The sequence below is a fragment of the Blautia sp. 2227st1_G12_2227SCRN_220401 genome (assembly GCF_039062885.1).
GTDB classification, from domain to species: domain Bacteria; phylum Bacillota; class Clostridia; order Lachnospirales; family Lachnospiraceae; genus Blautia_A; species Blautia_A fusiformis.
On the sequence record NZ_JBCLNI010000002.1, the window covers coordinates 115,343 to 173,013 of the forward strand.

The 57,671-nt window shown below is 46.0% G+C and carries 54 protein-coding genes (1 of these 54 cut by a window edge); 49 read left to right on the forward strand and 5 right to left on the reverse strand.

Going from position 1 to position 57,671, the window contains the following annotated elements; genetic code table 11:
• The 11 genes from ABCM67_RS01695 to thiI all read left to right on the forward strand — a co-directional run.
• Nucleotides 1-631, forward strand: partial view of a carbohydrate ABC transporter permease gene (locus tag ABCM67_RS01695; RefSeq protein ID WP_021652326.1) — the 3' portion only. 224 nt of this gene lie to the left of the window's left edge; only the last 631 of its 855 coding nucleotides appear in the window; the start codon falls outside the window, past its left edge; the stop codon is at nucleotides 629-631.
• A 41-nt stretch (nucleotides 632-672) separates the two neighbouring features.
• Complete coding sequence (locus ABCM67_RS01700) at nucleotides 673-1,782, forward strand: glycoside hydrolase family 172 protein (RefSeq protein WP_021652327.1); 1,110 nt, start codon at nucleotides 673-675, stop codon at nucleotides 1,780-1,782.
• Nucleotides 1,783-1,797: 15 nt separating this feature from the next.
• Nucleotides 1,798-3,051 carry an extracellular solute-binding protein gene (locus tag ABCM67_RS01705; RefSeq protein WP_237971358.1) on the forward strand — a complete coding sequence of 418 codons (1,254 nt, stop codon included), beginning with the start codon at nucleotides 1,798-1,800 and terminating at the stop codon, nucleotides 3,049-3,051.
• Nucleotides 3,052-3,227: 176 nt separating this feature from the next.
• On the forward strand, nucleotides 3,228-4,271 hold the full coding sequence (hrcA, locus tag ABCM67_RS01710) for a heat-inducible transcriptional repressor HrcA (protein ID WP_015527075.1): 1,044 nt from the start codon (nucleotides 3,228-3,230) through the stop codon (nucleotides 4,269-4,271).
• An 18-nt stretch (nucleotides 4,272-4,289) separates the two neighbouring features.
• Complete coding sequence (grpE, locus tag ABCM67_RS01715) at nucleotides 4,290-4,925, forward strand: nucleotide exchange factor GrpE (protein WP_059085388.1); 636 nt, start codon at nucleotides 4,290-4,292, stop codon at nucleotides 4,923-4,925.
• A gap of 53 nt (nucleotides 4,926-4,978) precedes the next feature.
• Nucleotides 4,979-6,871, forward strand: coding sequence for a molecular chaperone DnaK (dnaK, locus tag ABCM67_RS01720; RefSeq protein WP_110102502.1), 1,893 nt, complete (start codon nucleotides 4,979-4,981; stop codon nucleotides 6,869-6,871).
• 21 nt (nucleotides 6,872-6,892) lie between these two features.
• A complete protein-coding gene (gene dnaJ / locus ABCM67_RS01725; protein ID WP_021652330.1) occupies nucleotides 6,893-8,083 on the forward strand; it encodes a molecular chaperone DnaJ in 1,191 nt (396 codons plus the stop codon).
• A gap of 158 nt (nucleotides 8,084-8,241) precedes the next feature.
• Nucleotides 8,242-9,195 (forward strand): 50S ribosomal protein L11 methyltransferase, encoded by a 954-nt coding sequence (prmA, locus tag ABCM67_RS01730; RefSeq protein ID WP_015527080.1) that lies wholly within the window; start codon nucleotides 8,242-8,244, stop codon nucleotides 9,193-9,195.
• 4 nt (nucleotides 9,196-9,199) lie between these two features.
• Nucleotides 9,200-9,943 carry a 16S rRNA (uracil(1498)-N(3))-methyltransferase gene (locus tag ABCM67_RS01735; protein WP_342992446.1) on the forward strand — a complete coding sequence of 248 codons (744 nt, stop codon included), beginning with the start codon at nucleotides 9,200-9,202 and terminating at the stop codon, nucleotides 9,941-9,943.
• A gap of 3 nt (nucleotides 9,944-9,946) precedes the next feature.
• Entirely contained in the window at nucleotides 9,947-11,101 is a 1,155-nt protein-coding gene (locus tag ABCM67_RS01740) for a cysteine desulfurase family protein (RefSeq protein ID WP_114002006.1), read from the forward strand.
• A 24-nt stretch (nucleotides 11,102-11,125) separates the two neighbouring features.
• Entirely contained in the window at nucleotides 11,126-12,307 is a 1,182-nt protein-coding gene (thiI, locus tag ABCM67_RS01745; protein ID WP_015527083.1) for a tRNA uracil 4-sulfurtransferase ThiI, read from the forward strand.
• 165 nt (nucleotides 12,308-12,472) lie between these two features.
• Here thiI and ABCM67_RS01750 read toward each other — a convergent pair whose 3' ends face one another.
• Nucleotides 12,473-12,709, reverse strand: a complete 237-nt coding sequence (locus ABCM67_RS01750; RefSeq protein ID WP_015527084.1) for an HPr family phosphocarrier protein — start codon at nucleotides 12,707-12,709, stop codon at nucleotides 12,473-12,475.
• A 133-nt stretch (nucleotides 12,710-12,842) separates the two neighbouring features.
• On the opposite strand from ABCM67_RS01750, the gene mtaB reads away from it, so the two are divergent.
• The 9 genes from mtaB to ABCM67_RS01795 all read left to right on the forward strand — a co-directional run bounded on the left by mtaB (nucleotide 12,843) and on the right by ABCM67_RS01795 (nucleotide 19,992).
• On the forward strand, nucleotides 12,843-14,171 hold the full coding sequence (gene mtaB, locus ABCM67_RS01755; RefSeq protein WP_021652336.1) for a tRNA (N(6)-L-threonylcarbamoyladenosine(37)-C(2))-methylthiotransferase MtaB: 1,329 nt from the start codon (nucleotides 12,843-12,845) through the stop codon (nucleotides 14,169-14,171).
• Between the two features lie 185 nt (nucleotides 14,172-14,356).
• The gene (locus ABCM67_RS01760; protein WP_015527087.1) at nucleotides 14,357-14,629 is read left to right on the forward strand and encodes an IreB family regulatory phosphoprotein; all 273 of its coding nucleotides are present in this window, start codon (nucleotides 14,357-14,359) and stop codon (nucleotides 14,627-14,629) included.
• Nucleotide 14,630: 1 nt separating this feature from the next.
• A complete protein-coding gene (ruvX, locus tag ABCM67_RS01765; RefSeq protein WP_059085389.1) occupies nucleotides 14,631-15,083 on the forward strand; it encodes a Holliday junction resolvase RuvX in 453 nt (150 codons plus the stop codon).
• Nucleotides 15,084-15,175: 92 nt separating this feature from the next.
• On the forward strand, nucleotides 15,176-15,445 hold the full coding sequence (locus ABCM67_RS01770) for a DUF1292 domain-containing protein (protein ID WP_059086846.1): 270 nt from the start codon (nucleotides 15,176-15,178) through the stop codon (nucleotides 15,443-15,445).
• Nucleotides 15,427-17,361, forward strand: coding sequence for a ribonuclease J (locus ABCM67_RS01775; protein WP_173722747.1), 1,935 nt, complete (start codon nucleotides 15,427-15,429; stop codon nucleotides 17,359-17,361). The genes ABCM67_RS01770 and ABCM67_RS01775 overlap by 19 nt, the downstream gene beginning before the upstream one ends.
• Nucleotides 17,362-17,365: 4 nt before the next feature.
• Nucleotides 17,366-17,704 carry a YlbF family regulator gene (locus ABCM67_RS01780; protein WP_015527090.1) on the forward strand — a complete coding sequence of 113 codons (339 nt, stop codon included), beginning with the start codon at nucleotides 17,366-17,368 and terminating at the stop codon, nucleotides 17,702-17,704.
• An 11-nt stretch (nucleotides 17,705-17,715) separates the two neighbouring features.
• A complete protein-coding gene (locus tag ABCM67_RS01785; protein ID WP_015527091.1) occupies nucleotides 17,716-18,120 on the forward strand; it encodes an endolytic transglycosylase MltG in 405 nt (134 codons plus the stop codon).
• Complete coding sequence (locus tag ABCM67_RS01790) at nucleotides 18,117-18,809, forward strand: O-methyltransferase (RefSeq protein WP_059085390.1); 693 nt, start codon at nucleotides 18,117-18,119, stop codon at nucleotides 18,807-18,809. Before ABCM67_RS01785 ends, ABCM67_RS01790 begins: the two co-directional genes overlap by 4 nt.
• Entirely contained in the window at nucleotides 18,769-19,992 is a 1,224-nt protein-coding gene (locus tag ABCM67_RS01795; RefSeq protein WP_015527092.1) for a U32 family peptidase, read from the forward strand. Before ABCM67_RS01790 ends, ABCM67_RS01795 begins: the two co-directional genes overlap by 41 nt.
• A 54-nt stretch (nucleotides 19,993-20,046) precedes the next feature.
• Here the strand turns inward: ABCM67_RS01795 and sigK are convergent, their stop codons facing one another.
• Entirely contained in the window at nucleotides 20,047-20,676 is a 630-nt protein-coding gene (sigK, locus tag ABCM67_RS01800; RefSeq protein ID WP_059085391.1) for an RNA polymerase sporulation sigma factor SigK, read from the reverse strand.
• A gap of 181 nt (nucleotides 20,677-20,857) precedes the next feature.
• On the opposite strand from sigK, the gene ABCM67_RS01805 reads away from it, so the two are divergent.
• The 3 genes from ABCM67_RS01805 to ABCM67_RS01815 are packed head-to-tail and all read left to right on the forward strand — an operon-like array spanning nucleotide 20,858 to nucleotide 26,444.
• Complete coding sequence (locus tag ABCM67_RS01805) at nucleotides 20,858-24,397, forward strand: DUF5717 family protein (protein ID WP_342992447.1); 3,540 nt, start codon at nucleotides 20,858-20,860, stop codon at nucleotides 24,395-24,397.
• On the forward strand, nucleotides 24,394-25,668 hold the full coding sequence (locus tag ABCM67_RS01810) for a DUF5716 family protein (protein WP_118752550.1): 1,275 nt from the start codon (nucleotides 24,394-24,396) through the stop codon (nucleotides 25,666-25,668). The genes ABCM67_RS01805 and ABCM67_RS01810 overlap by 4 nt, the downstream gene beginning before the upstream one ends.
• Complete coding sequence (locus tag ABCM67_RS01815) at nucleotides 25,665-26,444, forward strand: hypothetical protein (RefSeq protein ID WP_279031303.1); 780 nt, start codon at nucleotides 25,665-25,667, stop codon at nucleotides 26,442-26,444. The genes ABCM67_RS01810 and ABCM67_RS01815 overlap by 4 nt, the downstream gene beginning before the upstream one ends.
• Here the strand turns inward: ABCM67_RS01815 and ABCM67_RS01820 are convergent.
• Nucleotides 26,441-27,880, reverse strand: coding sequence for a helix-turn-helix domain-containing protein (locus tag ABCM67_RS01820; RefSeq protein ID WP_129975376.1), 1,440 nt, complete (start codon nucleotides 27,878-27,880; stop codon nucleotides 26,441-26,443). The two genes, ABCM67_RS01815 and ABCM67_RS01820, sit on opposite strands and share 4 nt — an antisense overlap.
• Before the next feature lie 167 nt (nucleotides 27,881-28,047).
• Between ABCM67_RS01820 and ABCM67_RS01825 the strand changes: the two genes are divergently transcribed.
• The 7 genes from ABCM67_RS01825 to ABCM67_RS01855 all read left to right on the forward strand — a co-directional run bounded on the left by ABCM67_RS01825 (nucleotide 28,048) and on the right by ABCM67_RS01855 (nucleotide 35,254).
• Nucleotides 28,048-28,770 (forward strand): LytTR family DNA-binding domain-containing protein, encoded by a 723-nt coding sequence (locus tag ABCM67_RS01825; protein WP_059085394.1) that lies wholly within the window; start codon nucleotides 28,048-28,050, stop codon nucleotides 28,768-28,770.
• 92 nt (nucleotides 28,771-28,862) lie between these two features.
• Complete coding sequence (locus tag ABCM67_RS01830) at nucleotides 28,863-29,753, forward strand: amino acid ABC transporter substrate-binding protein (protein ID WP_015527098.1); 891 nt, start codon at nucleotides 28,863-28,865, stop codon at nucleotides 29,751-29,753.
• A gap of 229 nt (nucleotides 29,754-29,982) precedes the next feature.
• Nucleotides 29,983-30,633 carry an amino acid ABC transporter permease gene (locus ABCM67_RS01835; RefSeq protein ID WP_022426149.1) on the forward strand — a complete coding sequence of 217 codons (651 nt, stop codon included), beginning with the start codon at nucleotides 29,983-29,985 and terminating at the stop codon, nucleotides 30,631-30,633.
• 21 nt (nucleotides 30,634-30,654) lie between these two features.
• Nucleotides 30,655-31,347, forward strand: coding sequence for an amino acid ABC transporter ATP-binding protein (locus ABCM67_RS01840; protein WP_021652351.1), 693 nt, complete (start codon nucleotides 30,655-30,657; stop codon nucleotides 31,345-31,347).
• A gap of 122 nt (nucleotides 31,348-31,469) precedes the next feature.
• Complete coding sequence (purB, locus tag ABCM67_RS01845; protein WP_015527100.1) at nucleotides 31,470-32,903, forward strand: adenylosuccinate lyase; 1,434 nt, start codon at nucleotides 31,470-31,472, stop codon at nucleotides 32,901-32,903.
• Nucleotides 32,904-33,023: 120 nt separating this feature from the next.
• A complete protein-coding gene (locus ABCM67_RS01850; protein ID WP_022426147.1) occupies nucleotides 33,024-34,298 on the forward strand; it encodes an adenylosuccinate synthase in 1,275 nt (424 codons plus the stop codon).
• Between the two features lie 134 nt (nucleotides 34,299-34,432).
• A complete protein-coding gene (locus ABCM67_RS01855; protein ID WP_173759628.1) occupies nucleotides 34,433-35,254 on the forward strand; it encodes an HAD-IA family hydrolase in 822 nt (273 codons plus the stop codon).
• A gap of 134 nt (nucleotides 35,255-35,388) precedes the next feature.
• Here ABCM67_RS01855 and ABCM67_RS01860 read toward each other — a convergent pair whose 3' ends face one another.
• Nucleotides 35,389-35,793 (reverse strand): AraC family transcriptional regulator, encoded by a 405-nt coding sequence (locus ABCM67_RS01860; RefSeq protein ID WP_178015640.1) that lies wholly within the window; start codon nucleotides 35,791-35,793, stop codon nucleotides 35,389-35,391.
• 215 nt (nucleotides 35,794-36,008) lie between these two features.
• Here ABCM67_RS01860 and ABCM67_RS01865 point away from each other — a divergent pair, with 215 nt between their 5' ends.
• The 4 genes from ABCM67_RS01865 to thrS all read left to right on the forward strand — a co-directional run bounded on the left by ABCM67_RS01865 (nucleotide 36,009) and on the right by thrS (nucleotide 39,898).
• Nucleotides 36,009-36,335: a hypothetical protein gene (locus ABCM67_RS01865; protein ID WP_178015644.1), complete on the forward strand. Its 327-nt coding sequence runs from the start codon at nucleotides 36,009-36,011 to the stop codon at nucleotides 36,333-36,335.
• A gap of 188 nt (nucleotides 36,336-36,523) precedes the next feature.
• On the forward strand, nucleotides 36,524-37,033 hold the full coding sequence (locus ABCM67_RS01870) for an SEC-C metal-binding domain-containing protein (RefSeq protein WP_021652360.1): 510 nt from the start codon (nucleotides 36,524-36,526) through the stop codon (nucleotides 37,031-37,033).
• Complete coding sequence (locus ABCM67_RS01875) at nucleotides 37,033-37,515, forward strand: YdcF family protein (protein WP_173734128.1); 483 nt, start codon at nucleotides 37,033-37,035, stop codon at nucleotides 37,513-37,515. Before ABCM67_RS01870 ends, ABCM67_RS01875 begins: the two co-directional genes overlap by 1 nt.
• A 421-nt stretch (nucleotides 37,516-37,936) precedes the next feature.
• Complete coding sequence (gene thrS / locus ABCM67_RS01880; RefSeq protein ID WP_342992449.1) at nucleotides 37,937-39,898, forward strand: threonine--tRNA ligase; 1,962 nt, start codon at nucleotides 37,937-37,939, stop codon at nucleotides 39,896-39,898.
• A 126-nt stretch (nucleotides 39,899-40,024) separates the two neighbouring features.
• Here the strand turns inward: thrS and ABCM67_RS01885 are convergent, their stop codons facing one another.
• Nucleotides 40,025-40,891, reverse strand: coding sequence for a shikimate dehydrogenase (locus tag ABCM67_RS01885; protein WP_021652363.1), 867 nt, complete (start codon nucleotides 40,889-40,891; stop codon nucleotides 40,025-40,027).
• Between the two features lie 297 nt (nucleotides 40,892-41,188).
• Between ABCM67_RS01885 and ABCM67_RS01890 the strand changes: the two genes are divergently transcribed.
• From ABCM67_RS01890 to ftsH, 15 genes are all read left to right on the forward strand, one after another.
• The gene (locus ABCM67_RS01890; protein ID WP_059085399.1) at nucleotides 41,189-42,040 is read left to right on the forward strand and encodes a sigma-E processing peptidase SpoIIGA; all 852 of its coding nucleotides are present in this window, start codon (nucleotides 41,189-41,191) and stop codon (nucleotides 42,038-42,040) included.
• A gap of 67 nt (nucleotides 42,041-42,107) precedes the next feature.
• Nucleotides 42,108-42,782: an RNA polymerase sporulation sigma factor SigE gene (gene sigE, locus ABCM67_RS01895; RefSeq protein WP_235812409.1), complete on the forward strand. Its 675-nt coding sequence runs from the start codon at nucleotides 42,108-42,110 to the stop codon at nucleotides 42,780-42,782.
• A complete protein-coding gene (locus ABCM67_RS01900) occupies nucleotides 42,775-43,980 on the forward strand; it encodes an HD domain-containing protein (protein WP_302467659.1) in 1,206 nt (401 codons plus the stop codon). Before sigE ends, ABCM67_RS01900 begins: the two co-directional genes overlap by 8 nt.
• A 597-nt stretch (nucleotides 43,981-44,577) precedes the next feature.
• Nucleotides 44,578-46,017 carry a proline--tRNA ligase gene (gene proS / locus ABCM67_RS01905; RefSeq protein WP_022427357.1) on the forward strand — a complete coding sequence of 480 codons (1,440 nt, stop codon included), beginning with the start codon at nucleotides 44,578-44,580 and terminating at the stop codon, nucleotides 46,015-46,017.
• 363 nt (nucleotides 46,018-46,380) lie between these two features.
• Entirely contained in the window at nucleotides 46,381-47,721 is a 1,341-nt protein-coding gene (locus ABCM67_RS01910; RefSeq protein WP_195635378.1) for a CCA tRNA nucleotidyltransferase, read from the forward strand.
• A gap of 59 nt (nucleotides 47,722-47,780) precedes the next feature.
• Nucleotides 47,781-48,755: a hypothetical protein gene (locus ABCM67_RS01915; RefSeq protein ID WP_022427359.1), complete on the forward strand. Its 975-nt coding sequence runs from the start codon at nucleotides 47,781-47,783 to the stop codon at nucleotides 48,753-48,755.
• A gap of 98 nt (nucleotides 48,756-48,853) precedes the next feature.
• Nucleotides 48,854-50,587 carry a phospho-sugar mutase gene (locus ABCM67_RS01920; protein ID WP_015527116.1) on the forward strand — a complete coding sequence of 578 codons (1,734 nt, stop codon included), beginning with the start codon at nucleotides 48,854-48,856 and terminating at the stop codon, nucleotides 50,585-50,587.
• 102 nt (nucleotides 50,588-50,689) lie between these two features.
• The gene (locus ABCM67_RS01925) at nucleotides 50,690-50,983 is read left to right on the forward strand and encodes an HU family DNA-binding protein (RefSeq protein WP_227573730.1); all 294 of its coding nucleotides are present in this window, start codon (nucleotides 50,690-50,692) and stop codon (nucleotides 50,981-50,983) included.
• A 73-nt stretch (nucleotides 50,984-51,056) separates the two neighbouring features.
• Nucleotides 51,057-51,296, forward strand: a complete 240-nt coding sequence (locus ABCM67_RS01930; RefSeq protein ID WP_015527118.1) for an RNA-binding S4 domain-containing protein — start codon at nucleotides 51,057-51,059, stop codon at nucleotides 51,294-51,296.
• A gap of 90 nt (nucleotides 51,297-51,386) precedes the next feature.
• Nucleotides 51,387-51,668: a sporulation protein YabP gene (gene yabP, locus ABCM67_RS01935; RefSeq protein WP_044960948.1), complete on the forward strand. Its 282-nt coding sequence runs from the start codon at nucleotides 51,387-51,389 to the stop codon at nucleotides 51,666-51,668.
• Between the two features lie 111 nt (nucleotides 51,669-51,779).
• Nucleotides 51,780-52,094, forward strand: a complete 315-nt coding sequence (locus ABCM67_RS01940; protein ID WP_227573720.1) for a septum formation initiator family protein — start codon at nucleotides 51,780-51,782, stop codon at nucleotides 52,092-52,094.
• A 119-nt stretch (nucleotides 52,095-52,213) separates the two neighbouring features.
• Nucleotides 52,214-53,707, forward strand: a complete 1,494-nt coding sequence (locus tag ABCM67_RS01945; protein WP_342992451.1) for a SpoIIE family protein phosphatase — start codon at nucleotides 52,214-52,216, stop codon at nucleotides 53,705-53,707.
• A gap of 25 nt (nucleotides 53,708-53,732) precedes the next feature.
• The gene (tilS, locus tag ABCM67_RS01950) at nucleotides 53,733-55,175 is read left to right on the forward strand and encodes a tRNA lysidine(34) synthetase TilS (protein WP_342992452.1); all 1,443 of its coding nucleotides are present in this window, start codon (nucleotides 53,733-53,735) and stop codon (nucleotides 55,173-55,175) included.
• Nucleotides 55,172-55,699: a hypoxanthine phosphoribosyltransferase gene (gene hpt / locus ABCM67_RS01955; RefSeq protein ID WP_015527123.1), complete on the forward strand. Its 528-nt coding sequence runs from the start codon at nucleotides 55,172-55,174 to the stop codon at nucleotides 55,697-55,699. The genes tilS and hpt overlap by 4 nt, the downstream gene beginning before the upstream one ends.
• Before the next feature lie 16 nt (nucleotides 55,700-55,715).
• Complete coding sequence (ftsH, locus tag ABCM67_RS01960) at nucleotides 55,716-57,563, forward strand: ATP-dependent zinc metalloprotease FtsH (protein ID WP_342992453.1); 1,848 nt, start codon at nucleotides 55,716-55,718, stop codon at nucleotides 57,561-57,563.
• The last annotated feature ends 108 nt before the right edge of the window (nucleotides 57,564-57,671 follow it).

The following is a 57,671-nucleotide window of genomic DNA, read 5'->3' on the forward strand; positions in this document are numbered from 1 at the left end:
AAAGATCGGAAATACAGTTCTGATCGTAGGCATTACACTTGTGATCAGTACCGTGCTGTGTGCAATGGCTGCCTATGGCTTCTCAAGATTTAACTCAAAGGGAGTTTCTGTTGCATTTGCGTTTGTTCTGGCTACCATGCTGATCCCTGAGGTTGTCACAGCCCGCCCGCTGTATGAGTTTATGCAGAAGGTAAAGCTGTATGATACATATCCGGGACTTATCCTTCTTTATATCAGTACCGTTATACCGTTTACGGTTCTGATCCTCAGAAACTTTGTCGGTGAGATCCCGATCTCACTGGAGGAGGCAGCTGCTATTGACGGCGCATCTTTTTCACAGAGACTGTTTACGATCGTTCTGCCGCTGATGAAGCCGGCAATCGCTACGGTTTGCATTATCAACTTTATTACCTGTCTGAATAACTTTTTCACACCGTTGTTTTATTCAAATGGTATTCAGGTACTTTCTGTTTCCATCGTACAGCTTCCGTTACGTGACAACATGTATGGAGTTCCGTGGGATCTGGTCAGCGCCATGGGATGGATCATCCTTCTTCCGATCATTATCTTTGTAGCTGTTTTTGAGAAACAGATCATGGATGGTATCATGGCAGGTGGAGTAAAAGCGTAAATATAATATTTTTAATTTCCAAAAGAGAGGAGAAAACAGATATGTATCAGGCATTTACAGGCGGACTGGGAGGGATCGCACTTGCAAAGCATGGAAAAAGCCGTGCGATCAACGCAGAAAATCCTCATGGAGAAAAAGGCAGAGGCGGTATGGCTGCAAGTCATCTGGGACCGTCCAGAAAAGGAAGCCCGTGTCTCAGGGATATTGAGCCGGGAACTGTGGTAACTCTGGCAGAAATGGAAGGACCGGGACAGATCAATCATATCTGGATCACCGTTGATAACAAGACTACAGAGGCAGATTGCTTTGTACTGAGAGATCTTGTAATCCGTATGTACTGGGATGACGAGGAAACTCCTTCCGTGGAAAGTCCTCTGGGTGATTTCTTCTGCTGCGGATTCGGAAGGGAATGTTTTGTAAATTCTGTTCCGGTGGCTGTTGTTCCAAACAGGGGCTTTAACTGCTATTTCCCGATGCCGTTTAAGAAGAAAGCAAAGATCACACTGGAAAACCAGCATGCAAATAAAATCCCGGCTTTCTTTTATCAGGTAGATTACTGTCTCTATGATGAGCTTCCGGACGATATTGCTTATTTCCATGCGCAGTGGAGAAGGGAACGGTTGACAGAAAAAACAAAAGATTATACAATTTTGGATGGAGTAAAAGGAAAAGGCCATTATATAGGAACCTACATGGCACTTACCACACTGGAACGTTACTGGTGGGGCGAGGGAGAAATGAAGTTTTATATTGACGGAGATGAGGAGTATCCGACCATCTGTGGAACAGGAACGGAAGATTACTTTGGTGGTTCCTGGAGCTTTGCCAAACAGGTGGATGGAAAAACCGTGGAACAGAATTATAACACGCCGTATCTGGGATATCCGTATTATTCTGCCCATGACGAGCTGATCCACAATTTTTATCATAATGATGACTGCCCGCCAATGAGAGGCTTTTACAGATGGCATTTACAGGATCCAATCTGCTTTGAAGAGGATCTTCGCGTTACGATTCAGCAGATAGGCGTCGGATACCGTGGCCTGTTTGAACGACAGGATGATGTGGCAAGTGTAGCGTACTGGTATCAGACACTTCCTCATGCACCGTTCCAGCCGTTGATGTCAAAAGAGGATAGATGGCCCAGATAAAAAGGGTGGTAGAGATTGAAAAAACAGGTATTTTGCGGGGTATTTGCCCTGGCTCTGGCAGTGACAGGATGTGGAGTCCAGAAGAAGGAGGCTGCATCTGATATTGTGCCGGAGAACAGACAGGAACTGACGATCCTTCATGTGGATGCAGGCACAGAAGGCTTTGATTCTTTTATCAGCCAGGCGGAAAAAGATCTTGGAATAAAGATCCATATTGAAAAATGTCCGGCCAATGCGGACAATCGCCAGGCCAAAATAGCAACTCTTCTGACATCAGGAGATGATTCTGTTGATCTGATCACAGTAAATGATGAGATGATATCCGAATTTAAACATAAGGGATTTCTTCTTCCGTTGGAAGATACGGTTATGACAGAGGAGACAGCGGCGAATTTTCTGCAGGAATACCTGAAAGAAATATGCATGTCAGACGGACATATTTTTTCGGTACCGTTCAGGATGGATATCATGGCATTCTGGGTGAACCAGGAATTGCTGGATCAGGCTGGTCTGGACAGACTCTCCTGTCTCAGTGATCTTGAGATCCTTCAGAAAAAGCTTCAGAATACGGGAAAATATGCATATGGGGATGCATGGGAGATTTCTTACATATATAATAGTATCAGCGAGTATGTCGATTTTTTCGGAGGAGATTATACAGACTGGACGGATCCGAAAACAAGAGAAGCGGCAGAATATATGAAGCGAATGCTGGATACAGGGATGATATCAGAGGAGAATCTGATCGACCAGCATGACCAGCTGAATGAAAAATTTATAAACGGCCAGTATGGATGTATGTTTATGTATACCGGTGTGTTGAGTACTTTTCAGAATGCAGGCGTGTATGGAAAAGATAAGATCCATATGGCACCATTTCCGGAATTTGACGAGAAGGTGACCAATATCGCAACCTGGCAGTATGTACTGAATAAAAATTCTGATCATAAAGAAGCAGCTCTGAAGTTCCTTCAGTATGTGTCCGGATATGAGGCCAGTAAAAATTACGGACAGCTGACAAAAATGTGTCCGGCAAGACTGGATGTGATCGAGGATAAGAATTTTGATCTGGATGGCATTGAAATGATCCGGCAATATCTGAAAGATTATAAGCTGAAAGCAAGACCACTGTGTGCCGATTCCATAGAAGCCGTTTCGTCCATGGGAACGGAATTTCAGAAATATATGCTGGGACAGAAAACAGAAGCGGAATTTTTTGCCGGGGCACAGAACTGCATAGACCAGTATTACAAAAAAGCATCGTACTGATGCTTTTTTTGTTTTGAAAAAATAAGAACTTTTTTTCAAAACATATTGACAAATATTTTACATGGTGATATCTTAAAGACTGTAGATGTTAGCACTCCACTAAAATGAGTGCTAACAGATGTAAAAAAAGAATCAACATCCGTCAGGAAAGAATAAAAAGGAAAGGAGATGGATTCATGGAAGAGGTGTTGAATGAGCGCAAGCAAAAAATCTTAAAAGCAATCATCAAGACCTATATGGAAACCGGAGAACCGGTTGGTTCCAGGACCATTTCCAAGTATGCGGATCTCAATGTCAGTTCCGCAACGATCCGAAATGAAATGTCAGACCTGACAGATATGGGCTATATCGTCCAGCCTCATACCTCAGCAGGAAGGATTCCTTCAGATAAGGGCTACAGACTTTACGTCAATGAGTTGATGAAGGAGAAGGAAGCGGAGGTCGCAGAGCTGCGAGATCTGATCATTGAGAAGACAGATAAGATGGATAAGGTGCTTAAGAAGGTTGCGAAGGTTCTTGCTTCCAATACCAACTATGCTACCATGGTTTCCGTTCCGCAGTACAGCGGCAACAAGATCAAGTTCATCCAGCTGTCGAGAATGAGCGAACTTCAGCTTGTGGCAGTGGTTGTCAGTGACAACAACACAGTCCGGAACCAGATCATCAATCTGGATGAGGAAATGGACGACCAGACGATCCTGAAACTGAATCTTCTTCTTAACACCAATCTCAATGGGATCCCGATCCAGGATATCAACCTTGGGATGATCGCCAGACTGAAGGAACAGGCAGGCAGCCACAGCGGTGTGGTGGCAACGGTTCTGGATGCAGTGGCCGCCACCATTCATGTGGAAGAGGAAGATATGGAGATCTATACTTCAGGTGCAACTAACATCTTCAAGTATCCGGAGCTTGCCGATAAAGAGAAGGCAACGGAGCTGATCTCCGCATTTGAGGAGAAGCATGAACTTGCTGATCTTGTAAAAGAACAGATGTCAGATGGAGAGAATACAGGAATCCAGGTTTACATCGGTGATGAGATGCCAATCCAGACCATGAAGGACTGCAGCATTGTAACTGCCAGATATGAACTGGGAGACGGAATGTACGGAACCATCGGGATCATCGGTCCCAAACGAATGGATTATGAGAATGTAGTGGACAGTCTGAAGGAACTGAAGAATCATCTGGATGACGTTTTGAAAAAGAAGAAAACTTAGAAAGGCGGTAGAAAAAAAGTGTCGGAGGAAACAAAGAAAACATCCGAAGAGCAGGAAGCGGAGAAGGAAATCCCCGTAACTGACGGAGATCAGGAAGAAGAAAACCTGACACCGGAGGGAGAAGATCTGCCGGAGGAAGAAAACAATACTCCAGGCGAAGAAGCTGCCTCAGAGGATAAAAAAGAAGAAAAATCAAAAACTTCCTTCTTCGGAAAGAAGAAAAAAGATAAATCTGAGCAGAAGGTGGAGGAACTTACCGATCGCCTGAAGCGTACCATGGCTGAATTTGATAATTTCCGTAAAAGAACGGAAAAAGAAAAATCCAGTATGTACATCATCGGAGCAAAAGAGATCGTTGAAAAGATCCTGCCGGTTGTGGATAACTTTGAAAGAGGTCTTGCACAGGCACAGGAAGGCGATGCTTTTGCAGATGGAATGAAAATGATCTACAAGCAGCTTACCACAACACTGGATGAGCTTGGCGTGAAGCCGATCGAAGCAGTGGGAAAGGAATTCAACCCGGATTTCCATAATGCAGTGATGCATGTGGAGGATGAAGAGGTTGGAGAGAACATCGTGGTGGAAGAATTCCAGAAGGGTTACACCTACAAGGATTTCGTAGTACGCCACAGTATGGTGAAGGTTGCGAACTAACTGACAACAAACTTTATTTTAACAGATACAGACTAAAACAGGAGGAAAAAATCATGGGAAAGATTATTGGTATTGACTTAGGTACAACAAACAGCTGTGTAGCCGTAATGGAAGGTGGACAGCCGACAGTTATCGCAAATACAGAAGGCGCAAGAACAACACCATCCGTTGTAGCATTCACAAAAACAGGAGAGCGTCTGGTAGGTGAGCCTGCAAAACGTCAGGCAGTTACAAATGCAGACAGAACGATCTCCTCTATCAAAAGAGAGATGGGTACCGATTACCGTGTAACCATCGATGACAAGAAATATTCTCCACAGGAGATCTCCGCAATGATCCTTCAGAAACTGAAAAAGGATGCAGAGGCATATCTTGGTGAGAAGGTAACAGAGGCAGTTATCACAGTTCCGGCTTACTTCAACGATGCTCAGCGTCAGGCTACCAAAGATGCAGGTAAGATCGCAGGTCTTGATGTAAAACGTATCATCAACGAGCCTACAGCAGCAGCTCTTGCATATGGTCTTGACAATGAGAAAGAGCAGAAGATTATGGTATACGACCTTGGCGGTGGTACATTCGATGTATCTGTGATCGAGATCGGTGATGGTGTTATCGAGGTTCTTTCCACAGCTGGTAACAACCGTCTTGGTGGAGATGACTTTGATAAGAAAGTCACAGATTACATGCTTGCTGAGTTCAAGAGAACAGAGGGCGTAGACTTAAGCAATGATAAGATGGCTCTTCAGAGACTGAAAGAGGCAGCTGAGAAGGCTAAGAAAGAGCTTTCTTCCGCAACAACAACAAACATCAACCTTCCGTTCATCACAGCTACAGCTGAGGGACCGAAGCATTTCGATATGAACCTTACAAGAGCTAAATTTGATGAGCTGACACATGATCTTGTAGAGATGACAGCAGAGCCGGTTCGCCGTGCACTGTCTGATGCAGGTATCACAGCTTCTGAGCTTGGCCAGGTACTTCTGGTTGGTGGTTCTTCCCGTATCCCGGCTGTACAGGATAAGGTAAGACAGTTAACTGGCAAAGAGCCAAGCAAGAACCTGAACCCGGATGAGTGTGTTGCACTTGGTGCTTCCGTACAGGGTGGTAAACTTGCAGGTGATGCAGGTGCCGGTGATATCCTTCTTCTGGATGTTACTCCACTGTCACTGTCCATCGAGACAATGGGTGGTATCGCAACTCGTCTGATCGAGAGAAATACTACAATTCCTACAAAGAAGAGCCAGATCTTCTCCACAGCAGCAGATAACCAGACAGCTGTAGATATCAACGTTGTACAGGGTGAGCGTCAGTTCGCGAAAGACAACAAATCCCTCGGCCAGTTCCGTCTGGATGGAATCCCGCCAGCACGTCGTGGAGTTCCGCAGATCGAGGTAACATTTGACATCGATGCCAACGGTATCGTTAATGTATCCGCTAAAGACCTTGGAACAGGTAAAGAGCAGCACATCACAATCACAGCTGGTTCCAATATGTCCGATTCCGATATCGACAAAGCTGTCAAAGAAGCAGCTGAGTTCGAGGCTCAGGATAAGAAACGTAAAGAGGCGATCGACACAAGAAACAATGCAGACTCCATGGTATTCCAGGTTGAGAATGCTCTGAAGGAAGCAGGCGACAAGCTTGATGCAAACGATAAAGCAAGTGTTGAGGCAGACCTCAATGCACTGAAGGATCTTCTTGCACAGACAGCAAATGCACAGGAGCTTACTGATTCTCAGGTTGCAGATATCAAGGCTGCACAGGAGAAGATGATGGAGAGCGCTCAGAAACTGTTCTCCAAGATGTATGAGCAGACTCAGGGAGCTCAGGGTCAGGCTGGTCCTGGACCGGATATGGGCAACATGGGCGGAAACGCTGGTGCTCAGGGCGGAAATGAAGCAGGATACGGCGATGATGTTGTAGATGCTGATTACAAGGAAGTCTAAGACAAGTAGGAAATAATTACAATGGCTGATAAAAGAGATTATTATGAAGTCTTAGGTGTGGATAAAAACGCCGACGACGCAACATTAAAAAAAGCATATCGTAAGCTGGCCAAGAAATATCACCCGGATGTAAATCCGGGTGATAAAGAGGCTGAAGCGAAATTCAAAGAGGCGACAGAGGCTTACTCCGTTTTAAGTGATGCCGACAAGAGAAGACAGTATGATCAGTTTGGTCATGCAGCATTCGAAAACGGCGGCGGAGGCGGTGCCGGCGGCTTTGGTGGATTTGACTTCAACGGTGCGGATATGGGAGACATCTTCGGAGATATCTTCGGAGACCTGTTCGGCGGCGGAGGCAGAACCAGACGGGCCAACAATGGACCGATGAAGGGTGCCAACCTTCGTGCACGTGTGAACATTACTTTTGAGGAAGCGGTTTTCGGATGCGAGAAAGAGCTGGAGATCGTTCTGAAGGATGAGTGTACCACATGTCACGGAACCGGAGCGAAACCGGGAACATCACCGGTCACATGTCCGAAATGTAAAGGCCAGGGCCAGATCGTTTACACCCAGCAGTCCATGTTTGGTATGGTACGTAATGTTCAGACTTGTCCGGACTGTAACGGAACCGGTAAGGTGATCAAGGACAAATGCAGTGCCTGCCGTGGAACCGGATATACCTCTTCCAGAAAGAAGATCCAGGTATCTGTACCGGCAGGTATTGATAATGGTCAGTGTATCCGTATCCGCGAAAAAGGTGAACCGGGAACCAACGGCGGTCCGAGAGGAGATCTGCTGGTTGAGGTAAATGTAGCCCGTCATCCGATCTTCCAGAGACAGGATATGAATATCTTTTCAACAGCTCCGATCACATTTGCACAGGCTGCACTTGGCGGTGAGATGCGTATTAATACCGTTGACGGTGAGGTTTCCTATGAGGTGAAACCGGGAACACAGACGGATACAAGAATCCGCCTGAAGGGCAAAGGTGTTCCGTCATTACGTAACAAGAACGTTCGTGGTGATCACTATGTAACCCTGGTAGTCCAGACTCCGACAAATCTCAATGAGGAAGCAAAGAAAGCTCTGGAAGCTTTTGATGCGGCATGTGGAAACCGTCCGTCAGAGGACAGCACATCCGAGACTTCCGAAAAAACCGAAAAGAAGAAAAAAGGTTTCCGTGAGAAAGTTAAGGAAATGTTTGAGGAATAAATAAAGTGAAAACAGGAAAGAGGCACAAAATGCCTCTTTCTTTTTTTTCTGTATTCGTGTATATTAAAAGAAGTGCCCGTTTTCGGGACAATAGAAAACAGGCGACAGACTGGAATGAAAATCCGTAAATGTGTATACAGCATAAGGAGATATAAAAAATGAAATGGAACCGTTTTACACTTAAGACAAAAACAGAGGCAGAGGATATTGTGATCTGTACACTTGCCGAGGTGGGAATTGAAGGTGTGGAAATCCAGGATAAACAGCCGCTGACTGATGAGGACAAAGCGCAGATGTTCGTGGATATCATGCCGGAAGGACCAGCAGATGACGGGATCGCATATCTGAACTTCTATCTGGAAGAGGATGCGGATACCGAGGCAATCCTGAAAGATGTGAAGGCTGCACTGGAGGATCTGAGAAGCTTTGTGGATATCGGAGAGGCAACCATCACAGAATCCCAGACAGAGGACAAGGACTGGATCAATAACTGGAAACAGTACTTCCATCAGTTCTATGTAGACGACATTCTGATCGTACCGTCCTGGGAAGAAGTGAAGGCAGAAGATAAGGACAAGATGATCCTCCACATTGATCCGGGAACTGCCTTTGGTACAGGAATGCATGAGACCACACAGCTTGTGATCCGTCAGCTGAAGAAATTTGTGAAGCCGGGAATGGAGATTCTGGATGTGGGAACCGGAAGTGGAATCCTGGGAATCGTTGCACTGAAGCTTGGTGCAGGTCATGTGGTTGGTACAGATCTTGATCCCTGTGCAGTTCCGGCAGTGTCTGAGAACAAGGAGGCCAACCAGATCGAGGAGAAATCCTTTGACATGATGATCGGAAACATCATCGATGACAAAGAAGTTCAGGAACAGGTTGGATATGAGAAATATGATATCGTAACTGCAAATATCCTGGCAGATGTTCTGGTACCGCTGACTCCGGTGATCGTTGCACAGATGAAAAAAGGCGCTTACTACATTACATCAGGCATCCTGGATGTAAAGGAGGATGTCGTAGTGAAGGCTGTAAAAGACGCCGGTCTGACGCTTGTTGAGGTGACTCATCAGGGCGAGTGGGTATCTGTGACAGCAAGAAAGGACTGATCTCATGCAGCGATTTTTTGTGGAACCTCATCAGATTGACGGGGACAGACATGAGATCCATATCACAGGAAGTGACGTCAACCATATCGTAAACGTGCTCCGTATGAAAAAAGGCGAGGAGCTCTGGATCAGCGACAAGGAAAAAGAATATCACTGTGTGATCGAAAATGCGGGGGAGGATGAAGTCCTGCTTCATATCCTCTATGTACAGGAGCCGGATTATGAGCTGCAGAACCGTATTTATCTTTTTCAGGGACTGCCGAAGGCTGATAAGATGGAGCTGATCATCCAGAAGGCAGTAGAGCTTGGAGCATATTCCGTAGTTCCGGTTTCAACCAGGCGCTGCGTGGTAAAACTGGATAACAAAAAAGCAGAAAAAAAAGTATCCCGCTGGCAGCAGATCGCAGAAAGTGCGGCAAAACAGTCCAAGCGTATACTGGTGCCGGAGGTACATTCTGTGATGACCTTTAAAGAAGCCCTTGTCTATGCAAAAGAACTGGACGTTCTATTGATCCCTTATGAGCTTGCAAAGGGAATGAAAGAGACGAAAGAACTGATCCGGTCGATCGAACCGGGAAAAAGCATCGGTGTTTTTATCGGCCCGGAGGGTGGTTTTGAAGAGCAGGAAGTGGCAGATGCCATGGAAGCCGGTGCGAAACCCATCACCCTGGGACACCGGATCTTACGGACAGAAACTGCGGGACTTGCAGTACTTTCTGTTCTGATGTTTCAACTGGAGGATGAATAAACTATGGAAGCATATTTTGACAATTCCGCGACAACGAGATGCTTCGATGAAGTAAAGGATATTGTCTGCAAAACCATGACAGGAGATTTCGGAAATCCTTCTGCCATGCATAAAAAGGGAATGGAAGCGGAGAATTACGTCCGCAAAAGCGCTCAGACCCTTGCAAAATTACTGAAAGTGAATGAAAAAGAGATTCTTTTTACCTCCGGTGGAACAGAATCGGACAATCTTGCTATTATCGGCGGCGTGGAAGCCAACAAGCGTATGGGAAACCATATCATTACAACGGCAGTGGAGCATGCAGCAGTGGCCCAGCCTTTTGCCTATCTGAAAGAACAGGGCTATGAGGTGACTATTCTTCCTGTGGATCATCAGGGCGTTGTAAAGCTGGATGCACTGGAAGCGGCTCTTCGTCCGGATACGATCCTGGTATCTGTGATGTATGTGAACAATGAAGTGGGAGCTGTGATGCCGGTAGAAGAGATCGGAAGGCTTGTCCATGAAAAAAGTCCGAAAGCACTTTTTCATGTAGATGCCATCCAGGCATTCGGAAAGTATCGTATCTATCCGAAAAAGCTGGGGATCGATCTTCTTTCTGTGAGCAGCCACAAGATCCATGGACCAAAGGGCGTAGGCTTTCTCTATATTAACGAAAAAGTAAGAGTACAGCCGCAGATCCTTGGCGGCGGACAGCAGAACGGTATGCGTTCCGGAACAGACAATGTGCCGGGAATCGCAGGCCTTGGCGTTGCCGCAGAGATGGTATATACGGATTTTGATAAAAAAATACAGCACCTTTATGACCTGAAAGAACGGATGGCAGAGGGACTTTCAAAGCTTGGAGACATCACCATCAACGGAATGCCTTTAAGAGAAGGGGCACCGCACATCATGAGCGTGACTTTTCATGGAGTCCGAAGCGAAGTCCTGCTCCATACACTGGAAGAATTCGGAGTATATATTTCCGCAGGAAGTGCATGCTCCAGTCATAAGAGAAAACCGAGTGCAACACTGACAGCTATGGGACTTTCAAGAGCGGATGTGGAGAGTACCGTTCGCATCAGCTTCTGTGAGGAAAATACCTTTGAAGAGGTAGATTACTGCCTGGAAGCACTGGGAAAAACAATTCCGATGCTGCGCAGGTATGCACGTCGATAGAGAATACAGAAGAAAGGGATTTTTATGTTAGTACATGCATTTCTGATCAAATATGCGGAAATTGCCCTTAAGGGAAAAAACCGCTATCGTTTTGAAGATGCTCTCGTACATCAGATGGAGATCGCACTCTCCAAGATCGAGGGAGATTTTGAAGTAAAAAAAGAGCAGGGAAGAGTTTATGTATTCTGCCCGGAGAATTATGATTACGATGAGGCTGTAGATGCGCTGCAGCATGTATTCGGTATTGTAGGCATCTGCCCGGTTATGATCTATGAAGAACAGGGCTTTGAGAAGCTTGCCGAAGATGTTGTGGGTTATATGAAGCAGTGGCATCCGGACTTTAACGGAAGCTTCAAGGTCTGGACACGCCGCGCAAAGAAATCCTATCCGATCAGCTCCATGGAAGTCAGCGCTGAGCTTGGCGGACGTATCCTGGATGCGTTCCCGGAGGCAAGTGTAGATGTTCATCATCCGGAGCTGGATCTTTCTGTTGAGATCCGTGACAAGATTTACGTATATTCCCAGACCATTCCGGGCGCAGGCGGAATGCCCATCGGAACAAACGGAAAAGCCATGCTTCTTCTTTCCGGTGGGATCGACAGTCCGGTTGCCGGTTATATGATCGCAAAACGTGGTGTCAAGATCGATGCGGTATATTTCCATGCACCGCCCTACACCAGTGAGCGCGCAAAACAGAAGGTAGTGGATCTTGCCCGCCTGGTAGCCAAATACAGCGGACCGATCCGTCTCCATGTAGTTAACTTTACAGATATACAGCTTTATATTTATGATCAGTGTCCTCATGATGAGCTTACTATTATCATGAGAAGATATATGATGCGTATTGCCGAGCATTTCGCTAAAAAGGATCGTTGTCTCGGACTTATCACAGGTGAGAGCATCGGGCAGGTTGCAAGCCAGACCTTACAGAGCCTTGCTTCTACAAATGAGGTCTGCACACTTCCGGTATATCGTCCGGTGATCGGCTTTGATAAAGAGGAGATCGTCCGTATTTCCAGAAAGATCGATACCTTTGAGACTTCTATTCAGCCGTTTGAGGATTGCTGTACCATCTTTGTAGCGAAACATCCTGTAACAAAGCCGAATCTTAAGGTGATCCGCCGTTCTGAGCAGAAGCTTTCTGAGAAGATCGATGAGCTTATGGAAACGGCTCTGAATACCACAGAGATCATTGAAATTCAGTGATCCGTTTTTAGATAAGAAAAAACAAACAGGGAACCTCGCTGCAGAGGTTCCCTGGAATTACCGATATATCAGGAAAAGGGAGTTCATTGAGAACAGAAGGATTCTGAAAGCATGAAAAAAGAGGAACTGTATCCGATACAGTTCCTCTCAAATATACAGTATAGATTAGTCGATTGTATATTTGGAAATAATCTGCATTACGTTATCCAGAGCAGCGCCATCTGCATGGATGTTGAGGTCGATCGGCTTGGAAAGATCCAGGCTGAAGATACCCATGATGGATTTTGCATCGATCACATATCTTCCGGATACTAAATCAAAATCGCAGTCGAATTTGCTGATCTCGTTTACGAATGCTTTCACCTTATCGATGGAATTCAGTGAGATTTTAGCTGTTTTCATTATAATAACCTCCCTTGATAAATTTTTGTTGTTTTACAGCTTTCATCTTACCTGTCAGTACCCAAAAAGTCAAGGTGAAAAGAGATAAAAATTGTTTTAATAATTAGTTAAAGTGTAAAAAAAGTGAGGAAAAATGGGAAATAAAGTTGCATTACACAACCTGGGCTGCAAAGTAAATGCCTATGAGATCGAGGCCATGCAGCAGCTTCTGGAGGAGGCGGGATATGAGATCGTGCCTTTTGAGCCAGGAGCGGATATTTATGTGATCAATACCTGCACAGTAACCAATATTGCAGACAGAAAATCAAGACAGATGCTCCACAAAGCAAAAAAAATGAATCCGGAAGCGATCGTGGTGGCAACGGGCTGTTATGTACAGACCGGTGGCGAGAAACTGGAAAAAGACGAAGCCATTGATCTTGTTCTGGGAAATAACCAGAAGATCAATATTGTGGAGGCACTGGCCGAATATGCGGAAAACAAACCGGGCCATGGTTCCCATGTGATCAAGATCAATCAGACAAAAGAGTATGAGGAACTTTCCATTGATCATACAGCAGAACATGTAAGGGCATATATCAAGGTTCAGGACGGATGCAATCAGTTCTGTACGTACTGTATCATTCCTTATGCAAGAGGCCGTGTCAGAAGCCGGAATATTGAAAGTGTGCTGAAGGAGGTCCGTGCACTTGCGGAAAAAGGGTATAAGGAAGTGGTCCTTACAGGAATCCATTTAAGCTCCTATGGAGTGGATTTCCCGGAGGAGAAAAAAGAGACACTGCTTTCTCTGATCCGTGCTGTGCATGAGATCGAAGGAATCAGGCGTATCCGTCTGGGATCGCTGGAACCGGGAATCGTTACAAGAGAATTTGCGGAAGGGATCGCGGCGCTGCCGAAGGTATGCCCGCATTTCCATCTTTCTCTGCAGAGTGGCTGTGATGAGACCCTGGAGAGGATGAACCGCAGATACAGAAGCGGGGAATACAGAGAACGCTGTGAGCTTTTAAGAGAAGTGTATGGAAATCCGGCACTGACAACGGATGTGATCGTAGGCTTTCCGCAGGAATCGGAGGAAGAATTCCGGAAATCCTATGATTTTGTGGACAGCATCCGTTTTTACGAGACTCATATCTTCAAATATTCCAGAAGACAGGGAACAAAGGCGGCTGCCATGGACGGACAGCTGACAGAGGCGGAGAAATCCTTCCGCAGTGAGAAGATGATCGAGCTGCATCATCGTCATGCAGGGGATTATGAGAAATCCATGCTTGGCAAAAACCTGGAGGTACTGATCGAGGAAGAGTATACAAAGGATGGACGGACCTGGTATCTGGGACACAGCCGGGAGTATATAAAAACTGCTGTACCGAAATCGGAAGCTTATGGCGTAAATGATATCGTAATCGTAAAGGCAGAAGGCTTTCTTGAAGAGCATATCATGACCGGTGAAGCCGTGGAATGAAGAACGGGATCGTATGTTGAAAGGTTGTTTGTTCACTGGTAATATTTTGCGAAGCGTGTTACTGAGAACGGAGTGAACAGTAACGTTGACAGTTTGTATTCGCAATCCTCGTTAAATTTAAGATTGTAATTTATGTAAATTTATATTAAAATAAAAAAGAATATATTTTAAGGACGTGAGAGACAATGGCAGAGAATAATCTGGGAAATACACAGTATTTCAGAACAAAACCGGATCAGGAGCTTCAGGTAAAAGAAGTCCTGGATCTGGTGTACAATGCAATGGATGAGAAGGGCTACAATCCGGTGAATCAGATCGTAGGATATATTATGTCCGGAGACCCGACCTACATCACAAGCCACAAGGGTGCGAGAAGCATGATCATGAAGGTGGAGCGTGATGAGCTGGTAGAGGAGCTTCTCACCGAGTATATCAAGAATAAGTCCTGGGAACGGTAATATGAGAGTACTGGGACTGGACTATGGCTCGAAGACCGTTGGGGTTGCAGTGAGCGATCCCCTTGGTCTGACAGCCCAAGGTGTGGAAACCGTATGGCGCAAGCAGGAAAACAAGCTTCGTCGTACTCTGGCACGTATTGAAGAGATCATTTCGGAGTATCAGGTTACGGAGATCGTTCTGGGATACCCGAAAAACATGAACAATACAGTAGGAGAGCGGGCCGAGAAATCTCTGGAGTTTAAGGAAATGCTGGAGAAACGTACGGGTCTGCCTGTTGTTATGTGGGATGAGAGACTGACTACCATGGCGGCAGACCGTACTCTGGAGGAGACCGGTGTGCATAAGGAAGACCGTAAACAGTATCTGGATCAGGTAGCAGCAGTCTTTATCCTGCAGGGATATCTGGATGCTGCCGCATACAGAAGAGAGCAGCAGGAAAGCGTGGAAGAATGATCGGAAACGCAAATAGATATTTTGAGCGGATCAGGTAGCAAATGCGGATTGTGAATATCCGCTTGACAAGAACGGATAAGGAAGAATTAAATATGGAAAAAATAATATTTCAGTCAGACGACGGCACAGCTGCTGAGTTTTACGTAGAGGAGCAGACCAATATTGCGGGTGTGACTTATCTTTTGGTGTCCGATTCACAGGATGAGGAAGCAGACGCATATATTCTGAAGGATATTTCAGCTCCGGGAAGCACAGAAGCCTGTTATGAGATGGTCGAGGATGATGACGAACTTCAGGCTGTATATGCAGTTTTTCAGCAGATGCTGGATGACGTGAATTTTGAATGGAGGAGCGATTTTTGAAAAGCGAGAACAACGATGACAACAAAAATGCGGAGAGCAGAGTACAAGTTTCCGCAGGCGGTGCCAGAAGAACCGCAGCAAGACAAAAGAATGCCGGATCAAGAACAAGACAGTATCGTGGTGGCAGCAAAAACCGTCAGGATAAGCCTTTCCGGCCAACAGCAAAGAAAACAGCAGCCGGTGGCGCTGTAAAAAACAGCAGAAACACACAGAAACCGGCAAAGACCGGCGGCAGGCCATCCGGTCGGAAAACCGGCCGCAGAACAACATCCAAGCTTAAGATCATACCACTTGGCGGTCTGGAGCAGATCGGAATGAACATTACCGCTTTTGAGTATGGCGACAGTATTGTAGTTGTAGACTGTGGTCTTTCTTTCCCTGAGGACGATATGTTGGGAATCGATTTGGTCATTCCGGATGTAACATACCTTAAGGAAAATATTTCCAAGGTGAAGGGATTTGTGATCACTCATGGACATGAGGATCATATCGGAGCTCTTCCGTATGTGTTGAAAGAGATCAATGTTCCGATCTATGCTACCAAGCTGACACTGGGACTGATCCGCAACAAACTGAAAGAGCATAACCTTATGCGTTCTACCAAATTGAAAGAGGTAAAACACGGGCAGGTGATCAATCTTGGGGATTTCGCTGTGGAATTTATCAAAACGAATCACAGTATCCAGGATGCATCCGCACTTGCTATTTATTCACCGGTGGGAATCGTGATACACACAGGAGACTTTAAAGTTGATTATACACCGGTATTTGGAGATGCCATCGATCTGCAGCGTTTTGCAGAGATCGGCAAGAAGGGTGTGCTTGCACTGATGTGTGAGAGTACCAATGCAGAGAGACCGGGATTTACAATGTCCGAGCGTACAGTGGGACATGTATTTGATAATCTTTTTAATGAGTACCGGACATCCAGGATCATCATTGCAACCTTTGCATCCAACGTGGATCGTGTGCAGCAGATCATTAACACTGCATACCGGTTCGGAAGAAAGGTTGCTGTGGAAGGCCGCAGTATGGTCAATGTTATTTCCGTAGCGTCAGAGCTTGGCTATCTGCAGATCCCGGAGAACACACTGATCGAGATCGATCAGGTGAAGAATTATCCGGACGACAAGGTGGTTCTGATCACAACCGGAAGCCAGGGTGAGTCCATGGCGGCACTTTCCCGTATGGCAGCCAATATCCATAAGAAGATCACGATCAAGCCTAACGATACCATCATTTTCAGCTCCAATCCGATCCCCGGAAATGAAAAGGCAGTTTCCAAGGTCATCAACGAACTGTCTATGAAGGGAGCCAAGGTTATTTTCCAGGATGTCCATGTTTCCGGACATGCCTGCCAGGAGGAGATCAAGCTGATCTACTCCCTCGTAAAACCGAAATATGCCATTCCGATCCATGGTGAGTACCGTCATCTGACTGCACAGAAACACATTGTGGAAGATTTGGGAATCCCGAAGGAGAATATTTTTATCCTTTCTTCCGGAAATGTTCTGGAGTTGGACGGACAGGATGCCAAGGTGACAGGAAGCGTTCATACAGGTGCGATCTTCGTAGACGGACTTGGCGTTGGCGATGTGGGAAATATCGTACTCCGTGACCGTCAGCACCTGTCTGAAGATGGAATCATGATCGTAGTTATGACACTGGAGCGCCACAGTAATGTAGTTCTCGCAGGTCCGGATATCGTTTCCAGAGGGTTTGTGTATGTAAGAGAATCTGAGGATCTTATGGAGCATGCCAGACAGGTTGTGGAAACTGCACTGGATTCCTGCCTGGAGAACAATATCACGGACTGGGGCAAGATCAAAACCGAGGTCAAGGATGCCCTTGGAGAGTATCTGTGGAAACGGACCAAGAGAAATCCTATGATCCTGCCTATCATTATGGAGGCATAGGTTCATGGATGAGATCAGCATGGAGATCGAGAAGCTTCTCGATGCTGTGCACAGAAGCGATGAATATCAGGAATATCAGAAACAGGCAGCCCAGCTTGAAGCGGATCCTGAGCTGAAAGCCAGAGTGATGAGATTCCGTGGAGATAATTTCAGACTGCAGAATCATTCAGACAAGGATGAGCTGTTCCATATTGCGGAACAGCTCAATCAGGAGTCTGCAAGTCTGAGACAGAACCTGAAAGTAAATGCCTATCTCGACGCAGAGCTTGCGCTGTGCAGACTGATGCAGCGGATATGCAGGACGCTGGTGGATGGGATCGACATACAGATTCCTGACTTATAGGAGGAAAGACTATGGCAGACACAAGAGACAAGGTTGGCAGGGCCGGCGTTTTTCTGGCTGGAGGGGTATTTAAAACCGCTGTATATATCTTTATTATCGTATTTCTGATCTGGGTTGGAAAATCAGCATATCAGTTTGGCTACGATGTGTTTAACCAGCAGGCTATGAGCCCGGGAGAGGGACAGCAGGTCACGGTAGTCATAAAAGAAGGTGCTTCTGCATATAAAGTAGGCAAGACACTGGAGCAGAAGGGTCTTATCAAGGATGCGCTTGCATTTACCATACAGGAAAGAATGTCCGCATATCACGGACAGATCAAAGCAGGTACATACCTTCTCAGTACAGCTTATACACCGACCAGGATCATTGCAGTGCTGTCAGGAGAAGAGAGCAAGGAAGGATCGAACAGCCAGTGATCGTAGAAGAACGCATGCAGACCTATATCAATTCACTGGATATGGGGAATACTCCATTTCTGCAGGAGTTGGAGACAAAGGCACTTGCAGACCGGGTGCCGATCATCCGGAGAGATATGCAGAGCTTTATGAGGATGCTTCTGGCACTGAAACAACCGAAGTGCATTTTGGAGGTGGGGACTGCCGTAGGCTTCTCCACACTTCTTATGTGTGAGTATGGGCCGGAAGATATGGAAATTGTTACCATAGAGAATTATGAAAAAAGAATTCCTGTCGCAAAGGATAATTTCAGGCGCGCAGGAAGAGAGTCACAGATCACGCTTCTGGAGGGAGATGCCGGAGAGATCCTGAAGAATCTTACCGGAACCTTTGATATGATCTTCATGGACGCAGCCAAGGGCCAGTATATCCACTGGCTTCCTGACGTGCTGAGACTGATGAAAGAGGGAAGCGTGCTGGTATCTGACAACGTGCTGCAGGAAGGGGATATTATTGAATCTCATTATCTTGTGGAACGGCGTAACCGTACAATCTATAAAAGAATGAGAGAATATCTCTGGCAGCTGACTCACAGTCCGGTGCTTCGTACATCGGTGCTTCCTCTTGGAGACGGAGCGGCTGTAAGTGTAAAAACAGGAGAACAGGTTTATGAAACGACCAGAACTATTAGTTCCGGCGAGCAGCCTTGAGGTTTTAAAGGTTGCCGTCATATATGGTGCAGATGCTGTTTACATCGGCGGAGAAGCTTTTGGACTTCGTGCAAAGGCTAAGAATTTTTCAAAAGAAGATATGTGTGAGGGAATCGCATTTGCCCATTCCCATGGTGTAAAGGTTTATGTGACAGTAAACATCCTGGCGCATAACCGTGATCTTGAGGGGGTAAGGGAATATCTTCAAGAACTGAAGGAGATCGGACCGGACGCACTGATCATCGCAGATCCGGGAATCTTTATGTATGCAAAGGAAATCTGCCCGGAGATCGAGCGTCACATCAGTACACAGGCAAATAATACCAATTATGAGACTTACCGTTTCTGGTATAACCTTGGTGCCAAACGTGTGGTAAGTGCAAGAGAGCTTTCTCTGGAAGAAATCCGGGAGATCCGGGCACATATTCCGGAGGATATGGAGATTGAAACGTTTATTCACGGTGCCATGTGCATTTCCTATTCCGGAAGATGTCTTCTCAGTAACTTTATGGCAGGAAGAGATGCCAATCAGGGAGCCTGTACCCATCCCTGCAGATGGAAATATTCTGTTGTGGAGGAGAAGCGTCCGGGAGAATACATGCCGGTATTTGAAAATGAGAGAGGAACTTTTATTTTTAATTCCAAGGATCTCTGTATGGTAGAACATATGGAAGATATCCTTACAAGCGGTATTGACAGCCTGAAGATCGAAGGACGTATGAAAACAGCTCTTTATGTGGCAACAGTGGCAAGAACCTACCGCAAAGCCATTGACGACTGTATGGAAAGTCCGGAAAAATATCATGCAAATATGCCGTGGTATCAGGAGCAGATCTCAAACTGTACCTACCGTCAGTTTACCACCGGATTTTTTTACGGAAAGCCGGATGAGAATACCCAGATCTATGACAGCAACACATATGTAAGAGAATACACATATCTTGGATTTGCAGAAGAGATCGATGAGAGAGGTCTGGCAAGACTGACACAGAGAAACAAGTTTTCTGTAGGAGAGACCATCGAGATCATGAAACCGGACGGAAGGAATATTCCGGTCACAGTGGAAGCCATTTATAATGAAGAGGGCGAAGCTATGGAGAGTGCACCACATGCTCAGCAGAGGATCTATGTGAAACTGACTGAGATGCCGGAGGTATTTGATATTCTCCGAAGAGGTGAATGATCCGAAAGGGTGGATAAGAGAGTAAAGGGGAGAACGAAAAGAACGTTCTCCCCTTTACTGATTTTCAGGAAAAAGAGTACGGAGTTTTCGAAGAGCGTTCTTTTCGATACGGGATACATAGGAGCGGCTGATGGAGAGATTTTCAGCAATCTCTCGCTGGGTCAGTGGCTCCTGACCATTCAAACCGTAGCGGCAGCAGATCACCTGGTATTCCTTTGGGGAGAGTACTGTCCGGATATAACGGAGAAGATAGGAAATGCTGTCCCTTTTGAAACAATCATCCACAACATCAACGGGTGGACTTTCAATGATATCGAGAAGGCTGATCTCGTTGCCTTCCCGGTCTGTGCCGATGGGTTCATAGAGAGAAACTTCTCTGGAACGTTTCCTGCGGGCACGGAACATCATGAGAAGCTCATTGTCAATGCACCGTGCAGCATAAGTGGAAAGCTTGGAAGTCCGGCTGGGATCAAAGGTGGAAATGGCTTTGATCAGACCTATGGTGCCTATGGAGATCAGATCATCCTGATCCTCGTCACATCCCTGATATTTTTTTGCAACATGTGCTACGAGGCGGAGATTGTGTTCGATAAGGATATTTTTTGCTTCCGGATCGCCCCTTTGGAGCTGTAGAAGATAGAACTGCTCTTCCGCAAAAGAAAGCGGTTTCAGAAAGGTTTTCAAGGGTTCACCTCAAAGGGGATTTCCTTATAGCTTATGAGCCGGACGTGCTTTTCGTGCTTTTCCAACAGAAACTTTATAAAAAGGACAGAGGCGAACACCTGTTGCGCCACATTCTGATCTGGTGTATAATCATAAAATACGAGTGACAACAATCAGTGTATATTGATGAGGAGTATATATTTTGAAAAAGAGGATAGAACAGCTTCTTAACGGAAAATTTATTTATGAACAGCCTGAGCTTCTGTTTTCACAGGACCGTATTTTCGCTACGCTGAAGGCAGGAGAGACTACAAAGGATGAGATTTATTTCGGTACCGATGACAACCGCAGGATCAGTGGCTTTGTGACTTCATCTGACCGGAGACTGGTGCCCGGATTTGACCGCTTTTCCGGAACCACAGTGCGCATGCCTTATGGGGTAGATGCAGAGGGAATGAGGCCGGGAGAGAGCTTTGAAGGCTGGCTGTGTTTTACTACCAGTATCGGAGAATATAAGCTGCCGTTCACTGTACAGGTACAGACGGAAGAGGTGAAGAGTGCAGGCAGAAAGGTATCTTCTCTGGAAGAATTTCTGCACATTGCAAAGGAAGATTTCCATGAGGCTTACCGGATCTTTACAGAACGACATTTTTTCCTGATCCTGAGTGATCAGAGTGAGAAGATCCGTTCTCTTTATGCAGGAATGTCACAGCAGCCGGTGACCTATCAGCATCTGGAGGAATTTCTGATCGCAGCCGGTGCCAAGGAAAAGGTGACATTGAGTCTGAACAGAGAAGAGGCGAGTTTTTATGATGTCAGTGAATCTGTTCAGGAATCCCTTTATATCCACAGGAGCGGATGGGGACACCTGCGGGCAGATATTGAGGTAAACGGGGATTTTCTGGAGGCAGGCAAGCATGTGGTCACAGAAGAGGATTTTATCGGAAGTACCTGTGAAATAAACTATGTGATCCGCCAGGAAAAACTGGGAAAAGGAAATCAGTACGGCGAGATCATTGTAAAAACCCCATACCAGAAACTGGTATATCACGTTCTTGCATCCAGAGGAACTGAGAGTGCCGTGAACCTGGATCTTCTGGAAAAACAGTACCGGATATCTCTGATGAAGGAATACCTGGGATATCTCTGTAAAAGAACAGATTTTCAGGCCTGGACAGCCTCTACTCATGAGAAGCTTGACCGTATGGGCGAAAACGGACTGAAATATCCGGAATATCAGCTTCTGGAAGCCTATCTTCTTCATCTGGAAGGAGAAGATGACCAGGCTTCAGAAATCCTTGAGCGTTATCAGAATAAATCCTTTCATCACAATGAACTGGAACTGGCAGGGATTTATCTGTATCTGTGTACACAGACCGGGCTGTACCGGGATAAGGAACAGGCCCTCCGCAAGGTACAGAATTTCCAGATGCAGAAGGAAGACAGCTTTATCCTTCTGAAACTGGTATTTGAAATGGATCATACGCTTTCTCCGTCAAAAAAGATCTTTCTGATGGAGGAACTTTTTGAGCGGGGATGTACAAGTCCTTTTCTGTATCTGGAAGCATGGAACCGTATTTGTGCAGATATGTCTCTGCTGCATCGAATCAATGGGTTCTGGGCCCAGGTATTCCTTTTTGCAGGAAAAGAACAGATGCTGACGGAAGAGCTGGTCATGCGCCTGGCATATCTTTCCGGTTATGAGAAAGCTTTTAACGAAAGTCTGTACCGTGCTATGGCCATGGGATGTGAAGCCTTTCCGTCGGATGATACTGTGGAAGCTATCTGTAAATATATTATGAAGGGAAATCCAAGAAAACCGGAATATTTTCAGTGGTTTTCCGCTGCCGTGGACCGCGGGATCCGGATTACACGGCTGTATGAATATTATGTGGAAACACTGGATACTTCTTATCGGAGAGTCCTGCCGAAACCGCTTTTGATGTATTTTACCTATAACAACAATACTCTCGGTGATTCCAAGCGTGCCTATCTGTATGCATGCATCATTGCAGGGAAGGAACGTGATCCACAGACATACGAAAGTTATCGTGAAAGCATGGAGGAATTTGCTTTCCGTAAGTTACGGGAAGGCCGGATGAATGAAAATTATGCCGCTGTTTATCAGGAATTCATGCGGGAACCATCGGACAGCGAAAAAGCGCAGGTGATCGCCTCCAGAATGTTTACCTGCCGGCTATATACGGATGATCCGAAGGTTCGCAGTGTGATCGTCCGTCACAGACAGATGAAACAGGAAGAAATCTATCCGTGTATCCATGGGATCGCTTACCCAAGGATCTGCAGCGAAGATGCGGCCGTTGTATTTCAGGATGAAAAACAGAGACGTTATGCTGCTACGGTAGATTATAATCTGACACCACTTTTTGATGATCGTGAGATGGTTCCGGCAGTGTTGGAAAAAGGGGCGGATGAACCGGCTGTGCTTTTGTATTACTGTCAGGGTCAGGAGATCAGTCGTAAGAATCTGGGAATTTTTCAGAAACTGGTCCTTTCACCGGCGTTTACCGATGAATATAAGAGGCTGATCCGCAAAAAGATCCTGGACTATTATCGGGATCACGTGCAGGGAGAAGATCTGGATGCCTGTCTGGAGATGATGGATTATCGGGAATATGCCATGGTCGACCGGAAAACCCTTCTGGAGATCCTGATCCAGCGGGGACTGTTTCCGCAGGCTATGAGCGTGGTGGAAGCATTTGGATTTGAAGGAGTAGAGGAGCGTGCTCTTCTGAAGCTGGTAAGCCGTATGATCATCCGCTGTGACTGTGCGGAAGACGAAGAGCTGATCGCACTTTCCTCTCATGTATACCGACAGGGAATCTATGATGAAGTGATCCTCATGTATCTGATGAAATTCCGGTTTGGACCGGTGGATGAACTTCTGGATATCTGGAAAAGTGCCTGTGGGTTTGAGATGGATACCTATAATCTGGAGGAGAGGATCCTTTCTCTTCTGATGTTTAACTGGGATTACCGGCCAGAGGGTGCGGATATCCTGAAAGCATATATCCGTCATTCCGGAAAAGAGAGTGTGATTGGTGCGTATCTGACTCTGATGTCTTACGGAATGTTTGTTAAAGAAATGCCGGAGATGCCTGGACTTAAGGAGTATCTGAAAAATCGCAGAGAAAAGGAGTGGCCCGGAGACCGGATCTGTGACCTGACCCTTCTGAAACTGCTTTCCGAAGAAAAAACTGCTGATGAAGAAAATCTGGAAATGGAGGAAAAAATCCTCTCCTCCTGTGTAAAGGAAGGAATGCTATTTGAGTTTTTCCGGAATCTGGATCAGAGTATCCTGCGACCGTATCAGCTGGATGATAAGACTTTTGTAGAGTATCATACTTCACCGGAGACTTTGGTCACACTGTATTATTCCCTGGATACAGGACTTGGAACTGTACCGGACTATAAAAGTGAACCGCTCAAAAATGTCTATGAGGGAATTTTTGCCAGAGCATTTACATTGTTTTATGGAGAGACCCTGCGATATTATTTCCAGACAGAAGATGAAACCGGTGTACACAAAACGGAAGAAAAAATACTGACCATGAGCCAGAGTAATGACCAGGCATCCAGCAAATATCAGCTGATCAATCAGATACTCTGTGCAAGGAAACTGGAGAAAGACACGGAAGTGAAGGAGAAGCTGGCACAGTATCTCCGGCAGGAACAGTACGTTAATGAAATGTTTGTCATAGAGAAGGAACCGGAAAGATGAATGAAATTCGTGACTTGATCATAGGAATTGATATTGGAAAAGAATACACACAGATCTGTTATTATGACAGAAAAGCAGAAGAAGCCCGTTCTCTTTCCATGAAGGTAGGAGCCAGTCAGTACGAAGCTCCGGGCTGTATCTGCTATCGTACCGATCACGGTGATTACTGCGTAGGCCTGGAAGCAGAGTATTTTGCCAGGGAAAAGGGCGGGATCATGATCGGAAATATTTATGATATCTGTCAGAAGGAAGAAAAGATCCAGGTGGCAGGAGAGGAAAAAGAGCCGGCAGAGCTTCTGGCACATTTTCTAAGGGGAATCCTGAAATTTCTGGGAATCCAGGATATCGTAAAGAATACCCGGTGCCTTTGTATCACATCGCCGGAGCTTAGTACACTTCAGGTACGGAATTATCAGAAGGCCTGCAGCCTTGCAGGTTTTTCCCGTGAGAAATATATGCTTATGGACTATGGCGAGAGCTTTTATTATTATGCGCTGGGACAGAAACGGGAAACCTGGAATCGAAGTGTAGGCTGGTATGCCTTTGCAGGCGATACGGTAACCTTCCGGAAGCTGACCATCAACGGCTCTTCCAGACCGGTGCTTGTAAAACTGGAGGATCCGGTCAGTACAAAGCTTGAACCGGAAGAAGAGATCCGTGATGTGGAATTTTACCGTTTTATCAGTAAGACTCTCGGCAAAGAGCTCTTCTCCAGTGTGCAGATCACGGGAGAAGGATTTGACCAGCAGTGGGCACAGCAGTCTGTAAAGCTCCTGTGTCATCAGGGACGGAAGGTTTTTTACGGAAACAATCTTTTTGCAAAGGGAGCCTGCATAGCCGGTAAGGACAGGCTGGAGGATAAAAAACTCAAAGGTTACCGCTATTTAAGTGATTCGCTGGTGACTGCGGACGTAGGAATGGATATGCGGGTGATGGGCTCTCCGGCTTACTATCCGCTGATCGAAAGCGGCAGCAACTGGTATGAATGCAGTGCATCCTGCGAGCTGATCCTGGATGATACCAGTGAACTGGTATTTGTAGTAAGTATTCCGGAAGAAACCGAGAAGAAACGTGTGGCCATGGCACTTGAGGGTCTGCCAAAGCGGCCTAATCGGACTTCAAGGCTTTCCCTCACGCTGAAATACGTATCGCCGAGAGACTGTGAGATCACAGTAGAGGATCTGGGCTTTGGCGAAATGTATCCTTCCAGTGGGAAGATCTGGAGGGAACTGGTACGATGGGATGAGCAGGAAGAAAGGAAGCAGGCATGAGCGGATATATTTTATGTCAGGTAAAAAAGGCAGAGAAGCCGTTTTATATCGAAAATATCAGTACCAATATCTATTCTATAGAAGAACTCTGCTATTATCTTTATAACAATCTTTATCTTGTGGACAGCTCATTGATCAGCAGTAAGCTCTGTACCTGGCTGGAGGAAGAACTGGAGCTTCCGAAGCTTGCGGCCAAGCTGAAACCTTATATTGGAAGAGAGGCCGGACTTGAAGAAGTACTGTATCCGATATTTAAAGAGATCAATTATCTGGCTTATGAAGAGCTTAAGACCTTAAACGGGCGCATTGAAGCCAGAAAACGTGAACCTGAAGAAATACGGGAGAAACGCAAAGGTGATGCGCTGATGGAGAATCGGATGTATGTGAATGCACTCCGTGTTTATCAGAAGCTTCTGGAGCATGGCGGGAAAGAAATCACCGGAGAGATGCGTGAAAGGATCCTGCATAATCAGGGATGCGCATATAGTTACCTGTTCCAGATGGATAAAGCGCTGGATTGTTTTTGGAAAGCATGGAAGGAGAATCATTCAGAGAAAGCGATGAAGGTTTATCTTCTGGCCTACCGCAGTGTTCACAGTGAAGAAGAATACAGGAAACGACAGGAAGATCTGAAGACAGATGAAATGGTAAGGCAGGAAACCGACCAGGCTCTGAAAAGCTTTGCCGGTCTCCCGAAGCAGCATATCGCATCCGGAGAAACCGACAGGATCCTGGAGGATCTCACAAGAGAATATCACAGAAGTACCGGCTCTTAAAGCTGTTCAAGAAGTCCCAGCAGGATCTGCCGGGCTTCTTTTTTTGTATATACGGATTCTTCCTCAGACAGGGAACAGAGGTAATCATTCAGGGCCTGTCCGATACTGGTCTCTTTCAGATAGATACAGAGAAAAGTATCTTTTTCGGAAAGAAAGCAGAGAAAAACGGAATAGTCAGACAGAACTTCCAGATGTATCCCGGTTTCAGGAAGTACGGAAGGCTTCAGGATCCTGCATTTTTCATGTCCCATATCTGTGTCAAGAAGATGCTTGAGGGCTTTTTTTCGTTCTTCTTTCGGAAGAGGGGTCTGATGGTAGGAATAAGGTCCGTCAAGGAGTCCGGTACGGGCAAATTTCCGGATCCCGCTCAGTGTAAAATAATTGCAGGAAAAGGCAGCTTCTGTAAAAGAAAAGGAAGTCTGGTTCAGAACCGCTGCCAGCTGGGTATAGACCGGATCGGAAAGATCGATATCCCTGTTATCAAACAATGACTGAATAAAGCCCGGACCATAGGACATCAGTGCAAGGCAGGGATGAGATTCCAGTGCAAAATTTGTTGAGATCTTTGTCTGCATGATAGAACCAAAGATATTAAGGATCCTGTCCGGAGAATCTGACTGCAGGAAGAATTGGCTGGAATTCTCAAGAACCCGCCGGAATTCCTGTTGATATGCGTGGATCGCTTCCGGATTTTCAGTAAAAATACAGGTCATCATATCCGAGGATAACAGCAGCAGCTTTTTTTCAGTGAGTAAGAAAAAAGGAAACAGTTCATAGCTGGAAAACTCTCGGCCTGTCTGAGTATAGTAATAATATGGCTGGTAGCCCACAAAACCTGACAGGATCGGAAGGAGTGTGCAGAGAAAGGTTTCCAGATTCATGTTGTAATCCGGTGAGGCGGACGGGTTCTGGTGAAGCGGCAGGATCTGGATCACCGGTGGCAGTTTCTCATATTTGGGATAAAGATGGGAAAAGATCTGTACAAGAAGCCGGCAGTTGGCCGGAAGGTTGGTACGGATCGTTTCAGAAGAACCGGAAGACAGGATGTCCTCAAAAAGGCTCAGGACCTTCTTTTCCACATCAAGAGAAAAAGTTCCACGGTAAAAGGGAAAGGATGGAAGCCTGAGAAAACCCTCCCGGGAAATGACCTGCTGGGAGCTGATAACACCCAGAAGCTCCTGTATATATTTGCGGTTGTAATATATTTCTTTTCCGATTTTTTCTATTTTATATAATTCCATCAGTTCCCTGCGCTGGGAAGGATTGATCCGGAGGGAATCGCAGAACTGGCGCACAAAATCAATACCGGGAAGACGTTTCCCTGTGATCATACGTTGTAGCGAGGTACGGTCAAGTCCCGAAGAAGCAGATAACTGATAAACGTTTTCTCCTGTATCCTTTAGGTATTCCCGGCATTTGTTGCTGAAATCAGACATAGTAGTACTCCTTTTGGTGCTTATATGACATTATTATACGAAAACAGATCATGAATTGCAATAATTTGTAAAAAAACAAGGCACAATTAGAAGCACATATTGCGTAGGTCTTTCTTTGAAAATAAAATGTTAATATCAGAAAGAGCATGAGGGAGGAAAACACGGCAATGGCAGTGATGACGATCGCGATATGTGATGAAATACGAAAGGATGCACAGAAGCTGTACAGGCAGCTTTCCACACTGGTCCCTGATGCAGAGCTCCTTCTGTATCGGACCAGAGAGAGTCTTCTGAAAGGACTGGCAGAGGGACACAAGATCTGCGATCTGATATTTCTGGGGCTGGATGGTGATCAGGGCAGGAGTCTGGAAACTGTACGGACAATGCGCCTGAAAGGACATTATATCCCGGTTGTGCTGGTGGCAGAGAATGAAAAATTCTATAAAGAAGCATTTGAAGTGTTTGCCTATAACTATCTGGTCAAACCGGTTGAAAGTGGAGAACTGGAACATGTTCTGGTACATATCCTGGAGGTATGCAGGCGTGAAGGCGGAAGAGCGCTGTATTTTCGCTACAGGAAACAGGTTTATACACTGCAGCACGATCATCTGGCATATATATCCAGTAGTCTTCACAGTGTGACATTTCATCTTACCGATGGAAAAAAGATCAGCTGCAGAGCCAGGCTGGGGGATTTTTCGGGACAGCTGTCAGACAGCAGCTTTTTGAGATGTCATCAGAGCTTTTGTATTAACATGGAGAAGGTAACTTCACTTAAGAAGAACAGTTTTGTGGTCGGACAGACGGAAATCCCAATTTCCAGAACATATCTGAAAACGGCCAGAAAGAAATACAAAGATTATCTGGCAGAGCAGAAGGTTTGCTCTTGACAGCTCCTTTTGGGTATGTTACTATAACCATACGCTTTCACGTGGTAGAGTGACCATGTGATAAAGAGATAACCGAAAAAAGGAGAATGACCATGAAGAAAAGAACAGTTGCAGTAGTAATGGCGGCAGCGATGACAATAGGAATGATGGTAACAGGAGTGAGTGTACAGGCAGGTGTTGAGGATAAGACCCTGATCGTAGGATTTGATGCTGAATATCCTCCGTTCGGATATAAGGATGATAACGGAGAATATGTAGGATTTGACCTTGACCTTGCCCAGGAAGTATGTGATAATCTTGGCTGGGAACTTGTTAAGAAGCCTATCAACTGGGATTCCAAGGATATGGAGCTGAACTCCGGAACGATCGACTGTATATGGAATGGATTTACTATCAACGGACGTGAGGATGACTATACATGGAGTGATCCATACATCAACAATGAGCAGGTGATCGTAGTTGCCAAGGATTCTGAAATTGAGAAGCTTGCGGATCTTAAGGGCAAGAACGTAGTTGTACAGGCTGCATCCGCTGCACTGGACGCATTGAACAACGATGACAATAAGGAACTGAAGGACAGCTTTGCATCTCTTACAGAGAATCCGGACTACAACACTGCATTTATGAATATTGATTCCGGAGCTGCAGACGCTGTTGCTGTTGATATCGGTGTTGCTAACTATCAGCTTTCCCAGAGAGGCAAGGATAAATATGTGATCCTTGACGAGCCAATCCAGAACGAGCAGTATGGCATCGGATTCAAGAAGGGAAATGATGAACTGAAGGATCTCGTATGGGATGAGGTCAAGAAGCTTGACGAGTCCGGTGAGGTTGACAAGCTTGCAGATAAGTATGAACTGGATAAGAGCATGCTCTGCATCAGCGAGGACAAGGATAAGACAGAGAATTCTGATTCAGCAGAAGCTGACACAGAAGAAAGTGCAGACAGCACAGAGAAAGAAACCGATTCTGAATCCAAATGATCCGGTACAGATCCGGCACAGTAAAAGCTGTGAAGATATTTTTTTAAGCTATCCAACAGCAGTAGAAATAAGAAACATAGCAGAAGCTTTTGAAGCTTCCGCATAAAAAGGAAATGAGGGTGCTTCGGCGCAGAAAGAGCTGCCGTACACGCTCATTTCCTGTTGTTTACAGGAATTACAGGTATCAGTCCGATAAATAGGACTGATACTCCGAACCAGGAGGAAAAAAATGAGTTTTAGTGTAATGCTCCAGCAGCTGGCAGGAGGAATGCTGGTCTCTATTGAGATCTTTTTTGTAACCTTGCTGTTTTCTCTGCCGCTGGGACTTCTGATCTGTTTTGGCAGAATGTCCAGAAACAAAGTGATCCGTACCATTGTATCCGGTTACATATCCATCATGAGAGGAACGCCGCTGATGCTGCAGCTGATGGTGGTATATTTCGGTCCGTATTTTATCTTCGGGATCCGTATTTCCATGGGATATAGTCTGATTGCTGTATTTATCGCATTTGCCATCAACTATGCAGCTTACTTTGCAGAAATCTATCGCGGCGGCATTGAATCCATGCCGGTGGGACAGTATGAAGCTGCAAAGATCCTTGGATACAATAAGGTGCAGACATTTTTCCGCATCATCCTTCCACAGGTGATCAAGAGGATTTTGCCGTCTATTACAAATGAGGTCATTACGCTGGTCAAGGATACTTCCCTTGCGTTTGTTGTGGCAGTTGCGGAGATGTTTACCATTGCCAAGCAGATCGCAAGTGCACAGACAACAATGATGCCATTTGTGATCGCTGCGATATTTTATTATGTGTTCAACCTGATCGTGGCTGTTGTGATGCAGAAGGTTGAGAAAAGTATGAATTACTACCGCTAACCGGAATGGAGAGTACAAAATATGAAATTATTTGAAATGAAACATATCAAAAAAAGCTTTGACGGACTGGAAGTTCTCAAAGATATCTCTCTTGACGTGGAAGAGGGAGAAGTTTTAAGTATCATCGGTCCTTCCGGTTCCGGCAAGTCAACCATCCTGCGTTGTGCCACAGGACTTGAGACGCCGGACAGCGGCGAGATCATCAAAAACGGTGATGTGGGACTGGTGTTCCAGCAGTTCAATCTGTTTCCGCATTTTTCCGTACTGAAAAATATAGTGGATGCACCTCTGAAGGTGCAGAAGAGAAAGAAAGATGAGGTTTACGCCCAGGCAAGAAGCCTTCTTAAGAAAATGGGACTTGCAGACAAGGAGAAGGCATATCCTTTTCAGCTTTCCGGAGGACAGCAGCAGCGAGTTTCCATTGCCCGTGCGCTCTGTATGAATCCGAAGATCCTGTTTTTTGATGAACCTACATCTGCACTTGATCCGGAACTGACCGGTGAGATCCTGAAGGTTATCAAGGATCTTGCTCAGGAGCATATCACCATGGTGATCGTTACTCATGAAATGAATTTTGCAAGAGATATTTCCGACCGTATCATTTTTATGGATAAGGGTGTGATCGCAGTGGAGGGAACGCCGCAGGAGGTATTTTCTTCCGAAAATGGCAGAATGAAGGAATTTTTGGGAAAATTCCATCAGGGTATGGAGTAACAAACGGTTGCTTTTAAAGAGTCAATGTTATATAATTTCAAGAGGCGTGAATTAACCAGATTCGGGCAGATAACGGATCATTCGCCATTCCGGCCCGGATGTATGTAATCAGGAGGATAATAATGAATACAGACAGATATGTAAGCCCGCTGTCAGAGCGGTACGCAAGCAAAGAGATGCAGTACATTTTTTCCCCGGACATGAAATTCCGCACATGGAGAAAGCTGTGGATCGCACTTGCTGAGACGGAACGTGAGCTTGGCCTTAACATCACCCAGGAGCAGATTGATGAGATGAAAGCTCATGCGGATGATATCAACTATGATGTGGCTAAGGAGCGTGAGCGTCAGGTTCGCCATGATGTAATGTCTCACGTGTATGCGTTTGGTGTACAGTGCCCGAAGGCAAAAGGCATCATCCATCTGGGAGCAACCTCCTGTTATGTAGGAGATAACACCGACATTATCGTTATGACAGAGGCACTGAAACTTGTCCGCAAGAAACTTGTGAACGTGATCGCGGAGCTTTCCAAGTTTGCAGCACAGTATAAAGATCAGCCAACTCTGGCATTTACTCATTTCCAGCCGGCACAGCCCACAACCGTAGGTAAGAGGGCAACTCTCTGGACACAGGAATTCCTGATGGATCTTGAGGACCTTGAGTATGTATTAAGCACTATGAAACTTCTTGGTTCCAAGGGAACAACCGGTACACAGGCAAGCTTCCTGGAACTCTTTGACGGAGATCAGGAGACTATCGACAAGATCGATCCGATGATCGCCGAGAAGATGGGATTCAAGTCCTGCTATCCGGTTTCCGGACAGACTTATTCCAGAAAAGTGGACACCCGTGTGCTGAATATCCTTGCGGGAATCGCTGCAAGTGCACATAAGATGTCCAACGACATCCGTCTTCTTCAGCATCTGAAAGAAGTGGAGGAGCCATTTGAGAAATCCCAGATCGGATCTTCCGCCATGGCATATAAGAGAAACCCGATGAGAAGTGAGAGAATCGCTTCCCTGTCCAGATATGTGATGATCGATGCCCTGAATCCGGCTATCACATCTGCGACACAGTGGTTTGAGAGAACTCTGGATGACTCTGCAAACAAGCGTCTCAGCGTTCCGGAAGGATTCCTTGCAATTGACGGAATCCTGGATCTCTGCCTCAATGTTGTAGACGGACTGGTTGTTTATCCGAAGGTTATTGAGAAGAGACTGATGTCCGAGCTTCCGTTCATGGCGACTGAGAATATCATGATGGATGCAGTTAAGGCAGGTGGAGACCGTCAGGAGCTTCATGAGCGTATCCGTGAGCTTTCCATGGAAGCAGGCAAGAACGTGAAGGTAGAAGGCAAGGATAACAACCTTCTTGAACTGATCGCTGCGGATCCGGCATTTAACCTGACTCTTGAGGATCTTCAGAAATCCATGGATCCGTCCAGATATACAGGACGTGCAAAAGAGCAGACAGAGGCGTTTATTGCCAATGTGGTACAGCCGGTTCTGGACGCACATAAGGATCTGCTTGGGGTTAAGGTTGAGATCAACGTATAATTGCGGAAGGTTATAAACATTAAGAAATGAACACAGACAGGAATAGCATGTCTTCTGGCATTACAGACAGAGAACATGCCGTTCCGAATAATAGAGAAAGACACAAGGAGGAACTGTGTTATGGTAACTGCAGTAGTAGGAGCAAACTGGGGAGATGAAGGTAAGGGCAAGATCACAGATATGCTTGCTGAGAAAGCCGATATCATCGTAAGATTTCAGGGTGGAGCCAATGCGGGCCACACCATCGTAAATGATTACGGTAAATTCGCACTTCATACACTTCCGTCAGGTGTGTTTTACGGACATACGACCAGTGTCATCGGAAACGGTGTTGCACTGAACATTCCGGTATTCTTCAAGGAGTACAACGAAGTAGTAGGCCGTGGAGTACCGGCACCGAAGATCCTGATCTCCAACAGAGCACAGATGGTAATGTCTTACCACATTCTGTTCGATCAGTATGAAGAGGAGCGTCTTGGAGGCAAGGCTTTCGGTTCCACAAAATCCGGAATCGCTCCGTTCTATTCTGACAAATATGCAAAGATCGGCTTCCAGGTAAGTGAGCTTTTTGATGAGGAAGCACTGAAAGAGAAGGTTGTACGTATCTGCGAGACCAAGAACGTAACACTTGAGCATCTCTATCATAAGCCTCTTCTGAAACCGGAAGACATCATGAATGAGCTGATGGAATACAAGAAGATGGTTGAGCCATACGTATGCGACGTATCGCTCTATCTCTGGAATGCACTGAAAGAGGGAAAACAGGTTCTTCTTGAGGGACAGCTTGGAACTCTGAAAGACCCGGATCACGGAATCTATCCGATGGTTACATCCTCTTCCACACTGGCTGCTTATGGTGCCATCGGTGCAGGTCTGCCTCCATATGAGATCAAGAAGGTCGTAACCGTATGCAAAGCTTATTCCAGTGCAGTTGGAGCAGGTGCATTCGTTTCTGAGATCTTCGGCGAGGAAGCAGATGAGCTGAGAAAACGTGGCGGTGACGGTGGTGAGTTCGGTGCTACTACAGGCCGTCCGAGACGTATGGGATGGTTCGACTGTGTTGCATCCAAATACGGATGCCGTCTCCAGGGAGCTACAGACGTTGCTTTTACAGTACTGGATGTTCTGGGATATCTGGATGAGATCCCGGTTTGCACAGGCTATGAGATCGACGGAGAGGTAACAACAGAATTCCCGACAACTGTGCAGCTTGAGAAAGCAAAACCGGTTATTGAGAAGCTTCCGGGATGGAAATGCGATATCCGTGGAATCAAAAAATATGAGGATCTTCCGGAGAACTGCAGAAAATATGTAGAGTTCGTAGAAAAACATATTGGATTCCCGATCACAATGATCTCTAACGGACCAGGAAGAAACGACATCATTTACAGATAATTATTTTTACAGTATCAGGATTATGACAACAGGAAGCGCCGGGGAAGAATTTCTCCGGCGCCCTTTTGTTTCAAAGAGATATTCAGTTAAAATAACAGATAGAATAGCTGATGTATCATGTGAAAGGAAGCTCAATGAAAAATTTTAAAAGAATCGCAGCACTTGCAGGTGTTGTCATATTACTTCTTATATTCTGCCTTCCAATGGCATTTGCCTGGGGAAGCAGTGAAAACGCCCAGGCTTTGTTCCGGGGGGCTTTTGCGGCAGCAGTTCTGGTACCGATCGTAGCGTATGTTTTCTGGATGGCGTACCGGATCTGGGGAAATAAGAAGCCGAGAGAGGATGAAAACCGTATGATCGAGAATATTATTTTTGATGTGGGAAATGTGCTGATGGGCTATGACTGGGAAGAGTATCTTCGGAGCTATGACTTCCCGGAAGAAAAGTATCAGAAAATCGCAGATGCAGTATTTCGAAACTCGATCTGGGAGGAACAGGACCGTGGACAGCATGAGGAGTCCTGGTATGTAGATAAATTTGTGGAAAGTGCACCGGAATATGAAGCAGATATCCGTGAGGTGGTACGACGTGATCCGGAGTGTATGCATCTGTATGATTATGCGGAAACCTGGGTGAAATATCTCAAAAATCAGGGATATCATCTCTATGTCCTTTCCAACTACGGAACTTATATGCTGGATCGTACAAAGCAGGATATGTCTTTTCTGAAATATATGGATGGAGTGGTATTTTCCTGTGATGTGCAGCAGATCAAGCCTGAGGTGGATATTTACAAAACACTTCTGAAGCGTTACAGCCTGAAACCGGAGAAATCGGTATTTCTGGATGATCGTGCCGTGAACTGTGAGGGAGCCGGAAAAGCCGGTATCCATACCATCCAGTTTGAGAATCTGAAGCAGGCGGCGAAGGCGCTTGAGAAGCTTGGTGTGAAATGACCTTCAGTGTGAAAAGAGAAACGCAGAGGGCCTGCACCATCGCGAAGCCCTCTGCATTCTAAAGGGGAGGATATGATAAGTATCTCCCGGAACGGCATCTGTTATACAGAAAATATATAAGATCTTGTAATCTTTTATTCCCTGTTCTTCTTCCGGTATTCACCGGGAGTCATTCCATATGTTTTTTTAAAAGTACGCATGAAATGCTCCGGACTTTCATACCCTACAAGTTCACAGATCGCAAGATTGCTGAGCGAGGTTTCACGCAGAGCATGACATGCCTGGTTCAGCTTGATATCCCGGATGATCTGTAAAAATGTCCGTCCGGTACTTTCCCTGATCAGGGTACTGAAGTGGGAAGTACTATAGCCAAAATGCTTCGCAGCTTCACGTAAGGTAACGCTCTGGTAGTGACGGTTCAGGTAGTTGAGGATTTCCGTTACAGAATTTCCGGTGCTGTCCTTTGTAAGGATGGATTCAATATCATTTTCGTGAAAACGCAGCAGCATGGCCCAGAATATTAAAAGCAACACTGTCATCAAAGATCCCCACACTGTGAGTGGTATGCGGTGGGATGATACAGATATCTCCGGTATGCAAAGTGTGTTCGATCCTTTGTATCGCAGTGTGGGCAGTTCCGTCATACAGACAGAGGATCTCAAAAAATTCATGTTCATGGGGAAAAACAGGGGTATAGCGGTAATGCTTGGAAAGCACGATATTGCCATTTATATCATGAGCAAGTCAGGTATGGATGATCCTGGCGGAAGCAGTCAGCGGCGAAGAAGGAGCAGAAATACTGGATCGTCTGGTGGAACTGAAACCGGAAAAAGGAATGGTTTCTCCGTATATGAACCATCACTTTGTGGAAGCACTTTTGATGTGTGGTAAAAAAGACCAGGCAATGGAATATATGAAATATTACTGGGGTGGAATGTTAAGCCACGGTGCGGATACATTCTGGGAGCTTTATAATCCGGAAAATCCTGCAGAATCTCCATATGGAAGCAGCATTGTCAACAGCTACTGTCACGCATGGAGCTGCACTCCGACTTATCTTCTCAGAAAATATTTTAACTGAAGCAAGTAAGTCCCCTGCGGGGTTGCGAATATCTGCTTGAACTAAATCACAGTGTGATAAAATAACTCGGATATGAAACAGATGTATTTGATTTCTTCGCCAAAAGATGATATAATAAATAGAAATTGCGAAGCGGAATATAAATCTCCGTCTTATTTATCTAAAATTTTGGAAAAGAGGATCAGACAATGAGCGATATGACAATTCTTGAGCAGTGGCGTTCCATTGCTTATAATCAGAATGCAGATAAGAATAAGCTTCAGCGCTTCTGGGCAAATTATTTTAACATTGAGAAGAATATTTATGAGCAGCTTCTTGAGAACCCGGATGAGATCGTTTCCGGAACTGTAAAAGAGCTTGCTGAGAAATACGGTCAGGACGTTATGACTATGGTTGGTTTCCTTGACGGAATCAATGACAGTCTGAAGGTTCCGAACCCGATCGAGACTATGGATGAGGATACCAAGGTAAACCTTGCATTTGATAAAGAGGCACTCTATAAGAACATGGTAGATGCCAAGGCTGACTGGCTTTACAACCTTCCTCAGTGGGACAAGATCTTCACAGAAGAGAAAAAGAAAACCCTCTACATGGAGCAGAAGAAATCCGGCACAGTTGTGAAACCGCACAAGGTCGGAAGAAACGATCCGTGCCCATGCGGAAGCGGCAAGAAATACAAACACTGCTGCGGAAGATAATGAGCGTAAAGAAGAATCTGGATTACATTATCGTGTTAGGTGCCCATGTGGACGGAACACGGATGACACTTGCCCTTCTGGAACGAGCCAGAAGGGCTCTTCTTTATCTTGAAGAAAATCCGGGTACGAAGGCAGTGCTCTCCGGAGGAAAAGGCGATGGAGAAAACATTTCCGAGGCAGAGGCCATGTATCGCTACCTTACCGGTCACGGAATAAACGGGGACAGACTGATGCGGGAAGAGGAATCTACCAGTACGAAAGAGAATTTGGAATTCAGCCGCAGAAAGATCGGGACCACAGACTGTTCCGTAGGCGTGGTGACGAACAATTTTCATGTATGGAGAGGAGCAGCCATTGCAAGAAAATGTGGATTCCGGGAAGTGGCCATGGTACCTTCTAGGTATCGAAGCTGGCGTCTTTTTATCTACATTCCCCGTGAGATTTTGGCCATTATCAAAGACAAACTCATGGGAAATCTGTAGATCTGTGCGAGAAGAGAAATCTCAAAAATTTTGTCAACATGCGTTGACAAATAAAAATACTGCGCTTATAATGAACCACAGAAAAGGAAATAAAAAACACGCTGACGAGACGAGTAAGCTGTGAAACGTTACAGAGAGAGATGTGAAGTGCTGGAAACATCTTATCGGGAAACAGCCGAAGACTACCTCCGAGTGGCCCCAATCCGGTCCGGTGATTCCGTTATCATCATAATTGAGAGGCTTTGCATCCTGGCATGACCGGGCAGCAGAGCAAGCAGGGTGGAACCGCGAGAATGAATGAACTCGTCCCTTACAGTATGTGATGTACTGTGAGGGATTTTTTTATTGCAGAATCTCTTGCAAAAGCAGACACATACTGTGTACCATAGAAACTTCATTTAAAATGAAAGGAGAAAAAACAATGATCATTACATTAAAAGACGGCTCAAAAAAAGAATATGCAGAAGCAAAAGCTGTGATCGATATCGCATATGACATCAGCGAAGGCCTTGCACGTGCTGCATGTGCAGGAGAAGTAAACGGAGAGGTCGTAGATCTTCGTACAGTTCTTGACAGCAACTGTGAGCTGAATATCCTTACAGCGAAAGACGAGAAGGGCCTTGCAGTTCTCCGTCATACAGCATCTCACGTAATGGCACAGGCTGTACAGAACTTATACCCGGAGGCAAAGGTTGCCATCGGACCATCCATTGATACAGGCTTCTACTATGATTTCGACCACGAGCCATTTTCACGTGAGGATCTTGACGCCATTGAGAAAGAGATGAAAAAGATCATCAAAAAAGGCGCAAAGATCGAGCGTTTTACAAAATCCCGTGAGGATGCCATCGCATACTTTAAAGAGAAAAATGAGCCATACAAGGTTGAGCTGATCGAGGATCTTCCGGAGGGAGAAGAGATTTCCTTCTATTCACAGGGAGACTGGACAGACCTCTGTGCAGGCCCACACCTGATGAGTGTAAAAGGCATCAAGGCATTCAAGCTTCTTTCTTCTTCTAGCGCATACTGGAGAGGCAGTGAGAAAAACGCAATGCTCACACGTATCTACGGAACAGCCTATGCTACAAAGGATGAGCTGAAAGAGCATCTGGAGCAGATGGAAGAAGCAAAGAGACGTGACCATAACAAGCTTGGCCGTGAGATGAAGATCTTCACAACTGTAGATGTGATCGGACAGGGACTTCCGCTTATCATGCCAAACGGTGTGATCATGATGCAGGAGCTTCAGCGCTGGATCGAGGATGAGGAGACAAAGCGTGGATACGTAAGAACAAAAACTCCTCTTATGGCAAAGAGCGATCTTTACAAGATCTCCGGACACTGGGATCATTACAAAGATGGTATGTTCGTACTTGGTGATGAGGAGAAGGACAAAGAGGTTTATGCACTTCGTCCGATGACATGTCCGTTCCAGTACTATGTATACAAAGCAGAGCAGCACAGCTACCGTGATCTGCCGATCCGTCTCGGCGAGACCTCCACACTGTTCCGTAATGAGGATTCCGGAGAGATGCATGGCCTGACACGAGTTCGTCAGTTTACTATTTCCGAGGGACATCTGATCGTAAGACCGGACCAGATGGTAAAAGAGTTCAAAGACTGTATCGCACTTGCCCAGTACTGTCTGCAGGTACTTGGTGTTGAGGAAGATGTAACCTATCATCTTTCCAAATGGGATCCGACAAACAAAGAGAAATACATCGGTGAGCCGGAGGTATGGGAAGAGACAGAAGGCCATATCCGCCAGATGCTTGAGGAGCTGAACATTCCATTCACAGAGGATGTGGGCGAGGCTGCTTTCTACGGACCGAAGGTTGATATCAACGCAAAGAACGTATACGGAAAAGAAGACACAATGATCACGATCCAGTGGGATGCACTTCTCGCAGAGCAGTTTGATATGTACTATATCGATGAGAATGGCGACAAACAGCGTCCGTACATCATCCACCGTACATCCATGGGATGCTATGAGAGAACACTGGCATGGCTCATTGAGAAATACGCAGGAATGTTCCCGACATGGCTCTGCCCTGAGCAGGTTCGTGTGATCCCGATCTCCGAGAAGTATAACGATTATGCACAGAAGGTTGAAGCTCAGATGAGAGAAGCAGGAATCCGCTGCTCTGTAGACGGACGTTCCGAGAAGATGGGATACAAGATCCGTGAGGCACGTCTTGAGAGAGTACCTTACATGCTTATCGTTGGTGCAAAAGAGGAAGAAGAGGGTAAGGTTTCCGTAAGAAGCCGCTATCTTGGCGATGAGGGAATGAAAGAGCTTGGTGAGTTCATTAACTTCATCAAAGAAGAGATCAAGAACAAGACGATCCGTAAGATCGAGGTTCAGGAAGAGAAGAAATAAACAAAACAGATGATTGACGGATAAATAAAAGGCGACCCGTGTGATAGGCGGGCCGCCTTTATTTTTGATCCGGCAATATTGAGGCCACGCTGTGATGCGGAGGCGGTCAGTATTGCCGGATATTTTTTATTTAAAATATTTCTCCCTGACGAGTTCAACCGGCATGTCCAGTCCGGTCCAGATGTGGAAAGCCTTTACACCCTGGTGGAGCAGCATGTACATTCCGTTAAAGGTCGGACATCCGGCTTCCCGGGCTTCCCTGAGAAGTCTTGTTTCTCTTGGCTCATATACAACATCGGCTACGGTAAGCTCCGGATGGAACAGAGCCTTGTCCGGGATCACGGTGCCTGTCACATCCGGAACCATTCCCACAGAAGTTGCATTGATGAGGAGATTGCTTTCCTCCAGTGCGTCCTTCAGCGCAGTGTGATCATCCATCTCATGAAGGATCATCTCACATTCTGTCATATGAGACATTTTTTCTGCCATGGCAGCAGCACGTTCCCAGTAACGGCTGGTAGGACGTGCAAAAACATGGATCTTTTTTGCACCCTCCAGGGCGGACTGGCCGCAGATCGCCATTCCGGCACCGCCGACACCCATAACGGTGATAGTGCGCCCCTTTACATCACAGCCGGCATCTCTGGCAGACTGGGTAAATCCATAACCATCAGTATTAAACCCCTTTAATTTTCCATTGTCGTTGCGTACGGTATTTACCGCTCCAATCAGCTGGGCAGTGGGAGAAAGCTCGTCCAGAAGCTCCACGATCTTATTCTTGTTTGGCATGGTCAGGTTAAAGCCCTTGATCCCACAGGCTTTCAGTCCTTCCACAGCCTGGGGAAGGGTCTCCTCTGTTACATCAAAACAGAGATACACATAATCAAGTCCAAGATAACGGAATGCCTCATTGTGCATTAAAGGTGATACGCTGTGTGCCACGGGGCTTCCCAGAAGGCCGGTAAGCCCGGTATGTCCGGTAATATTGATCATTGTTCGATTCCCTCCTGTATCTCATATAATAGAATTTCTTTACGAAATATAATAAAAAATATTTTAGCACTATAAAGTGCGAAAATCAACAAATACAAATATTGTACGGAAATTTATACATTTTTGTCGCCGATTCATAGAAAAAATCTATAAATGTCGAGACAGACAGAAACGACCCGATAAGTTAGAAGAATCGACATCCGGATTTGACAAAATATGCAAAGAGCCTGCCCTATAATAAATACACTTACCAAAGTTGAGAATCGATGGCAGACGAAACAGCAGTGGAGGAAGCTTATGTATCAGAGGATATACATAGATATCGTTTTTATGACGAATTTCCTTATGGATTACATGCTTTTAAGACTTGTGGGAAAATTTCTGCATCTTGATGGGAAACGCAGAAGATGTGTGATATCCGCTGCCTTTGGATCTTTTGTATCCTGCCTGCTTGTATGTGCACCTTTTAAGATCATTTTTCCTGCCGCTGTACTGATCCATGGCGGCTGCGCTTTTTTTATGGCGTCGTTTGCTTTTCGACTGAAAAAAGGCGGCCTTCTTGTAAAAACCATTCTGGCTCTGTATTTCACAGCTTTTGTGGTTGGCGGGATCTATCAGGCACTGGAAACGGAAAGAACCATGACGGTGAAAATATTTCTGCTTTTTCTGGCAGGGATTTATGGCACACTTTATACTCTGGGATGTGTGACCGAGACCTTCCGGTTTGGAAGAAGAAATATTTTTCCGGTCACTTTGAAATATCAGGGGAAGCTGCAGCAGACATACGGCTTTTATGATACCGGAAATCTCCTTATGGATCCTGTGAAAAAACAGCCGGTATCGATCATCAAACAGGAACTCCTGGGAAGCCTGATATCGAAAGAGCAGGTGAAAAAACTGATGGATATTAAAGATAAACCAGAGGCACTGGAAAATACAGGATTTGTCAGTCTGCAGCCGCATTTTCTGAGCTGTCATACCGCAGATGGAAAAAAAGGACTGCTGCTGGCAGTGATCCTTGATGAACTTCTGATCCAGACTCCCGAAAGGGTGGTACATGTAGGAAAACCGGTGCTTGCTATAACATCCGAGCCCTCAGCTTTGGGAGAAGAGTACGAGATACTTTTGAATTCCAGACTATTAAATTGAGAAGGGGGCTTATGTTATGAACAGAGCAGCTGCAAGATCCTATCCGTTTCAGGTGATCCGGAAATTTATGTTCAATCGTCCGGGAGAGGTTTTTTATATTGGTGGAAATGATATCCTTCCGGCGCCGTTGTCAGCGGAACGGGAGGCTGAAGTGATCGAAATGTTGGGAACAGAAAAGGAAAAAGAGGGAAAGTCGGTTCTGATCGAGCATAATCTACGGCTGGTGGTTTATATTGCAAAGAAATTTGATAATACAGGGGTAGGTGTGGAGGATCTGATCTCCATCGGAACCATAGGGCTCATAAAGGCTATCAATACCTTTGATCCGGTAAAAAATATCAAGCTTGCTACCTATGCATCACGATGTATCGAAAATGAGATCCTGATGTATCTGAGGAGAAACAGCAAAACAAAGATGGAGGTTTCCATTGATGAGCCGCTGAATGTGGACTGGGATGGAAATGAGCTGCTACTTTCGGATATTCTGGGAACGGATGACGATGTGATCTCCAGACGTCTGGAAGATGAGGTGGAGATCGCACTTCTTGGAAAAGCCATCAGCAAACTGACAAAGCGGGAACAGATGATCATCCGTCTGCGATTCGGCATCGGAAACCGGGAAGGAAGCGAGAAAACACAGAAGGAGGTAGCGGATCTTTTAGGAATTTCGCAATCCTACATTTCCCGCCTGGAAAAGCGGATCATGAAGCGGCTGAGGAAAGAAATCGTAAAGTATGAATAGAAGAAACCGGAAAAAACGGTTTACCGGACAGGTTTCCCTTATGGAGGAAGTAAAACCAAAAAATATTTTTGAGACACCACAGAGAGATGAGCGTCTTGGATGGACCGGTGATGCAGAAATCTTCTGCCGTACGGCATGCTTCCTTGAAAATACCTATTCCTTCTACCGAAAATGGCTCCGTGATGTGGAGGCAGACCAGACAGAGGAGGGCGGTGTTGCCCATGTTGTTCCGGATATCATTTCCGGAAACGAAGGGTATAATTGGCTCCTTGAGCAGGGAAGTCATTCGGCAGCAGCGAGAAGATTTAAAATTCCGGGAAATACAGTAGAATTTGTCAGAGACCTTCGATATAATAAATACAGAGTGTTTACAGAACTACAGAATGAACAAAAGAAGAAGGGGTGTGGCAGAATGATCGACATTGCACATGCAAAACAGGAATTCGAAAAATATCTGGATGAATACGACCGGGAGGATGAACAGATCTGTCTGAAGATCGTACATACCTATGGCGTGGTGAAATACGCAGGAGAGATTGCCAGAAAAATGGAATGTTCCGGTGAAGATGTGGAACTTGCGGAGCTGATCGGTCTGCTTCATGATATTGGCCGTTTTGAGCAGATCCGTAGATTTCACAGCTTTGAGCCGGGAACCATGGATCATGCCGTGTTCGGTGCAGAACTTCTCTTCGGGGAGGAGAAGCTGATCCGGCGCTTCGTGGAGGATGATAAATTTGATGAGCTGATCGATGCAGCAATTCGGAAGCACAGTGATTTCAAACTGGAAGGAATCCACGATGCAAGAACACTTTTCCATGCAAAACTGATCCGGGATGCAGACAAGCTGGATAACTGCAGAGTAAAGCTGGAGGCGTCAATAGAGGCCATGCTTGGTGTATCAGAAGAGGTTGCAGGAGAAGGGCTGATCTCACCGGCAGTGTGGGAGTCCTGTCTCAGAAGAGAATCCGTGTTATCCGCAGACAGACATGCGCCGGTGGATTACTGGGTATCTTATCTTGCACAGTATTATGATATCAATTTTCCTGAGACCTGTGAGATCATCGAAGAAGAGGATTATATCACCAGGATCGCAGGGCGGCTGACTTATCAGGAGCAGGATACCAGAACTAAGCTCCATATTCTCACAGAAGATCTGAACAGGTATCTGGAGATGCCGGCTGTGTCTGTGAAGGAATAGGATCATAGCAGTTACTGTTCACTGGCAATGTCCCGCGAGGTGTTTTTTGTGAGCGAAGGTCACAGAAAACCCGAGACATACCGCGCGAATTTATGCGATTAGCATAAATTCTGTGCATCGCGAAGCGTGTTACTGAGAACGGAATGAGCAGTAACTCATAGCAGAGAGACTTGTTATATTTTTTTGTTTGGGGTTGACTTTGAGGCGGTTTTCGCCTAAAATATATCAAAGATACGGCGATGATGAGAATAGTACACAGGGAATTATCTCAGAGAGGGATCTGCTTTGGTGGAAGGATCCTGTGCGTGAACTGTGGAACCGGCCTCGGAGCTCTGCGTGATTGAAGCGTGGCGTGTGTTTCCGGCGTTAACGGGTGTTGAGAGAACAGCTTTTCAGGCTGTTAACTGGGGTGGTACCGCCGAAGTCATTCGGTCCCTTGTGAGGGATTTGGATGGCTTATTTTTTGTCCGTAAAACAGGATTGTAAATACAGTGTACGGTTTATGGGACAGAAGAGTAAGCTGGAAGGATTCCGGATTGCTGTGGCTGCCTGACAGCCGGCAATATGTAACAGATCACAAGAAAAAGGAGATTTATCATGGCAAAAGAAAAGAAATTAGTACAGGCCATCACATCTATGGATGAGGATTTTGCTCAGTGGTATACAGACGTTGTTAAGAAGGCTGAGCTCTGTGGCTATACAAGTGTTAAGGGCTGTATGGCGATCAAACCTGCAGGTTATGCAATCTGGGAGAATATCCAGCATGAGCTTGACCGCAGATTTAAAGAAACCGGTGTAGAGAACGTTTACATGCCGATCTTTATCCCGGAGTCTCTTCTTGATAAAGAGAAAGATCATGTAGAAGGTTTTGCTCCGGAGGTTGCATGGGTGACTCATGGCGGCCTTGATCCGCTGCAGGAGAGACTTTGCGTGCGTCCGACTTCTGAGACTCTATTCTGCGATTTCTACCAGAAAGAGATCCAGTCCCACAGAGATCTTCCAAAGGTATATAATCAGTGGTGTTCCGTTGTCCGTTGGGAGAAGACAACACGTCCCTTCCTTCGTTCCAGAGAGTTCCTGTGGCAGGAGGGACATACTGCTCATGCAACAGCTGAGGAAGCGGAGCAGCGTACCATCCAGATGCTGAACATCTATGCAGACTTCTGCGAGGAAGTTCTTGCGATTCCGGTCATCAAAGGCCAGAAGACAGACAAGGAGAAATTTGCAGGTGCTGAGGCTACTTATACCATCGAATCTCTGATGCACGACGGTAAGGCTCTCCAGTCCGGTACAAGCCATAACTTTGGAGATGGCTTTGCCAAAGCATTCGGAATCCAGTACACAGATAAAGATAACACACTGAAATATGTTCACCAGACATCCTGGGGAATGACAACCCGTATGATCGGTGCGATCATCATGGTTCACGGTGATAACAGCGGACTTGTTCTTCCTCCGAGGATCGCTCCGGTACAGACTGTGATCATCCCGATCCAGCAGCGTAAAGAGGGCGTTATGGAGAAGGCTGATGAGCTTCTTGCAGCACTGAAGGCAGCAGGCATCCGTGCAAAGGTTGACGCTACAGACAAGAGCCCGGGATTCAAGTTTGCTGAGCAGGAGATGCGTGGTATCCCGCTTCGTGTGGAATGTGGCCCGAAGGATATCGAAAACGGCCAGGCAGTTCTCTGCAGAAGAGATACCCGTGAGAAATACACAGTATCCTTCGAGGAGCTTGCAGATAAGGTAAAAGAGCTTCTGGATACCATTCAGCATGATATGCTGGAGCGCGCACGTGCACACAGAGAGTCACATACTTACGTAGCAAAGAATTATGAGGAGTTCGGTGAGATCATCAACAGCAAACCGGGATTCATCAAAGCTATGTGGTGCGGTGATCGTGCATGTGAGGACAAGATCAAGGAAGATTTCCAGGCAACATCCAGATGTATGCCATTTGAGCAGGAGCAGTTAAGCGACGTTTGCGTATGTTGCGGAAAACCGGCTAAGAAGATGGTTTACTGGGGACGCGCATACTAAAAAATACAGCAGGCCACTTCAAAAAAGTGGGATGATCATATTGCGTTACTGTTCACTGGTAATGTCCCGCGAGGTGTTTTGTGTGAGCGAAGGTCACAGAAAACCCGAGACATACCGCGCGAATTTATGCGATCAGCATAAATTCTGTGCATCGCGAAGCGTGTTACTGAGAACGGAGTGAACAGGAACCATATTGCAGAAACAACGGCGGGGCAAAATATGCTCCGCTGTTTTTATGAATCTATGTTATAATAGCGTTAAGGAAAACATATCAGAATATTATTCAGCTGCTGACATGGAGTTGATACAGCGAAATATAAACGTGTTTTGAATGGACAGCAGCGATCATCAAGAGGAGTTATTATGACGATCAACATACCACAAAAAGCAGAACAGATCCTGCGTACTCTCAATGAAGCCGGCTATGAGGCTTATGTAGTCGGCGGCTGCGTCCGGGATTCCATCCTGGACCGGGTGCCTGGGGACTGGGATATCACTACCTCCGCACTTCCGGAGCAGGTGAAGGAGCTTTTTCACAGAACTGTAGATACGGGGATCCAGCATGGAACAGTAACTGTAATGATGGGCAAAGAGGGCTTTGAGGTGACAACCTACCGTGTAGACGGAGAATATCATGACGGTCGCCACCCGGATGCCGTGACTTTTACCAGAAGTCTTGAGGAAGATCTGAAGCGAAGAGATTTTACCATCAACGCCATGGCTTATCATCCGGAGCATGGACTGGTGGATCTGTTTGGCGGAATGGAGGATATCAATAGGAAGATCATCCGTTGTGTTGGTGATCCGGTAGAACGTTTTACAGAGGATGCCCTTCGGATGCTCCGTGCAGTGCGTTTTTCCGCACAGCTTGGATTTACCGTGGAGGAAAATACGAAGGCTGCCCTTACAAAAATGTCCGGAAATCTGGAACATGTAAGTGCAGAACGTATCCAGACAGAGCTTGTAAAGCTTCTGGTATCCGATCATCCGGATTACCTCCGGACAGCCTGGGAGACAGGCCTTACCCGGGAATTTCTTCCGGAATTTGATGCCTGTATGGAAACAGCGCAGAATACCCCCCATCACTGCTGCAGCGTAGGCGAGCACATCCTGAAAAGCCTTACGGAGATCGAGAATGACAGGCTTCTTCGTATCACCATGCTTCTTCATGACATTGCCAAGCCGGTTGTAAAAAAGACAGATGAGAATGGAAGAGACCACTTTAAGACTCACGGACCGGCAGGCGAAAAGCTGGCAGGAAAGATCCTGCGCCGTCTGAAATTTGATAATGTAACGATCCGAAATACCTGTCGTCTGATCCGGTATCATGATCTTCGTCCCACTCCGGACGCCGAGGATGTGCGGAGAGCTGTGAATCTTATCGGAGAAGAGCTTTTTCCGCTGTATCTGAAAGTGCAGAAGGCAGATCTTTTATCCCAGAGTACTTACAGGAGGGAGGAGAAGCTGGCACGGTTAAGCGGTGTGACGGAAGCTTATCAGGGAATCCTTGAAAGAGGTGAATGTACATCTCTGAAAACCCTGGCAGTTTCCGGAAAGGATCTTATAAAGGCAGGACATCCGGCCGGACCGGCACTGGGAGCACTGCTCGAAAGACTTCTTGACTGTGTGCTGAAAGATCCAACCCTTAATACAAAAGAAAAACTTCTTGAAACAGCAGAAAAAGACAGCATAAAAACCGAATAGAATAACAAAAATCCCCCCTGCATAAAATAGAACGTAAAATAAGGCAGGGGGGAACTTTTTTGTATGATTATGGGTTGAGCGTGCTGGAGCAGTATGGGCTTACGGCTTCATTCTCCGGCAGGGTGCGGGGGGCACTTCTGTGCCGGACAGAAAAAGGTCCGGTGATACTCCGGGAATTTCATGGCTCGGAAAAAAAGCTTTCCATGCAGCAGCAGCTTCTTGAAAAAATGAAAGAACAGAACTGTCTTGTGGACGCCTATCTCAGAAACAGGGAAGGCGTACTGGTAAGCAGGGACAAAGATTCTGTTCCATATACTGCACAGATCTGGTTTGAGGGACGGGAATGTGACACGAGATCCGAAAACGATATTTTAAAAAGCATCCGGACTCTGGCACAGATCCACAAGATCATGCAGCTTCCTGTGGAAATGGATTATGCGGGAAGAAATCTGCAGGAAGAATATATCCGGCATAATCAGGAAATGAAAAAAATACGCCGTTTTATCCGAAAAAAAGGAGCGGTCAATTCTTTTGAGAAGGATTATCTGAAAAGCGTGGAATGGTTTCTGCAAAAAGGAGAAGAAGCGGCAGCTATGCTGGAAACCACGGATTATAAAAATCTGCGGCAGCAGTCTCTTCAAAGTGGCAGTATCTGTCATGGCGAATATAATCAGCATAATGTGCTGATACTTGGGAAAAACACAGCGGTGACGAATTTCAGTCACTGGAGCTTTGATGTGCAGATGGCAGATCTGTACCGATTTATGCGGAAAATCCTGGAGAAATACAGCTGGGATCTGCACCTCGCGCAGAAGATGCTTTCTGCATATGATTCCGTACGACCGCTCTCGGAGTCTGAGTGGCAGAATCTGAGAGTCCGGTTCTGTTATCCGGAAAAATACTGGAAACTGGCAAATCATTATTATACACATAACAAGGCTGTGATCTCCGGAAAAAATGTGGAAAAGCTGAGAACCTTGATCCATCAGAAAAAACAGTGGGAGGAATTTTCAAAACAGTGCTTCAGACAGTAATGATTCTGAATGTGACAAAAACAAAACTTCCCTTTTTCTGAAAATTGTTATATAATATTAAGTATCTTATATAAAGAAACAGGGAGGTATTTTGGAACATGGATTATAAAGAAATCTATAATCAGTGGCTTGAAAACCCATACTTCGATGAGGCGACAAAAGAAGAATTGAAAGCGATCAAAGACGACGAAAATGAGATCAAAGAGCGTTTTTATATGGATCTTGAGTTTGGTACGGCAGGCCTGCGTGGTATCATCGGCGCAGGTACCAACCGTATGAATATTTATGTGGTAAGAAGAGCAACCCAGGGGCTTGCCAACTATATTGCCAAGGTTGACAAGAAATCCCAGGGAGTTGCTATCGCATATGATTCCCGTCATATGTCACCGGAGTTTGCCCAGGAAGCAGCACTTTGCCTGGCAGCAAACGGGATCAAGGCTTATATCTTTGAGACACTTCGTCCGACACCGGAGCTTTCCTTTGCAGTACGTCATCTGGGCTGTGTGGCAGGTATCAACGTAACAGCCAGCCACAATCCTCCGGAATACAACGGATACAAGGTTTACTGGGAGGACGGCGCGCAGATCACACCACCTCATGATTCCGGTATCATGGGCGAGGTAAAGGCGATCTCCGACTGGAATACCGTAAAGACCATGGACAAGGAAGACGCAGTAAAGGCAGGACTTTTCGAAGTGATCGGACAGGCTGTCGATGATGCTTACATGGCAGAGCTTAAGAAACAGATCATCCATATGGATGCAATCCAGGCAGAGGGCAGGAACCTGAAGATCGTTTACACACCTCTTCACGGAACCGGCAATATCCCGGCCAGAAGGATCCTTAAAGAGCTTGGATTTGAGAATGTATATGTAGTACCGGAGCAGGAGCTTCCGAACGGGGATTTCCCGACAGTCAGCTATCCGAACCCGGAGGCAGCAGAGGCATTTGAGCTTGGCCTGAAGCTTGCGAAGGAAGTGGATGCAGACATCGTACTTGCCACAGACCCGGATGCAGACCGTCTTGGCGTCCGCGTAAAGGATAAAAACGGAGAGTATCATGATCTTACCGGTAACATGTCCGGATGCCTTCTTGCAAACTATGAGCTGAGCCAGAGAAAGGCTGTAAACGGAAGCCTTCCGGAGGACGGAGCTCTTGTAAAGACTATCGTTACAACAAACCTGGCAGATGCCATTGCCAAGGGATACAACGTGAATCTTATTGAAGTACTTACCGGATTCAAATACATCGGACAGCAGATCCTCGGATTTGAGAACAGTGGCAAGGGTACATATCTTTTCGGATTTGAGGAGAGCTACGGTTGCCTGATCGGAACCTATGCAAGAGACAAGGATGCCATTGTTGCTACCATGGCACTTTGCGAAGCTGCTGCTTACTATAAGACACAGGGCAAGACTCTCTGGGATGCAATGATCGATATGTATGAGGAGTTCGGTTACTATAAGGATGCCATTCAGGCAGTTACCATGAAGGGTATCGAGGGTCTTCAGAAGATCCAGGAGATCATGACAACACTTCGTCAGAATCCGCCTGCTGAGTTTGCCGGACATAAGGTGACTGCTGTACGTGACTACAAGCTGGATGAGATCACAGATCTTGCAACAGGTGAGAAGAAGCCGACAGGACTTCCGAATTCCAATGTTCTCTACTATGAGCTTACCGATGATGCATGGGTTTGCGTAAGACCGTCCGGAACAGAGCCTAAGGTTAAATTCTATTATGGCGTTAAGGGAACATCTCTTGCAGATGCAGACGAGAAATCCGATGCAATGGGCAAGGCTGTTCTTGAAATGGTTGATTCCATGAAATGATAAAATGGTCACATTCCGCCTGTAATATGCGAAAAACCTTGACATTATAAGCCAAAAGCGGTATATATATAAAGCAAAGTCAAAAATAAGAGAACATCAATTATAGGAGGAAACACCATGAATAAAACAGAGTTAGTGGCAGCAATGGCGAAAGACACCAATCTTTCCAAGAAAGATGTAGAAGCTGTTCTGAAATCTTTTATCGATGTTGTAACAGATGAACTGAAAAAAGGCGAGAAGATTCAGCTGGTTGGATTTGGAACTTTCGAAGTAAGCACAAGAGCTGCAAGAGAGGGAAGAAATCCTCAGACTGGTGAGACCATGACGATCGAGGCTTCCAAGTCTCCGAAGTTCAAAGCAGGAAAAGCTTTAAAGGACGTTGTCAACGGTAAATAATCTGTTGGTTCAGAGTGATAACGGCAGGGGAAACCGGTTTTTGGTTTCCCCTGCTTTTTTAGGAGGAAAAATTATGCGTCTTGATAAATATCTGAAAGTATCCAGACTGATCAAACGCCGTACGGTGGCAAATGAAGCCTGCGATGCAGGAAGAGTTCTGGTCAATGACAAGCCGGCCAAGGCTTCTGTACAGGTAAAGACCGGTGACACTGTGGAGATCCAGTTTGGAAGCCGTAATGTAAAGGTTGAAGTCCTGGAAGTTAAGGAAACGGTAAAAAAGGATGAGGTGGAAAGCATGTTCCGCTATATCTGATGCAGGGACAGCTGCCGTTTGGGCGTGATGGTCTATTCCGGATGGATTTTTCATAAAATAAAAGAGAAATCATCCCCAGGGAGGTATGGATTGGACGAGAAGAAACCGGCAGCATTTCACAGTCTGATGCTGGAGCGGCAGAAAGGCGGCACCATAACGGGAATCCGGGAGGTGATCTCTTTCGATGAAAAAGAAATACTGCTGCATACAGAGGAAGGAAAGTTATCCATAAAAGGCGAAGGACTTCATGTAAAACATCTTGATCTGAAAAGCGGGCAGCTTAGCTTGGAGGGAAAAATCGACAGTCTTACCTATCTTGGCAGGAAAAAGGACAAAAAAGAAGGATCCCTTTTAAAAAGACTGTTCCATTAAAGCTAAAATGACAGCAAACCGGTTGATATTTTTTTGAAGAAGTTGTAAAATTTGGATGTATAAGCTCGTAAAAGGTAAAGAGATCAGATTGTGTAAAAAAGGAGCAGCAGATTGAAAAATCCAAAAAAGGGAAAAGAAAAAAAACGGATCGGATATAATTATCTTGGCATGGCGGGGATCATGGTGATCGCACTGGTGTTGCTGGGAAGCCTTATGCTGCAGAGTAAGACTCTGGAACGGCGCAGGGATTATTATGATTCCAAAGCTACAGCACTGGAGAAGTCCATTGAAAGTGAGAAGGAACGTACCAAGGAGATCGAAGCAGAGAAAGAACATATGAAGACCGACGAATATGTGGAAGAGGCGGCTCGTGAGAAGCTGGGACTTGTGAAAGACAACGAGATCGTGTTTCAGGAAGAAAAATAGCTGAAAATCAAAGGTTTCGACGAAATTTTTTTTGACATTTTCGTGCGGCTTTGACAGATATTTCAGGGATCTTCCTTTATAATGTTCAGTCAGTGAAGGTTATAAGGGGAGGGGAAAATATGCAGGAATGGATCATTGCCATGCTCGTAGTCAGCATACTGCTGATACTCCGGGACATGGCAAAAACTGTCTTTTCGGGAAAAACGAAGGAAAAAGAAGAAATGCTGCCGCTTTGTGAAAGCCATCCCCAGAAGGAAAAAGTGGAACGGTATGCAGCATCCTTCCGGAAGCTTGCGGATACATTCTACGGAATGCCTTACCGTAAGGAATTTTTGAGCGGAGGACAGCTGAACCGTATCATATCGGACACCAGTGCGGCTGTATGTTCCAGATGTTATCAGAGAGAGATCTGCTGGGGAGAGCGTGCCGGGGAAACCATGCGGGGCAGTGAGAATATGATCCGTACCATGGAGGAAGGCAATGAAGAGAGTATCCAGAGAGTACGCAGTGAATGGATGGGAGCATGTGGCCGTTCCGCCCAGTATTTTCAGGTCCTGAATGAGGGATTTCGTGAAGAAAGGCAGAATCTCGTGTGGGATAACCGGATGATTGAAAGCCGGCTTGCAGTTGCACAGCAGCTGACGGAAATCTCGAGGATCATGGATCATATGGCAGAAGAGCTGTATGATATCATGCCGGCAGATCCGCAGTTTCAGGAAGATTTGAAAAAGGCTCTTCGTAAAAAACATGTACTTGTAAAGAATGTCTGGGTCATGGATAAGATCGAAGGAAGACGGCAGATATTTCTGAATCTGAGAGCCAGGAGCGGACAGTGTGTTTCCATGACAGAGATCGCACAGATCCTGTCCAGAATCTGCGGAAGCTCCATGACGCCGGACGCCGACAGCCGCAGTATTGTAAATGGAGATTTTCGTATGGTCCATTTTGTGGAGGATGTCAGTTATCAGATGCTTTACGGAGTAGCGCGGCTTACAAGAGAAGCGGAAAAGGTTTCCGGAGACAATTATATCTGTCGTCAGGAAGAGGATGGCAGGTTTTTTCTCTGTCTGTCTGATGGGATGGGTTCCGGAATAGAAGCGTTTAAAGAAAGCGAGATCGTGGTAGAACTTCTGGAACAGTTTCTGGAATCCGGCTTTTCTCAGGAGACAGCTGCCAGAATGGTGAATTCCGCACTGCTATTGAAAGGACGGGAAGGGATGTTTTCTACTGTTGATATCTGTGCGGTGGATCTTTATACCGGGATCTGTGATTTTCTGAAAGCAGGGGCGTCTTCCACATTTATTAAAAGAGATCACTGGGTGGAATCCATTGCTTCGGAAAATCTTGCAGCAGGCTTGGTCCAGCAGCTGGATTTTGATACTGCCTCAAGGAAGCTTTATCATGGAGATTATCTGATCATGATGACAGATGGAGTTCTGGATGCACTTCCTACAGAACGGGAAGAGGAAACCATGAAGGAGATCATTATGGATGTCCGGGAAAAAGAGCCCAGGGAGATGGGACGGGGAATACTGGAAAGGGTCCTGGGATACAGTGATTATCATGCCAGGGATGATATGACAGTAGTTGTGGCAGGATTGTGGAAAAAATAGAGTATTTTTGGTTACAGGAGAAAAAATGATCACACGTGTAAGAAAATATATCAGAGACAATCGGATGCTGAAAGCAGAGGATATGGTTGTGGCAGGGGTTTCCGGAGGGGCGGATTCCATAGCAATGCTTCATATTTTGAAAAGTCTTCAGAAAGAGATCGGTTTTTCCATGGAAGTGGTTCATGTCCATCATGGGATCCGGGGCCAGGAGGCGGACCGGGATGAGCAGTTTGTGGAAAAAATCTGCCGGGATTGGGGAATCCCTTTCCGGTCCAGGCATTATCCGGTTCCGGAGCTTTCCGGAAAGTGGAAGCTGGGAGAAGAAGAAACCGGAAGGATCGTGCGAAAACAGGCATTTCAGGAGGAAAAAAAGAGACTTGGTTTTTCCGGAGAACAGTCAAAAAAGAACGGACAGTTCCGGGTTGCGCTGGCACATAATCGCAACGATCTGGCAGAGACTATGCTGCATCATCTGGCAAGGGGAACCGGTATCCGGGGACTTTCCGGGATACAGGCGGTAAATGGTGAGATCATCCGGCCGGTTTTGTGTTTAGAACGGAAGGAGATCGTCAATTATCTGAAAGAGAGAGGTATTTCCTATATCACAGACAGCAGCAATCTTTCAGATGACTATACAAGAAACCGGATCCGTAACCATATTCTTCCGGCTATGGAACAGAAGATCAATGCAAAAGCGGTGGAGCATATGGCAGAAACCGCACGGGTTCTGGCAGAGGCAGATTCGTATCTTCAGAAAAAGGGAAGGGAGCTTCTGGCAGGCTGCCGGAAACAAAATGGCTATCTTCTGGATGAAAAATTTTTTGCACAGGATCCTATCCTTCAGGAATATGCGGTGATGGAGGCGTTTGAGATACTGGCAGGAAAACGTAAGGACTTTACATCTCTTCATGTGGACCAGGTCCTTTCGCTTCAAAAAAAAGAAAACGGTCGTTATATCAACCTTCCGGAATCGCTGCGGGTAATACGACAGTACGGAGGGGTATGTCTGAAAAAGAACTCTGCATCAGACAGAGAGAACGCTGTTTCCACTGAAAAAAAAGTATCGGCAGGTCTCAGAGAAATGTCTATGGAGCTTCCGGTACCTGGAATTCTGGAAAGTCCTTTCGGAGTTTTTGAGTCGAAAATTTTTTCTTATAAGAAACAGAAGATTGAAGAAAAAAAGTATACGAAATGGTTTGATTATGATAAAATAAAAAATAGTCCATGCGTTCGGACCAGAAGACAGGGAGATTATCTTACTGTAAACAGTGAAGGCGGAAGAAAGAAGCTGAACCGGATCTTTATTGATGAGAAGATTCCGGCGGAGATGAGAGACAGGCTTCCGGTTGTTGCGGCAGGATCTGAGATACTCTGGATCCCGGGAGGACGGATGAACGAGAAGTATAAGATCACTTCCACTACAGGGAGAGTGTTAGAATTACATTACCAAGGAGGAGCTTTAGCATGAGCGAAAAAATCAGGGTTTTACTCAGTGAAGAAGAGGTAGATGCCCGTATCCAGGAAGTTGCAGATATGATCAACAAGGATTATGACGGAAAAGATGTACACATGATCTGCGTTCTGAAAGGCGGCGTTTTCTTTATGTGTGAGCTTGCCAAGAGGATCACACGCCCGGTAACACTGGATTTCATGTCTGTGTCCAGTTACGGTGATGATACGAAATCCAGCGGTGTTGTAAAGATCGTCAAGGATCTGGATCAGCCACTGGACGGGAAAGATGTTCTGATCGTAGAGGATATCATTGATTCAGGCAGAACCTTAAGCTATCTGCTGCGTATCCTGAAGGGCAGACATCCGGCAAGCATCAGACTCTGTACACTTCTTGACAAACCGGAGAGACGTGTGACAGATGTAGAGGTAGATTACTGCTGCTTCAATATTCCGGACGAGTTTGTAGTAGGATACGGACTTGATTATGCCCAGAAATACAGAAACCTTCCTTACATCGGAGTAGTGGAGCTTCAGGACTGAAAGGAGATTTAACCAAGTGAGCAAGCATTCAGGTAAGATAGGCCTGTACCTTCTGCTTATTGTGGCACTGATCGCAGGATATCTGTATCTCAATGACCAGGTATCTACCCAGGGCAGCTACACAATGGGTCAGCTGGAAAAGGCTCTGGAAGAAGACAAAGTGACGGATGCGGTGATCCATCAGAACAGAGAAGTGCCCACCGGTTATGTAACAGCAAACATTGTTTCAGACGGTCAGAAGACAGTCTACGTAACCGATGTAAAGGAAGCGGAGGCGCTTCTTGAAGAACATGATATCGATCCGACGATCCGCAATGTACCCAAGGACAGCTCCATGATCGGAACAGTACTTCCGGTAGTGCTTACCGGCGCGATCTTTCTCTTTTTCTTTATGATGATGAACCGGCAGATGTCCGGAGGCGGCGGAAGCAATGCGAAGATGATGAACTTCGGAAAAAGCAGAGCCAGGATGTCGTCCCCTGATGATAAGAAAGTAACGTTCAAGGATGTTGCAGGTCTTCAGGAGGAGAAGGAGGATCTGGAGGAAGTGGTGGATTTCCTGAAATCCCCACAGAAGTATACCAAGGTAGGTGCCAGGATCCCGAAAGGCGTGATCCTTGTGGGCCCTCCGGGAACAGGTAAAACTCTTCTCGCGAAGGCAGTTGCAGGAGAGGCCGGAGTTCCGTTTTTCTCCATTTCTGGATCCGATTTCGTGGAGATGTTTGTTGGTGTCGGTGCTTCCCGTGTACGAGATCTTTTTGAAGAGGGCAAGCGTCATGCACCGTGCATCATCTTTATTGATGAGATCGATGCGGTAGCCCGTCAGAGAGGAACCGGTATGGGCGGCGGCCACGATGAGAGAGAGCAGACGTTGAACCAGCTTCTTGTAGAGATGGATGGTTTTGGAGTAAATGAAGGAATCATCGTAATGGCAGCGACCAACCGTGTGGATATTCTGGATCCTGCGATCCTCCGTCCGGGACGATTTGACCGTAAAGTCGATGTGGGACGCCCGGATGTTAAGGGCAGAGAAGAGATCCTTATGGTCCATGCCAAGGACAAACCGCTGGGAGATGATGTGGATCTTCGCCAGATTGCCCAGACAACCGCAGGATTTACAGGTGCAGATCTGGAGAACCTTCTTAACGAAGCTGCTATTGATGCTGCAAAAGAGGGCCGTCCTTATATCATGCAGAAGGATATCAAGAAAGCATTCATCAAGGTCGGGATCGGTGCAGAAAAGAAGAGCAAGGTCATCTCTGATAAAGAGAAAAAGATCACAGCTTATCATGAAGCAGGCCATGCGATCCTGTTCCATGTACTTCCTCATATGGATCCGGTATACACCATTTCCATTATCCCTACGGGAATGGGAGCTGCCGGCTACACCATGCCGCTGCCGGATAATGATGAGATGTTTAATACAAAGAACAAAATGCTGGAGGATATCACCACGCTTCTTGGCGGACGTGTGGCTGAGGAGATCATCTTCGGAGATATCACCACCGGTGCTTCCAATGATATCAAACGTGCCACAGAGACTGCACGCTCTATGGTAATGAAATACGGTATGTCTGAAAAAATCGGTCTGATCGCTTACGGCAACGATGACGATGAGGTATTTATCGGCCGTGATCTGGCACATACCAGAGGCTACAGTGAGGAAGTGGCAAGAGAGATTGATGGGGAGATTTCCCGTATCATCCGTGAGTGCCATGAGAATGCAGAGAGCATCATCCGTGAGAATATCGGTGTTCTTCACAGCTGTGCGGCCCTTCTTCTCGAGAAGGAAAAGATACATCGTGAAGAGTTTGAAGCACTTTTTACAACAGAAAAAGAAGAGGTTGCAAAAACAAACGAATAAAATGCACAAAAAAAAATATTGAATTTTGTGAACTTTGTGCACACTTTTTGGTGGACACATGGTACTATAAATACCGTAAAAACCCCCCAATACATTATATAGTTTTTG

Bases quoted from the DNA above. Each gene is read 5' to 3' on its own strand.
- dnaJ (WP_021652330.1), top strand. From the start codon at position 6,893: ATGGCTGATAAAAGAGATTATTATGAAGTCTTAGGTGTGGATAAAAAC.
- ABCM67_RS01775 (WP_173722747.1), top strand. From the start codon at position 15,427: ATGGAGGAGCGATTTTTGAAAAGCGAGAACAACGATGACAACAAAAAT.
- ABCM67_RS01850 (WP_022426147.1), top strand. From the start codon at position 33,024: ATGGTAACTGCAGTAGTAGGAGCAAACTGGGGAGATGAAGGTAAGGGC.
- ABCM67_RS01885 (WP_021652363.1), bottom strand. From the start codon at position 40,891: ATGATCAATATTACCGGACATACCGGGCTTACCGGCCTTCTGGGAAGC.
- ABCM67_RS01835 (WP_022426149.1), top strand. From the start codon at position 29,983: ATGAGTTTTAGTGTAATGCTCCAGCAGCTGGCAGGAGGAATGCTGGTC.
- ABCM67_RS01750 (WP_015527084.1), bottom strand. From the start codon at position 12,709: ATGAAAACAGCTAAAATCTCACTGAATTCCATCGATAAGGTGAAAGCA.
- ABCM67_RS01740 (WP_114002006.1), top strand. From the start codon at position 9,947: ATGGAAGCATATTTTGACAATTCCGCGACAACGAGATGCTTCGATGAA.
- ruvX (WP_059085389.1), top strand. From the start codon at position 14,631: ATGAGAGTACTGGGACTGGACTATGGCTCGAAGACCGTTGGGGTTGCA.
- ABCM67_RS01795 (WP_015527092.1), top strand. From the start codon at position 18,769: ATGAAACGACCAGAACTATTAGTTCCGGCGAGCAGCCTTGAGGTTTTA.
- dnaK (WP_110102502.1), top strand. From the start codon at position 4,979: ATGGGAAAGATTATTGGTATTGACTTAGGTACAACAAACAGCTGTGTA.
- ABCM67_RS01855 (WP_173759628.1), top strand. From the start codon at position 34,433: ATGAAAAATTTTAAAAGAATCGCAGCACTTGCAGGTGTTGTCATATTA.
- ABCM67_RS01700 (WP_021652327.1), top strand. From the start codon at position 673: ATGTATCAGGCATTTACAGGCGGACTGGGAGGGATCGCACTTGCAAAG.
- ABCM67_RS01770 (WP_059086846.1), top strand. From the start codon at position 15,176: ATGGAAAAAATAATATTTCAGTCAGACGACGGCACAGCTGCTGAGTTT.
- hrcA (WP_015527075.1), top strand. From the start codon at position 3,228: ATGGAAGAGGTGTTGAATGAGCGCAAGCAAAAAATCTTAAAAGCAATC.
- ABCM67_RS01760 (WP_015527087.1), top strand. From the start codon at position 14,357: ATGGCAGAGAATAATCTGGGAAATACACAGTATTTCAGAACAAAACCG.
- sigE (WP_235812409.1), top strand. From the start codon at position 42,108: ATGTTCAATCGTCCGGGAGAGGTTTTTTATATTGGTGGAAATGATATC.
- purB (WP_015527100.1), top strand. From the start codon at position 31,470: ATGAATACAGACAGATATGTAAGCCCGCTGTCAGAGCGGTACGCAAGC.
- thiI (WP_015527083.1), top strand. From the start codon at position 11,126: ATGTTAGTACATGCATTTCTGATCAAATATGCGGAAATTGCCCTTAAG.
- ABCM67_RS01810 (WP_118752550.1), top strand. From the start codon at position 24,394: ATGAATGAAATTCGTGACTTGATCATAGGAATTGATATTGGAAAAGAA.
- ABCM67_RS01860 (WP_178015640.1), bottom strand. From the start codon at position 35,793: ATGACAGTGTTGCTTTTAATATTCTGGGCCATGCTGCTGCGTTTTCAC.
- proS (WP_022427357.1), top strand. From the start codon at position 44,578: ATGGCAAAAGAAAAGAAATTAGTACAGGCCATCACATCTATGGATGAG.
- ABCM67_RS01735 (WP_342992446.1), top strand. From the start codon at position 9,200: ATGCAGCGATTTTTTGTGGAACCTCATCAGATTGACGGGGACAGACAT.
- ABCM67_RS01890 (WP_059085399.1), top strand. From the start codon at position 41,189: ATGTATCAGAGGATATACATAGATATCGTTTTTATGACGAATTTCCTT.
- ABCM67_RS01820 (WP_129975376.1), bottom strand. From the start codon at position 27,880: ATGTCTGATTTCAGCAACAAATGCCGGGAATACCTAAAGGATACAGGA.
- ABCM67_RS01830 (WP_015527098.1), top strand. From the start codon at position 28,863: ATGAAGAAAAGAACAGTTGCAGTAGTAATGGCGGCAGCGATGACAATA.
- ABCM67_RS01900 (WP_302467659.1), top strand. From the start codon at position 42,775: ATGAATAGAAGAAACCGGAAAAAACGGTTTACCGGACAGGTTTCCCTT.
- mtaB (WP_021652336.1), top strand. From the start codon at position 12,843: ATGGGAAATAAAGTTGCATTACACAACCTGGGCTGCAAAGTAAATGCC.
- ABCM67_RS01875 (WP_173734128.1), top strand. From the start codon at position 37,033: ATGAGCGTAAAGAAGAATCTGGATTACATTATCGTGTTAGGTGCCCAT.
- tilS (WP_342992452.1), top strand. From the start codon at position 53,733: ATGATCACACGTGTAAGAAAATATATCAGAGACAATCGGATGCTGAAA.
- ABCM67_RS01815 (WP_279031303.1), top strand. From the start codon at position 25,665: ATGAGCGGATATATTTTATGTCAGGTAAAAAAGGCAGAGAAGCCGTTT.
- ABCM67_RS01780 (WP_015527090.1), top strand. From the start codon at position 17,366: ATGGATGAGATCAGCATGGAGATCGAGAAGCTTCTCGATGCTGTGCAC.
- ABCM67_RS01825 (WP_059085394.1), top strand. From the start codon at position 28,048: ATGGCAGTGATGACGATCGCGATATGTGATGAAATACGAAAGGATGCA.
- ABCM67_RS01840 (WP_021652351.1), top strand. From the start codon at position 30,655: ATGAAATTATTTGAAATGAAACATATCAAAAAAAGCTTTGACGGACTG.
- ABCM67_RS01865 (WP_178015644.1), top strand. From the start codon at position 36,009: ATGATCCTGGCGGAAGCAGTCAGCGGCGAAGAAGGAGCAGAAATACTG.
- prmA (WP_015527080.1), top strand. From the start codon at position 8,242: ATGAAATGGAACCGTTTTACACTTAAGACAAAAACAGAGGCAGAGGAT.
- ABCM67_RS01930 (WP_015527118.1), top strand. From the start codon at position 51,057: ATGCGTCTTGATAAATATCTGAAAGTATCCAGACTGATCAAACGCCGT.
- thrS (WP_342992449.1), top strand. From the start codon at position 37,937: ATGATCATTACATTAAAAGACGGCTCAAAAAAAGAATATGCAGAAGCA.
- hpt (WP_015527123.1), top strand. From the start codon at position 55,172: ATGAGCGAAAAAATCAGGGTTTTACTCAGTGAAGAAGAGGTAGATGCC.
- ABCM67_RS01785 (WP_015527091.1), top strand. From the start codon at position 17,716: ATGGCAGACACAAGAGACAAGGTTGGCAGGGCCGGCGTTTTTCTGGCT.
- ABCM67_RS01910 (WP_195635378.1), top strand. From the start codon at position 46,381: ATGACGATCAACATACCACAAAAAGCAGAACAGATCCTGCGTACTCTC.
- ABCM67_RS01920 (WP_015527116.1), top strand. From the start codon at position 48,854: ATGGATTATAAAGAAATCTATAATCAGTGGCTTGAAAACCCATACTTC.
- ABCM67_RS01945 (WP_342992451.1), top strand. From the start codon at position 52,214: ATGCAGGAATGGATCATTGCCATGCTCGTAGTCAGCATACTGCTGATA.
- ABCM67_RS01870 (WP_021652360.1), top strand. From the start codon at position 36,524: ATGAGCGATATGACAATTCTTGAGCAGTGGCGTTCCATTGCTTATAAT.